This is a genomic window from Vibrio cincinnatiensis DSM 19608 (assembly GCF_900167345.1).
Classification (GTDB): domain Bacteria; phylum Pseudomonadota; class Gammaproteobacteria; order Enterobacterales; family Vibrionaceae; genus Vibrio; species Vibrio cincinnatiensis.
In genome coordinates, this window is sequence record NZ_FUXB01000003.1 from 1 (window position 1) to 57,671 (window position 57,671).

The window sequence follows — 57,671 nt, forward strand, 5'->3', positions numbered from 1 at the left end:
TTCAATTCGACAAGAATCGGCAGTAGCAACAGAGCAAGATGTGAGTATTCGTTACTACATATGCTCTAAAGAATTGGAAGCTCAAACGTTACTTGAAGCGACTCGTTCTCACTGGGGTGTAGAGGTCATGCATTGGTCACTTGATACTGCATTTTGTGAGGACAATTCGCGTATTAGAGCGGACGATCGAGCAGAGGCTTTTGCAAGGATCAGGCAGATCTGTTTGAACCTATTAAAGAGCGAAACCACGTTTAAAGGTGGTATCAAACGTAAACGGATGAACTGCGCAATGGATGAAAACTACTTAAGTAAGGTTCTCGAAAGCCTTACAGGGCAGTGATGTTCATGCGGTTTCCGTGCGGTGGCATCGTGGGTTATCGGCTAGCAGCACAAGAGCCAGAAAGAGTGTCTTGTTTGGTGACACTAGGTTCGCAGTGGCGATTGGAGGCAGATGACCCATCAATTGAATTGCTAAGTGGTTTGACGGCTGAATTTTGGGTATCAAGGTTTGCAGATGATGTTGCATTTTATGAGACATCAAATCCTAAACCAGATTTTCCTAAGCTTGTAGACATGGTAAAAGCCGTTTGGCTGGATATAACAGAAACTGGCTATCCAGATGAGTTAGTTGAAAAAATTTGTTGCCCGACGTTAGTAATGCGAGGTGATAATGACTTCTTGTTTTCGTTGGATGAGGCGGTGGCTTTAAAGTCGAAAATCGCAGGTTGTAGTTTTGCCAATATCCCATTGACAGCACATTCATCTCACCAAGAGTCACCAGAATTAGTGGGTGAAATGCTAAAACAGTTCATGTCGCAGCACAAAAACTAACAAACGCCTCAAAGGGACTGCCAACGCGTGGCGTTTTCAGTCCCAATGAACCGCGGTGGTTGCAGTTGTTGTGTTTGAGTTTAGTGTTATGCGTTGTCAGCCCCTTAGGCGGGCGTTAGCCGACTTCTAGCACCTTACTCATCAGTAAGTGTATACTTAGCCAAGTTTTACTTACATTGAAGAAGAACACCATGACAGCATTGACTGATAACATGTGGAATATGAAACCAAATATACCGTTGGCTAAACAACTTGCCAAAAGAGATGTACCAGCTTTGGTTTATGACGCTGTTAACCTCGAGGGTGTTGCAATGACTTTACCTGAGGTGCAAACCATTCTTGATGGGATCACCGTAGGTGGCCATCGTATTAGTGATCAAAATATGGCAATGAACCAAGCTCGAGCATGGGAGCTCATTTTTGGCTTAGTTGATCAAGGTGAGTTTCAATTTAATAAAGAAACCGCCTTAAAAATCCACAATATCGCTGGCAAAGAAGAAGCGTTAGAGTGGGGTAAATTTCGCTCTGGTTACGTTTCTATTACGGGTTCAGAGTATGAGCCTCCTGCTCCAGATGCGTTGGACGAAAAATGGCTTGAAGTTGAGAGTCAGGTGAATAGCGAATCTGATGTTTACGATCAAGCAATTACTGCATTTTTACAAATGGCACGCGCTCAATTTTTTTGGGATGTTAACAAACGTACAGGCCGGTTCATGATGAACGGCATTTTGTTAGCTAACGGTTTCCCTATCATTAATGTGCAAGCCAAGCGTCAGCAAGAGTTTAATACGCTCATGCTCGACTTCTATTCTTCTAATGACATGACAGCAATGAATAAGTTTTTACGTAGCTGTTTGGATGAAAAAATCATTCGTAATTTCAAGCTAGATCTGAAAATCGGCTAACAAACTGTTCAAGTAGATTCGGCATGCGTGGCATTTTTGGTTTGCAGTGATTTTAGTGGTTACGTAGTGATGCAGAGACTCTTGTAATGCATGCCTCACTACTTAACAGGGCGTTATGTAACCGTAGAGAAAAAGACCACAATATATTGAAAATTAAAGTGTTTTTATGATTTTTTTACTTTGAATTTAGCTTCTACTTTGCCTGTTTGATACATTTAACGGATTGTTTTTTATTAGTTATTTTTTAATTTATAAACCCAGTTGTGTTCATATTGGTTTAGTTTTCGTCTTTTTGTCCTTCGAGTCTTTATTCAGCATTTAATGGTAAAGTGGGTTTGCGTTCAGCTTGTCTATAGTCATGATCCACAGAATCAAGTTACTTTTGTGGTTGCCAGAATTTTTTCTACTGGGTCAATGCTGACTTTTCATGTAAGTTAAATCGTGTTTGGTGATGCTGTTTTTGGTAATGCTTTGAAATTATTGGTAAAATTACATAACAAAGCATTTAAGAGGGACAATCAACGCGTGGCATTTTTGGTTTGGATGAGCATTTGAGGTTACGGCTGGTTAGTTTGAGTTCAGCTGTTTGCGTTGCTTGCCCCTTAATGCGGCGTTATGTAACCGTAGAGAAAAAGACCACAATATATTGAAAATTAAAGTGTTTTTATGATTTCTTTACTTTGAACTTAGCTTCTAGTTTGTCTGTTTGATACTTTTAACTGATTGTTTTTTATTAGTTATTTTTTAATTTATAAACCCAGTTGTGTTCATATTGGTTTAGTTTTCGTCTTCTTGTCCTTCGAGTCTTTATTCAGCATTTAATGGTAAAGTGGGTTTGCGTTCAGCTTGTCTATAGTTGAATCGCCACTGATTTCCTAGACGCCTTTTAGTTAGATAAACTAGCTAAAAAAGAGGTGTCCATGAGCCATAAACGTTACCCCGAACAATTCAAAATCGAAGCAGTGAAACAAGTCACTGTTGCCGGCCATTCTGTTGCTGATGTTGCTCAGCGTTTAGGTACCACCACACACAGTCTTTACGCCTGGATTAAGCGCTATGGTCCTGACTCTGAGGAACACCTTCAGCAGTCTGCTGAGTCCGCAGAAATTCGACGATTACAAAAAGAGCTTAAGCGTGTTACTGAAGAACGTGACCTGTTAAAAAAAGCCGCGGCGTACTTCGCAAGCCACCCCGAGTAAGATACGCCTTTATCCAAGAGCATCATCACAGCCACTCTGTGCGACATCTGTGTCAGTTGTTTGATGTTCATCCGAGCGGGTATTACGCGTGGAGGAGCTGCGCAAAGTCGAAGCTACAACGTGACAATGAACGACTTACAGGCCAACTCAAACAATGTTGGCTTGAGTCTGGTGGCGTCTATGGATACCGTAAACTCCATCGAGATCTGCGTGATCTTGGCGAGCAATGCGGTATTAATCGTGTGCATCGCCTGATGCAGCGAGCAGGACTGCGAGCGCAAGTTGGCTATCGAAAACCGAGAGCTCCTAGTGGTGAGCAACACGTTGTTACGCCAAATCGTTTAGAACGGCAATTCGATCCATTAGCGCCCAACACAGCTTGGGTAACGGATATTACGTACATCAAAACGCATGAAGGCTGGCTCTATCGTGGCGCTGTAATGGACTTGTTCTCACGACGAATAATTGGTTGGTCAATGGGCAGTCGTATCACCAAAGAGCTTGCGTTAGATGCTTTATTGATGGCGGTATGGCGTCGTAAACCTGCTGGCAAAGTGCTGGTTCATTCAGATCAAGGAAGCCAATACACGAGCCATGATTGGAGTGAGTTTCTTTCAACTGCTGAAACGTGAACGAATTAAGCGAAAAATCTATGCGACCAGGGACGACGCAAAGATGGATGTGTTTAATTATATAGAGATGTTTTACAACCCGAAACGACAGCATAGTTCCAATGATGGGCTATCACCGTTAGAGTATGAACGTCAGTATTTTAATGAGGCTAAAAGTCGTCTACTGAAGTAGTGGCGATTCAGTCAGATGCGCCGGAGGGATACATTCATAAAATGTTGCCTGCGGTAGTAGGTGTTGAAATTGAGGTAGAGTCACTTAGTGGTCAATGGAAATTAAGCCAGAATCATCCAGAGATAAATCAACAGGGTGTTGTTGACGGCTTGTCATCCAAAGATGATACAAGCTCACAGGTTATCGCTTCACTCATGAGCGCTAATCTTTGACAAGAATGCTAATAAACGGTTCAAGAGGGACAACCAACGCGTGGCATTTTTACCATGCGTTGGTTTTTTATTATAGCGTTCTGGTCTTTTCTGGCGATGTTCCATCAACACCTTTGCTCGACGTTCCAAGATCTGCTTGTCTTTTCCACTATGGCGCTCTAATGGTGTGACAAAGTTTAAGCGATTATGTTTGGGTTCGGTGTTATACCAGACAACGAATTCGGCTACCCAAGCTCGACACCACTAAAGCCTTTCGATGGCCAATTTGGCACGTATTTCAATGTGCGGAATAAGGATTCAACATACGGATTGTCATCGCTGACTTGTGGGCGACTGTAGGACGAGATAATACCAGTTCTTCCATCTTGGCTTTAAACGTCAATGATTTCATTGGAGCACCTTTATCCGGTAATGTCGGGACGATTTGACTCGGTGGTAAACTTGCGTATTCAGGTGCGTTACTGACTTCAACGATCAACTGCCTTTCTTGCCTCGAGATCTTGTTTAATGGTTCGGGTCGCTATCGGCCTTTGATCTTCTTGTATTTCGCCGCTCTGATATCAGCGACGGTAAGTGCGTAAATCGATCTCAGCTTCATGATAGGCATTCTCTAATCGGCAGCCGTTTTGGCGAGGCTCATGGATGAGTGCAACCAAACTTCGCCTTTCATCGGTTGAGGTTAATCGTCCTCGGGTTCTTCCCCGTAAAAGGCTCTGAGATTTTTCTCAGCATCAAAAGCGCGGTGGTTTTTGCCAGCGCTTTTTCTTTTGCTACTTTCACTACTGAACGAGAGTATGGAGGCTGTAACTTTTTCAATATAGCTTCTTTTCTTTCCAGAGAATAACGAGACATTTTCTACTCTGTTATCGCCCCTAATTGGTTAAAATTTAACAGTGACAACAATCCTGCCAGTGGTCAACTAAAATTGTCCACGGTTTTAGAGTTTTCCCAATACAGTCGTTCAGACTCATTGGGTGTTAGACCACCATTATATTGATGGGGCCTGAGTTGGCTGTAGTAGCCCGTGATATATCGAGTTATGTGTTCTCTTGCTTCGTTAAAAATCCGATAACCCGACACTGGTATCCATTCTGTCTTTAGGCTTCTGAAGAATCGCTCCATCGGACTGTTATCCCAGCAATTACCTCGCCTAGATAAGCTTTGCTTGATTTGATAACGCCATAACAGTTGCCGATAAGAACGACTGGTGTAATGACTTCCTTGGTCGCTGTGGAACATCACGCCTCTGGGCTTACCTCGTGACTCAAATGCCATAGAGAGTGCCTTTCCTGTTAACTTACTATCGGGAGAGACTGACATCGCCCAACCAATTGGCTTCCTAGCGAACAGGTCGATGACAACAGCAAGATACATCCAGCTCTGTCCCGTCCAGACATATGTCACATCACCAACCCAGACTTTGTTGGGAGCGGTAACGGCAAATTGTCGAGACAGGTGGTTTGGGATCGCTACATGCATCTTGTGATGCCTTTCGATAACGGTGCTTCGGTGCTTGGCAGCTTACCAACCCTAATAATTTCATCATCTTAGAAGCTCGATACCGTGTCAGCTTTACGCCTTGGGCTGTCACCATATCAGCAATGCTTCTTGTCCCAGCAGAGCCGTTGCTTGCCGCATGAACTTCTTTAATAAGACTCTTTAGTCTCACCAATTCTGGGGAAACACGTTTAGGGCGACAACGCCAGTATTTGTAACTGCTGTGGTGGACACTGAACACATGACACAGGGTTGTTACGCTAAAGCTCTGCCTGAGTTTCTCGATTATCGAGAGTTGTTCAGTGAGTCCGACATCAAGAGAGCTGTAGCCTTTTTTAATATTTCATTGTGCTCTTCAAGTCGTGTAAGTTTCTTCTTCAGCTCTCGTATCTCAACTTGCTCTGGTGTCATTGGTGAGGCTTGAGGAGTCACACCCTGCCTTTCTTGCTTAAGTTGTCTTACCCACTTATCCATTGTCGATTTACCAACACCCATGGCTTTTGCGGCCTCAACAACGGTGTAGTTTTGGTCTAGAACAAGTTGCGTTGCTTCGAGTTTAAATTCCGCACTGAAAGTACGTCTGGTACGCTTGGTCATAGTTTCACCTGTAATGCTATAAGGTGCATCTTAACACCTCTAATCAGGTGGCCAAATTCACTATGCCACTACACCATTCGTCAAGAATAAGCAGTGGCTCAAGAGTCAGAAGTAACGGTTCGATATTATATTAGTTCGAAAGCGCTCAGTGATAAAGAATTATTAAATGCTTCACGTTCGTACTGGTTAGTCGAGTTGATTTATGCTGAAGACTACCAAACTATCGAAGAAGTACGAATGGGGATCTTCGAATATATCGAGATTTATTACAATCGAAATAGAAAGCACTCAGCGTTGGGGTATGTGAGTCCAGTTGCGTTTGAAAGTGTGTAGCTATATTGTGTCCACTTTTGGGTGGGGAAAACTATTTATGGAACGATTTATTTTTTTTCTAGCGATAATATGGGTTAGTTGTGCAAATGCTGATGACTCATTGTCAGCTCTAGTCGAAGCAGCAAAGGAAAGGACTAATTATTCAGTTGCTTACGATGGAAGTTACATCAAAATTGGCTATCCTAATGGGGATGTCCCTCCTAATATTGGTGTATGTACCGATGTTGTTATTCGTAGTTACAGAAAATTGGGTGTAGATCTGCAAGTATTGGTTCATGAGGATATGCGTGACAATTTTTCATCGTATCCATCAAATAGGATTTGGGGGCTATCGAAGCCAGACCGAAACATTGATCACCGTCGAGTACCAAACTTACAGGTTTTTTTCAGGCGAAATGGCCAAAGTTTACCAATAAGTGCTGAAGGTTTAAGCTATAAGGCGGGAGATATCGTCACGTGGGTACTACCAGGTAATTTACCTCATATAGGGATAGTGACGAATGAGCTGTCAGGAGATAAGAAAAGACGGCTGATCGTCCACAATATTGGTTCAGGCCCAGTACTCGAAGATATGCTATTTGATTTTAAAATTACAGGCCATTTTCGTTACGAACCATAAGTATTTAAGAGAACCTCAACACGAGACTTGTTACTATACGTTGGTTATGGTGATTACGATGTTATACACTAATGTTCATTTCTTGATGGGCAATTCTTCACGCTGGCCCCATTCTGTCCATGAACCGTCATACACCGCAAGGTTTGGGTAATCGCAGAGATAAGCGGCAAGCAGAACAATACAAGCGGTTACCCCAGAGCCGCAGCTAAAAAGGTACTCATCAGCGGAAGGTAAGGTTTGGGCGAGAATCGATGTGAGTTCTGACGGTGACTTCATTTTATGGCCATTCATTAATTGACCAAATGGTAGGTTACACGAATGTGGGATATGTCCACTGCGTACGCCCACTCTTGGCTCCGGGACTTGAGCTAAAAACCGTTCTTGAGAACGAGCGTCGATCGTGAGGCTAGTGGGGTCGGTGATTTTATTGAAAACATAGCCGGCATCGACAAAATGGTGAGGTTGAAGCTTTCCAGCAAAATCACCTCGGCTTGAAATGGGGGAATATTCTTGAGTGACTTTATAACCAGCAGCTTTCCACTCGGGGAGTCCTCCATCTAAAATATAGACGTGCTTATGACCAAAGGCGCGAAACATCCACCAAGCGCGAGGTGAAGCAAACGTCCCACTATTGTCGTAAACCACAATGATGGCATTTTGATTGATTCCCAATGTTTGTGCGAGAAAATTAAAACGAAGCTCATCAGGCATCATATGCGGCAGAGTGCTGTAGATATCGCAAAACTCTTTATCGTAATTAAAGCGGCGCGCCCCAGGGATTCTATTGAGCCAATCTTTCTCCGTTTCATTAGGAATTTGAAATTCAATACTGCAATCGAGGATGATGACTTCTGGAGAGGCTAAGTGCTGAGATAGCCAAGCTGGAGTTACGAGTGGAGACATGGTTCCTATTCCTTAAGTGAGAAAATATGGCTGGGTGTTCTTATCATCAGTGCCCTGTCGTCTTTTTCGTGATCATGATTGAGCATGACAAATAGGGCAGTGAGCCTGTTTGGGTAATTTCATTTCTCGCCATGTCATGCTTAGTGCATCGAGCATCAATATTTTTCCGCTTAACGGCTGACCATAATGCGCGATAACTTTGATGGCTTCCATCGCTTGTACTGCACCGATAATACCCACCACTGGAGCCATAACTCCCGCTTCTACACAGGTGAGCGCATGGTTGCCAAATAAGGCGCTTAAACATTGGTAACATGGTTCGTCAGCGTGTTGATACATAAACACACTGACTTGCCCTTCCATTCGAATCGCGGCTCCGGAAACTAAAGGCGTTTTATTTTGGTAGCATAGGCGGTTAAGTTGGTTACGAGTATCAACATTATCACACGCATCTAATACGAGAGTATGAGTTGCAACAAGCATATTCAACGCTTCATCATCTAAACGCTGTGCAACCGTTGTGATGTTTACATGTGGGTTTAGTTTATGCAGTGACTCAGCCGCCGAATCCACTTTATAGCGGCCTATGTCTGTATCAGTGTGCAGCACTTGGCGTTGAAGGTTAGACAATTCAACCACATCGTCATCAATGAGGGTCAGGTGACCAATGCCTGCGGTCGCTAAGTATTGACTTGCCGCGCAGCCTAATCCCCCCGCACCAAGCACTAAAATAGAACTCTGTTTTAATGCTTCTTGTCCATCAAAGTCAAAAGCTTTTAGGGTGATCTGGCGGTTATAACGCAGCATTTCTTGATCAGACAAAATATCCATGTGTTTTCCTAATACAAGCTGGCATTAAAAAGCTGAATATTGACCGTTTCTCCGGCTTCAACATGGCCTCGTTCTTGTTCAAGTACGACAAAACAGTTGGCTAAACTCATGGAACGAAAGGCACCAGAGCTTTGATTCCCCGTGCTTTCAACGACAAATTGTCCATTTTCAATTGAGTAGACACCACGTTGATAGTCTGTTCGGCCCGGCGATTTTTTAAAACGAGAGCGGGTGATAGCCGGAATGGATAGTGGAGCTTGCCAAGCCGTGTGTCCGGCAAGCTTTGCCAGCATGGGTTGAACCAGTACATACAGGGTTAACACGGCAGAAACAGGATTGCCCGGTAGGCCACAAAACCACGCGTGATTCAGTGAGCCAAATGCGAAGGGTTTTCCTGGTTTTATGGCTAACTTCCAAAAACCAATTTCACCCAGTTCAGCCAGAATATCTTTGGTGTAGTCTGCCTCTCCAACACTGACACCACCGGAGGTGACCACTACATCGGCCTGAACCTGTGCTTGTTCAAATGTTGCGGTTAATTGGGTTGGACAATCGGGGATGATGCCTAAATCAATGGCTTCACAGCCAAATTTTTCAATTAAAGGCTTTATGCCATAGCGGTTGCTATCATAAATTTGCCCAGTTTGTAGGGGTTCACCCAGAGGTTTTAATTCATCCCCTGTTGAGAAAAAGGCAACTTTAGGTTTGCGAAAAACACGTACATGGCTCACACCTAAGGTGGCGATCATCGGAATATCGCGTACAGTTAAACGCTCACCTTTATTGAGTACCACATCCCCTTGTTGGATATCATCCCCCGTGGGGCGAATATTGGCGTTCGCTTTAACCTCAGAGACAGAAAACTGAATGCCTTGTTCTGTTACTTGTGCTTGTTCTTGCATGATCACTGCATCACATCCAGTTGGGATCTGGGCCCCAGTCATGATGCGGATACATGTCATCGCTGGCCAATGGCCAATAAAGGGTTGGCCAGCAAAAGATTTCCCCGCTACTGGCAATGGACCATTGAGCATAAGTTCGTCACGCCTTACGGCGTAGCCATCCATTGCTGAATTATCAAAAGGAGGAACATTGATAGGGGAGAGAATATCTTCAGCAAGCACAAAGCCGAGTGCTTCGGCTAATGGGAGTTGTAACGTGTCACTAATTGATGTAATGCGTGAAAGCATCGCATTGAGTGCATCTTCAATGGGCATTAAGCCCGGAACATCGCAGCAGCCCATATCGGTCATCCTATGGTCATTATTTTTTGGGTACTTTAGCATACAAAGGGCACGACAATAATGCCCTCTCATAAAATAGGGATGTAATTATTCAAAAATACGAGTATTCTTGTCTGCCATCCAAAAGGGGTAATTAAGAGGTAGGGAAATGTCAGGTTTGAGCGAATCCGCCCAGTTAGTGAAAACGGCACTTGAAAGTCGCGGTCAGGAAACGCCAATGCAACCCAATACGATCAGTCGTGAAGAGAAAAAAACGCAAATTGAACATCATATGCGTGAAATTTTGAATCTTCTTGGGCTTGATTTAACGGATGACAGTTTAGAAGAAACGCCACATCGTATTGCAAAAATGTATGTGGACGAAATTTTCTCAGGGCTTGACTATAAAAACTTCCCTAAAATTACCGTCATAGAAAACAAAATGAAGGTCAGTGAAATGGTCTGTGTTAAAGACATTACCTTGACCAGCACCTGTGAACATCACTTAGTGACGATTGATGGTAAAGCGGCGGTGGCGTATATCCCCCGAGGGAAAATCATCGGTTTATCAAAGATTAATCGTATAGTTCGTTTTTTTGCTCAGCGTCCACAGGTTCAAGAAAGGCTTACCCAGCAAATTCTAGTTGCACTGCAAACCTTACTTGAGTCGGATGATGTTGCGGTCACCATTGATGCCACTCATTACTGTGTGAAATCTCGTGGGGTTATGGATGCAACCAGTATGACCACAACCACAGCATTAGGGGGCATTTTTAAATCAAACGCCTCCACTCGAGCTGAGTTCTTACACAGTATTCGCTAAACTAAATCGTGGCATCAGTGTCAGAATCCATCATTTAAGTCAAGCTTAAGGATGGATTCTGAACGGTATTAAGCCAATTGAATGAGTCTTTTGACTAAGCGATCAATCCCTGCGGCGGCTTGAGAGATATTTTCTGCAAGCATATAAGCAGGTGTCGACAAGACATTATACTGCTGGTCGTAGACATAATCATCGACTGGGCAATTCACGTGTTCGCCTCCCATCTTATTGAATGCACAAGCGGTATCGGGATCGTTACCAATTGTACCTTCAACACCCGTTGAATAAATATGGGGGATAAGTGCTGGTGCAATACAAAGATACCCTGCTGGTTTTCCTACTTTAGCAAAAGCTCGGCAAGCAGTTGCGACATCATCATTTATGCAACACTTGGCACCTTGTGTTGCAAAATCGCTGAAGTTTTTGGCAACGCCAAATCCACCAGGTAGCAGTAGTGCATCGAATTCTTGAACGTTTAACTTAGCCACATCTTGGATTTTACCACGAGCGATCCGTGCTGCTTCCACTAAAACATTACGGGTTTCATTCATTTCTTCACCGGTCAGGTGATTGATGACGATTTGTTGATTAATATTCGGAGCAAAGCAGTGCCAACTGGCTCCTTGTTTTTCTATGGCGTGCAGTGCGAGTACCGTTTCATGAATTTCGGCCCCATCAAAAACACCACATCCACTTAAAATCACGGCAACTTTTTTCATCGGTAGGCTCCTTGCTCATTTAACAGATAAGACCTGTCTATGAGGTTAACATCTTATTAAAAACAATCTACACTGAGCGAGTAATTTTGAGGAGCAAGTAATGAAGTACGATTGGATTTTGTTTGATGCAGATGAAACCTTATTCCATTTTGATGCCTTTAAAGGGATGCAATTGATGTTTGCTCGTAAAGGGGTTGATTTTACTGAGCAGGATTTTCATCAATACCAACAAATAAACAAACCGCTGTGGGTTGATTACCAAAATGGTGATATTACCGCAGAGCAACTGAAACATATCCGTTTCGAGTCATGGGCTCAGAAATTAGAGACGACCACCACCGAACTAAACAGTGCCTTTCTAACGGCAATGGCTGATATTTGTACCTTATTGCCTGGTGCAAAAGAGTTGTTAGATGCGTTAAAAGGGAAGGCGAAGTTGGGTATTATCACCAATGGTTTTACCGAGTTGCAGGATGTTCGTTTAGCGAAAACAGGGATGACCGCTTATTTTGATCATATTGTTATTTCTGAGCAAGTCGGCATTGCTAAACCCGATGAGGGGATTTTTGCTCATGCAATGGAAAGAATGGGCTACCCTTCAAAAGAAAAAGTATTGATGGTTGGCGACAATCCACATTCGGATATTTTGGGTGGGCTTAATTTTGGAATTGAAACCTGTTGGTTGAACGCTCACCAACATCCTCGCCCAGAGGGGATTGATGCGCACTATGAAGTGGCGTCTTTGTATGAGTTAAAAAATATTCTATTGGCATAACCCTAAACGCTCTTGGTGCAAAGAGAACCTTTGCACCAAAGTGATCAAGACTAGCGAGTATATTCACCTTCTCGTTCGGGTTGATATACGATTTCAATGATTTCGATAGTTCTTTCACCACCACTTGGCATTGGCCAAGAGAGCTGTTGCCCTTCCGATAAACCCAATAACGCGCTGCCTACCGGTGCAAAAATGGAGATATCTTCGCTAGTTTTTAAATCTTTTGGGTAGACAAGATTTTTTTGCATGATTTCATCGTTACCCAAAAATTTAAATTTAACGGTTGAGTTCATTGTGACGACATTCGCCGGAATTTCTTCAGGGGCGAGGACCGTTGCGCGATCTAACTCATCTTCCAAGCGTTCCAGTTCAGCCGATAACTTAGGCATGTTATCCATTAAGGCACTGATGCGATCCATGTCGAGGGTTGACACGATAATTGAATGATTGTTTGGCATTTGTTTTCTCCAAAAGAAATACCGCCCCGAACGAATCAGGGCGGCATAAAAACGGACTTGGTGATACTTTTTTCTAAGTACCTAATATGGCATAGAACATAAACTGAATATCAATAAAATTCAATCAATATGCACAGGGTTTTTTAATTTAAATTCTCTTGCTACGTAACCAACGCATAAACTATACCCAGAAAGTGACCCATACCATAGCATGAATTTCACAGGATGTGTGCTTTGTTCGATTACCATGTTGAATACGTGAGGATTATGGCCTTTCATCTGCCAAAATACGCTTTTCTATCTTTTTGATTTTTTTAGGAAAATCTTAAGCAGTATCAATGGGATAGTGAAGGTTTGCTCGGTTCAGTGTACAGGCCGCCTGATGGGGATACAATGCAGTCAAGCGGGTAACCGTAACGTTGTGTGGCTGGGATTAAAATATCCATCACCTGACGAGGATAGCCAGAACCAGATCCAATCTTAATACCTTGCTGCTTTAGCTGCTGATAAAATAAATCAAAATTAAATGCGGGATCTGAGGGAGCATGGAAGGATGTAATGATTGGTGAATGGTGTTCATCACTTAAGAGAGAGGGTAAAACCCAGAGTATGATCCTATTTTCTGCCGCCTTAGCTAAACTGATTCATTTAATCATAGAACATGGTTTAATAGAGAAAACACAAGTTTGGCGAAAACGCTAGGGCACTTTTACCATCTAAGTGTCGTGACAAAGAGCAAGCAACCCATAATTAAGGACTGATGTGCAGTACGTTAAAATTAAAGATGCGATTGTGGAGCAAATTGAAGCAGGTATGCTGGCACCTAAACAAAAGTTGCCTGCTGAACGAAAATTGGCTGAATCTTTTGATACCACTCGGGTAACGTTGCGTGAAGCGCTCTCTTTATTGGAAGCAGAAGGGAAAATATATCGAGAAGATCGTCGAGGCTGGTTTATTTCCCCTCCGCCATTGTGTTATGACCCGACTCAAACGCTCAATTTTACCAATATGGCGTTAGCGCAACATCGTCAACCTAAAACCGATCTACTCAGTGCGAAGGCGGTGATGGTCAATAAACAGGCCTCTAAGCTTTTACAGTTAGCCCCATTTTCTGATGTATATCGTATTGATCGTGTTCGTTATTTAGATAATCGTCCGGTGGTGTTTGTGACTCACTATGTTCGTCCTGAATATTTTCCTAACTTGTTAGATTTTGATTTGTCACAATCACTGACTGACATCTATCAAACTCACTTTTCGGTACAATATCAAAAAACTCGTTATCGGATCACAACCAGTTCATTATTAGGTGAAACCGCGCAGGCATTGAGAGCGACAACGGGAACACCTGCAACGGTGGTTGAGCGAGTAAACTATAATCAACACGGTGAGTTAATCGATTGTGATATTGAATATTGGCGACATGATGCCATTAGTATCGAATCGGTGGTTGAGCTATCATATCCCGCTGAATCGGATCTCTCATCGTGTTTAACTCGTGGCGAGAAGTGAGAAAAACATGGCCCGCAGGCCATGTTTGAGGTCGTTTTACTTATACTACGGAATAGTGAATGGCTAACTGTTTTCTTCAGCATCTTGGCGTTTGATCACTTTGTGCCCATCTTCTGTTACTCCATTTTTCCAGTAACTGCTGATATAAATAAAGTCTCGCTCAATCGCTCGCTCATTTCGAAAATATTGGCGCAGTGTTCGCATTGCATCAAATTCACAGGCACACCACACAGCGCATTGACCGGCTAACCAAGGCTGAGCCCTGACAACCTCAGTTAAGGATTCTCCTTGCGCTTCATTCACCCATATAATTTTGACGCCTGTTGGAGCCATTAAGAGTTGTTGATCGGCGGGATCGTTGATCTCTATCACAGCATAGCCTTTTGTTTCTGCATCAAGATTAGCCAGTGTCACTGACAAGGCGGGAAGGGCGGTCATATCTGCTGCAAGAAATACCCATTCAGCCGCTTTCCAGTTGGGATCTTGGCTTTTACCCGGCCCTGCAATAGAAATACGTTCACCCACTTGTACGGTTTCTGCCCAGCGGGAGGCAAAACTGCAAGCCAAATCCTCACTGGAATGGCGAACAAAATCGACTACAAGGCTGTGAGTCTGTGTATTGAACTGACGAATGGTATAAGTGCGCATGACGGGGCGTTCTTCACTGCCAAGTTGGTTGAGATCACTGGATCCTTGTGGTGTGAACAGCAGTTTAATATAGCCACCTTCACTCTCTTTTTCAAAGTGAGCAATATTTGAACCTTGCAGAGTAATACGCTGAACATGCGGAGAGACTCGTTCGGTTTTTATCACGGTGACGGGGTAAGAAGGACGTTGATTATTTGGATTACTCATAGTATTCATCTCGCTGACTTTATGTGGCTTACCATAACGATAATTTCACACCTCGGCAATGATAATCGTTGTCGTTTACAGTAATTTACCCATAAAAAATAGGGAACGGATCCGTGAGCGGGTGAGTCTACATGATAATATTCACCACAAAGAATAAAGTGAGAGATCCATGCGACACCTACACACCGCTACTCATCCCGATATCGAAAAACTCAGTAATCACTCTATCTTGCAACGTAAAGCGGCTAGAGCCATAGCTCTTGAAGGCGAAGAAATTTTACTTCTTTATACCGAACGTTACCATGACTACACTTTACCGGGAGGGGGGATTGACGAACAGGAGGATGTCATTCAAGCCATGGTGCGTGAATTACGCGAAGAAACGGGAGCAAATAATATCCAGATGATCCAGCCCTATGGTCTCTATGAAGAATTTCGTCCTTGGTATCGAGAGGGTGCCGATGTGATACATATGATTTCTTACTGCTATACCTGCAAAGTGGATCGCCAGCTCGGACAAACGCGTTTTGAAGAGTATGAAATCAAAAATGGTATGAAACCTGTTTGGATGAATATCCATCAAGCCATTGCGCATAATGAGCAGACGATGGCACACAGTCAACAAAAAGGCATGAGCATAGATCGAGAAACCTTTTTATTGCGTTTGATTGCGAAAGAATTGCTTTAAAGCCAAGCTGGATTTCCGTCAATATGGATGAAATTCCGTTGTTGACGGCAATCTTGTTAGTTATGTTTTGGTATCTTGCCTGTAGTTGAGTATAGTAAAAACAATAGGATAAGACGAAAAACAACCAGTTAACCAGAAGGACGTTTAAATGGGGAAATATTCACGATGGGTATTGGGAGCACTATTGGTCGCATCAAGCCAGATGGCCTTGGCGAATATTATAGAAACAACCCAGTTAGTCGGTTATGGCAAAGCGAAGTATCCAGCCAATTTTACTCATTTTGATTATGTGAACCCTCAAGCGCCCAAGTATGGAAAAATCACTTATGGGCAGATTGGCACCTTTGATAACTTTAACCGTTATGCTTCACGTGGGGTGGCTGCTGCGGGATCGGGTGAGTTATACGATACGTTAATGTTTTCACCCAGTGATGAAATTGATACCTACTATCCACTTATTGCTGAAAAAGTCCGTTATTCTGACGATTACCTCTGGCTTGAGTTGGATATTAACCCTGCGGCACGTTTTCACGATGGCACATCGATCACCGCTTACGATGTGGAATTTACCTTTGATAAATTTATGACTGAAGGCGTCGCTCAGTACCGAGTCTACTATCAAGAAATCAAATTGGTGAAAGCCTTAAATAAGCGTACTGTCCGCGTTGAAATGAAAGAGGGAAATCGTGAAAAGCTCTTTAGCTTTGCTCAATCGACTCGAGTTTTGCCCGCTCATTTTTGGCGAGATAAAAACTTATCTGAACCTTTAAATCATCCCCCCGTCGGCAGTGGACCTTATCGTGTGATTGATTTTAAATCCGGTCAGAGTGTGACTTATCAGCTAGTGGATGATTATTGGGCGAAAGATCTACCGGTGAATGTTGGACGAAATAACTTTAAGCAAGTGCAGTATGATTATTACCGCGATGATACCGTGATGCTTGAAGCCTTTAAAGCTGGGGAGTTTGACTTGCGCCAAGAGAGTCAGGCGAAATTTTGGGCAACCTCTTATACCGGCGCTAATTTTGATAGGGGGTTGATTAAAAAAGAAGAGATTCCACATCATGCACCAGTTGCAACCCAAGGCTTTGTTTTTAATACTCAGCGTCCGATTTTTCAAGATGTTCGAGTGCGTGAAGCGTTAAACTATGCCATGGATTTTGAATGGATGAATCGGAATATGTTTTACGATCAATACTCTCGCACACGCAGTTATTTCCAAAATACCGCTTATGAAGCGCAAGGCTTGCCGAGTGAACAAGAGTTAGCGGTACTTGAACCGTTTAAAGATCAGATCCCCGCTCGGGTCTTTACCCAAGAGTATCAGCCACCAGTGACCGATGGTAGCGGCCGGATTCGTCCACAGATGCGGGAAGCTTTCCGTTTGCTAAAAGAGGCTGGCTGGGAACTGAGCGATAAAGTGATGAAGAATGTGGCAACGGGCGAGCCGATGAGCTTTGAGCTGCTCATTTACAGCCCAACAGCAGAGCGAATTGCGATTCCTATCCAGCGCAATTTAAGGCTGATGGGCATCGACATGAAGATTCGTACCATTGATACCACTCAATATACCAAACGGCTGCGTGATCGAGATTTTGACATGGTCTCATCCAGCTTTTTCGCCAACCCTTATCCGAGCCCCAATTTACTGATTGTTTGGCATTCTAGTTATATGGATTCTACCTATAACACCGCAGGGGTTGATGATCCGGTGATTGATGCGCTTACTGAGCAAATCGCACAAAATCAACAAAATCCATCGCAGTTAGTCGCATTAGGACGAGCATTGGATCGTGTTTTACAATGGAACTTTTACCTAATTCCTCAGTGGTATACCGGAATGTATCGGGTCGCCAGTTGGGATAAATTTGAACGTCCAGATGTGATGCCAGATTATGATTTAGGGCTAGACACTTGGTGGATCTCTGAGCAAAAAGCGCAGAAACTTCCTGCCAAACGCCGTTAAGGGGTAGAAATGGCTGCGTATATTTTTCGCCGATTATTGCTGGTGATCCCCACCTTGTGGGCGATCATCACCATCAACTTTTTTATTATTCAAATTGCGCCGGGTGGCCCCGTTGAACAAGCGATTGCCCAGCTAGAAGGGCACACCTCTGGCATCATGGAGCGATTTACAGGCGGTGGGCAAGAAGTCACCGTTAGCAAACTGGATGATAGCTCAGGTTATAAAGGTTCACGAGGCTTAGATCCCGAAGTGGTTGAGGCGATCAAACGCCAGTTTGGTTTTGATAAACCGATACATCAACGCTACTTTGAGATGCTGAAAAACTATCTGACCTTTAATTTTGGTGAGAGTCTGTTTCGTGGCGGGGATGTGATTGACTTGATCGTAGAACGTCTACCCGTTTCGATTTCTCTGGGGTTATGGAGTACGCTCATCATCTACTTTATCTCCATTCCTCTTGGCATTATGAAAGCGATTCATCACGGCTCTCGCTTTGATGTCTGGTCAAGTGCAATGGTGATTGTCGGCTATGCGATTCCCGGTTTTTTATTTGCGATCATTTTGATTATTCTCTTTGCGAGCGGAAACTATTTTAGTTGGTTTCCACTACGAGGATTAGTGTCTGATCATTTTGACCAACTGCTTTGGTATCAAAAAATACTCGATTACTTTTGGCATTTGGCGCTGCCCATTTTTGCAATGGTGATCGGTGGGTTTGCAACCTTAAGTATGCTGACGAAAAACTCCTTTCTTGATGAGATCAATAAGCAATATGTGGTAACGGCACGAGCCAAAGGGTTGGATGAACGGACTATTTTATATAAACACGTCTTTCGCAATGCCATGTTGATCATCATTGCGGGCTTTCCTAGCGCCTTTATCGGTATTTTCTTTACGGGATCGATGTTGATTGAAGTGATGTTCTCTTTAGAAGGCATAGGTTTGCTCGGGTTTGAGTCAACCATTCAACGCGACTATCCTGTCGTATTCAGTTCACTCTATATCATGACATTACTTGGGTTGCTGCTCAGTATTATTTCCGATCTTACCTACACTTGGGTGGATCCACGTATTGATTTTGAGGCGCGCTAAGCATGGTAAAGAAATCAATGATTAATCCATTAACTCAGGCGCGCTGGCAAAGGTTTAAATCTCATCGGCGAGGTTTCTATTCGCTGTGGATTTTTTCACTGCTCTTTATCGTGAGTCTGTTTGCTGAAATTATTGCCAATGATAAACCGCTGCTGGTCTCTTATGACCATCAGTGGTTTTTCCCTGTCGTTACTCAATATGCCGAAACCCGCTTTGGTGGCGAGTTCGAGACAGAAGCAGACTATACCGACCCTTATGTGGTGGAATTAATTGAGCAAAAAGGCTATCTCATCTGGGCACCGATTCGGTTTAGCTACGATACCATCAATCTCAATGTGGTCGGCTCGGTGCCTTCTGCACCGGATTCTGTCAACTGGCTGGGTACGGATGACAAAGGACGTGATGTATTAGCCAGAATTATCTACGGCTTTCGGGTTTCAGTATTATTCGGCTTTGCATTGACCATTATTTCATCGGTGATTGGTGTTTTGGTGGGAGCAACCCAAGGCTACTACGGCGGCTGGCTGGATCTGTTCGGACAACGCTTTATTGAAGTCTGGTCAGGCATGCCGACCTTATTCTTGTTAATTATCCTGTCTAGTTTTGTCGAACCCAACTTTTGGTGGTTACTTGGAATCATGGTGTTATTTAGTTGGATGAGCTTGGTGGGGGTGGTACGCGCGGAGTTTTTGCGTTGCCGTAACTTTGATTATATTCGTGCAGCACAAGCGATGGGAGTAAAAGATACCCGAATCATCTTCCGACATATGTTGCCCAACGCCATGGTTGCCTCACTCACTATGATGCCTTTTATTTTATCGGGTTCAGTCACCACCTTAACCTCACTGGACTTTCTCGGTTTTGGCTTGCCAGTGGGTTCACCCTCACTAGGCGAATTATTAGCGCAAGGCAAAGCGAATTTACAAGCCCCGTGGTTGGGTATTTCGGCGTTCGTTGTCTTATCTTTGATGCTCACACTGCTAGTTTTTATTGGTGAAGCGGTGCGTGATGCGTTTGATCCACATGTGCAAGGAAGAGGCTAATGAGCGAACCATTATTAACCATTACCGATCTCTCGATTGGATTTGGTCGAGCACAAGCGATAGAAACGGTGACTCATCAAGTTTCCCTCTCTATTCATAAAGGGGAAACGTTGGCATTAGTGGGGGAGAGTGGTTCTGGCAAATCAGTCACAGCCAACGCTATTTTAAAACTCTTACCGAAAGGTTCAGCACATTACCAGCATGGCAAGATCACGTTTGCGGGATTGGATCTATTAACCTGTTCAGAGCGTCAACTGCGAGGCATTCGCGGGGGACGGATAGGCATGATTTTCCAAGAACCTATGGTGTCATTAAATCCGCTGCATAAAATCGGTAAACAGCTCGTAGAAACTTTAGCTATTCATCGTGGGATGCGTCAACGCAATGCAGAATCCTTAGCCATGACTTGGTTAGAAAAAGTCGGGATTCGACAACCACAGGTGAAAATTAATGCTTATCCTCATGAATTATCTGGAGGAGAACGGCAGCGGGTGATGATTGCGATGGCGTTGATCAATAAACCCGAGCTCTTGATTACCGACGAGCCAACCACGGCGTTGGATGTTTCGGTTCAGGCGCAGATTTTAGATTTGCTCAAATCTTTGCAGCAAGAGTTAGGCATGGCGATGCTGTTCATTACTCATGACTTAAGCATTGTTCGACGTATTGCCGATCGTGTAGCGGTGATGCAAGAGGGACGAGTGATTGAACAAAATCACTGCGCGGAATTATTTTCTGCGCCGCAGCATCCTTATACCCGATTACTGATTGAATCGGATCCACGTGGCAAGCCTGTCGCTGTCAATGCGGATAGCCCCTCTTTGTTAGAAACTCAGCACATGAATGTGTGGTTTCCGATTAAAGGCGGGATTTTTAAACGCACTATAGATCATGTTAAAGCGGTCACAGGGATGACATTTCAGTTACGTCAAGGTCAAGCGATTGGTCTAGTGGGGGAAAGCGGCTCAGGAAAATCAACCACAGGCATGGCAGTATTAAGGTTGGTCAATTCGAGTGGTGAGATTCGCTATGCCAATCAAACGATTCAATCGCTTGGTAGACAAGCGATGTTGCCATTTCGGCGTAAGATGCAGGTGGTTTTTCAAGATCCCTTTTCCGCATTAAATCCTCGCATGTCGGTGGCTCAAGTGATTGGCGAAGGGTTGACCGTACATAGCCAACTCTCTCCCACAGAAATCGATGAAGCTATCTGTTTAGCGATGGAAGAGGTTGGACTGGATCCAAATACCCGTCACCGTTACCCGAACGAATTTTCAGGAGGGCAGCGGCAGCGCATTGCAATAGCCCGAGCGCTTGTTTTAAAACCGGAGTTTATCTTACTCGATGAGCCGACTTCGTCGTTGGATCGCACGGTTCAGGCTCAAGTGCTGGATCTGTTAAAGTCGTTGCAGGAAAAATATGGGTTAACTTATTTATTTATCAGCCACGATTTAAATGTGGTGAAGTCGTTATGTCATTACACCATTGTGATGAAGCAAGGGGAAATTGTAGAGCAAGGGCCAACAGACCAACTTTTTTCTTCTCCAAGCCACCCTTATACTCAAACTTTAGTCCGGCTTTCCTCACTCTAATATGGGTTGATCGTGAGCTCGGTAAACCCAGTGTTGGGATCAAATTGGCGAGAAAATTGGTGTTCAGGATAGTGATGTATCATCAGCTCAGCCGTTGTGCTGATGATATTACCCACTTGTAAATGTCCACCCCATACTTGCCCTTGATGATCGGCGACAGAGATATGTAGATGCTGATGTTCCGGTGTCAATGTACCCATAAGAGAGACAATTTCAAAGCAAGCACTTTGCTGTAGAATGGTGGTACTGTCTGCTAAGCGAATGGTTAACGTCGATAAACTGCCTACGCAAGAAGCGATGGTTCCAGCACGAATATTATGTTGAGTGACGAGCGCTTGTATCGCCAGTTTAAGATCGGTTCCCGGTAATAGACGTGTTGCGATGAGTTCCATGGCAGAGCCTTGATGATAAGACGGAAAAGAATGGCTGAAATAGTACCAATCCCATACATCGTGTTCAATGCAATAAAGCTCAGTAGAATAGAAACATTGTCATGATATCGATTCGGTATACACTACTGCCTACGGTTATGCGAGAAAAGTAGAATCCCCAATGAATGATCATCCAGAAGAAGTAGAAATTGAAGCCATCGGTATTGAGGTTGATGCCCAACCCATCGAACTTTATAAAGTTTTAAAGCTTGCTAATGCTGTGAGTGGCGGAGGTGAGGCAAAATATGCAATAGCCGAAGGTTATGTTGCTGTTAATGGTGAATTAGAGACTCGTAAGCGCAGAAAACTTTACGATGGTGATTTGGTGGAGTTTAACCAAGAGTATTATTTAGTAATTTGTGATGTGCCTCTTACGGTCAGTGCACCTATTGAACAAAAAAAATCAGAGCCAACGGTCGATAAGAAAAAAGCGTCTTCATCACCCATGAAAAAAAAGGGAAAAGAAGGGAAAGCTAACCCTATGACAAAAGGTTCAGCAAGAGGGAGCCAGAACAAAAATAAGGAAAAAAACACAGCAGGGGTAGAGGGTCCAGAAAATAATACCTCACCGGCTTCTAAAGGAGGGCGCAGTGCTATTCGTTTTTTCTAGAGGTGGTATGACAGCTAACGATTTGTAGGCTTGCGGTTAATACTGAGTGGATGGATGATGTTGTCCTTTGCCTGATCACTAGCACAAAGGACAACCTAAAGAGAGATCATGGCATCGGGACGACCAGTATATCAATCGGAGAGTGATTGATTAGGCTTCGAGAATAAGAAAGTACTCGGCTAACCAAATCATGGTGATGCCCACAAATGAGTAGATCAAACCCATTATCACTGATCGTTTTTTCTAACTTGTTACTTAAATCTCCCGTTCCAACATAAAAGTGCTTGATGGGAAAATCCGTATATTTTTGCAGTTCTCGCAGACGTTTATTAGAATGTTCAGTCAATGGTCTATGGTCGGGATTTGCTTGAATATCCACTAAATCTGGGTAGATTTCGCCAATGGCACCATCAATATGAATCAGCGAAATTTCAGCATTAAGCAATTTAGCAAAAGAAATCGCTTTATCGATAAGCAATTTACTGTCATCAGACAAGTCCAGTGCAACCAAAATATGCTGGTATGTCATCACTACACTCCTATATTGAGATAACTTCTCTCATCATAGTCTTTGGGAGGAAAAATAGTGTCGAAGTGGTTACAAAATAAGAAAATGTTAGTGTAATTAGTTAAGTAAAGAGCGTTTCTTCTGATACATCTTTTTGTCGGCATACTGAATTAATTCAGCGGTAGTGCTACCATCATGGGGGTATTGGGCTACTCCTAAACTGGTGCTTATTTTTATCGAGTTCTCTTTTAGTTGGAACGGAAAGAGAAAAGATTGCTCAATATTGATGAGCCTTTGATCAACCGCACTGCCTTCTATGAGCATAACAAACTCATCACCGCCAATACGTGCAAAGGTGTCCGTAGCTCCTAGTTTTTCGACCAGTCGATGGGCTACCGCTTGTAATAACTCGTCGCCGACTTGATGTCCCCAAGTATCGTTAATGGGTTTAAATTGATTTAAATCTATGAAAATAATGGAAAATTCAATATTTCTTTTAATTAGATTTTCCATCTTTGAAATCAGCAAACGTCGATTGGCTAATCCTGTCAATGGGTCGTGATTCGCTAGATAGGTGATTTTATCTTCCGCTCTTTTACGCTCGGTAATATCGGTAATAAAATTTAGAGAAGCCGGTTCTCCAAGCCATCCTACAATTATGCCACTCACTTCAACATCAATATGCCGACCATCTGTATGCTGTAATTGAGTCTGGTAACGTTGAGCTACCGACTCTCTTTTCAATCGGTTTTGATGATATTGGAGGGTTTGTTGCTGAAAAGGCTCAGTGACCAATTCAATAAAAGAGGGGAGTGCTTTGAGTTCTTCAATTGTCTGACCTGTCATGTCCGTCAAGTGTCGATTGGCATAGACAAAGCGATAATTTTGAATAACCGAAATGCCTTCATGGGCAGTATCGACCAAGGAACGGTAAAAATGTTCACTTTCACGAAGTTGCTCTTCCATAATCTCTTTGTCTCTTAAAAGTTGTTCCTGAGTTTGCTTTAACTGAAACAAGCGTTTGTGTGAGCGATATAGGAAAAAAACACCGATAAGTATAAGAGAAATAACCAATATAGAAATGAATGTAATTTTTACAATAAGGCTCCAATTATATCGATAGTTAATCAACATAGGGATATGAGTATTGATTGCAGAGTTGATATCGTGAATATCGAGGGTGGCGATAGCGGCATCTAGTTGTTCGAGAGGTTGGGTATGTTCTTGCCGAACACCTATCCTTAGTAAATTTTTATAATCAGGGATTTCTCCTGCAATTTTAAGATTAAACCAACCGTGATTTCGAATGGTATAGGCGGCGACAGTTAATGAACGTAACGTTGCATCTGCAATCCCTCTATCGACTAGGTCAAAGGCTTCCCATTCGGTTTCCACAGGGATTAAGTCAATTTCTGGATGATCCCGCTTAATAAATTCATAGATGGAGGTGCCTGTGGGTAAAACTACACGATGACGATTGAGTTGGGCTAAATCTTCAATATAAGGATGTTCATTACGAGTGATGACCACATTCGGATCAATAAAGTAGGGGCGTGTAAAATTAAGCCATTGAGAGCGCAACTCGGTTTTGTTTAAGAGCCCTAAAATATCACACTCTCCAGATTGGGATTTCTCTAAGCTTTCGTTCCAATCTTTCGTTGGTAGGATGAGAAGATCACGTTGTGCGCGTTGGAAAATAAGCCGTAATAGATCTGCGGCAATACCGACATAGTGTCCATCTTCGGTTATTTTTTCTAATGGTTCCCAATCGGGGTCGATACATGCTAAAACGGGACGTTGTGTCCAATCTGGTTCCGCCCCAGTGATAGGAGTAAAAGATAGTATGAATACCAAACATACTCCAAGGAAATGTCTTGTTAAAAGCACGTTACCAGCCAATCTATGTACTCGCTGAATGAGTGAATCCCGACACAGATTTTTCTGAGGTTAAATAACCAAGATAAATCCAGATAATGTATTTAAAACATTAGCATATTTTTATTATTAATATTTATATTATCTTTTATTTGTATAGATTTGAGAAATGCTCAACATTTCATTAGAGGTTGTGATAAGAGAAGAGATCGCTCAATGCGGTTTTTATCATTGACTTTCTTCAGTTCATCGGTGTAAAGCTCCAACGAACTGAAGAAGAATGAGGTTAACGTACGATAAGACCCAGCAAGATACCAACGGCACCGAAATCAGCGTCACTGAAGGTGGTGTTAGCAAAGCCAAGGTCGCCTAATACTGGCATTAGGAAAACCGGTAAGAAAGTAATGAGTAAGCCTTGTGCAAATGCGCCAAGAATGGCCCCGCGTCTTCCCCCTGTAGCATTGCCAAATACCCCGGCGGCTGCACCGACAAAGAAATGAGGAACCACACCCGGAATAATGATAGTCAACCCCATCGCGTACAAGAGCACCATGCCGACTAACCCAGCGGCAAAGCTAGAGAGAAAGCCGACTAAAACTGCATTCGGTGCGTAAGGAAATACAACCGGGCAGTCAAGAGCCGGTTTTGCATTAGGTACCAATTTGTCAGAGATCCCTTTAAAGGCTGGAACAATCTCTGCAATGACCATTCTCACCCCTTGCAAAATCACATACACGCCACCAGCGAAGGTGATGGATTGCATTAATGCAAACATAAACCAGTGTTTTCCGCCACTGACTTCACGTACAAAATCCCCCCCAGCAAATAAGCAAGTAATAATGAAGATAATGCCCATTGTAAATGAGATAGCAACGGGGGTATCACGTAGGAAAAGTAAACTTTTGGGCACATTCATCTCTTCGGTTGAGTGTGCTTTATTACCCAATTTACTGCCAATGAACCCCGCTAATACGTAGGATAGCGTTGAGAAGTGGCCGATGGCGACATCATCAGAACCCGTGACTTGCTTCATATAGCGATGAGCAATTGCTGGGAAAAAGACCATCACTGAGCCAACAACAATAGAGCCCAACGCAATTAATGGTATGCCTGTCATACCGCTGGATGAAAGAATAGCGGCGACCATCATTGACATAAATAATGTGTGGTGGCCCGTTAAGAAGATAAACTTCCAAGGGCTGAAACGAGCAATCAGAATATTAACCAGCATAGCAAAGAACATGATCATCGCCATTTCTTTACCAAAGGCCTCCTGAGCAATGGAAACAATTGCCTCGTTATTAGGGACGACGCCAGTGATCCCAAAGGCTTGTTGGAATATCACCGCAAAATCACCCAATGAATTAACGACTAATCCCGCACCCGCTCCTAAAATAATAAAGCCCAGAATGGTTTTTATTGTTCCTTTAACACATTCTGTTATCGCTTTTTTCTGAGCAATGAGGCCGATAAGTGCGATTAAACCCACTAAGACAGCCGGTTCAGAAAGCACATCTTTCATTAAAAAATTAAAGAATTCCATGATTTCTCCTTAAAGAATACCAAGCTCTTGTAGGGCAAGGGATAGGCGATCTTTCATTGCCGTTTTATCGACCATGTTATCTAGCGAGACAATTTTTTGCTCAACGCCTAAAGCATTCAGTTGTTCCACAATATCTCTTGTACCAATAAAGATATCGCATTGAGTACCTTTGGCTGAACCGAGATCAATATGATCCACCTCTGCCTCAATATTGAGTTCTTTAACAATGGATTTAATACTCATTTCCATCATAAGGCTGGTCCCTAGACCATGCCCGCAAACCACCATAATTTTCATGTTCATACCTTTTGTAAAAAGAGGAGTTAATATTGGCGAATGACGGCCAGAACATCGTCGACGCTATTCGCTTGGCAAAGTTGTGCAACATGCTGTTCATTCATCAATAACTCAGCGAGTTGCGCGATGGTTTCGATGTGGCTTTCACTATCTGTTGCTGCGAGTGTTACCAGCAGTTTGACGGGATCATTCTCATCGGCATCGAAGGGGACGCCTTGCTGGATGATGGTGATCGCAAGGGATAATCGGTTTACCCCATCTTCAGGTCTTGCATGAGGCATTGCCATCCTTGGGCCAACCACATAGTAGGGGCCAATCTCTTGGTGGGATTGAATAATGGCATCTAAATAGCGCGGCTCAATGGCCTCATTTTCAATCAGAGCTGAGCAGGATTTCTCTAACGCATCTTGCCAGTTTTGAGCATTGGGATAGATACGGATAACATCTTGAGTAATGAGATCGCATAACATGACTAGCCCTTTCTTAAGGTTGTGAATTTCGAATAACTCTATCGATCATTAGAAGGATAAAAATAGATTGATATCACAAATGTTAGCGCTATCTATCTGGGGTTTTTATATTTGTGATAGCGCTATCATTTGATGGGAGATCTAAGGTAAGAGGTTGTGTTTAAGGGGCTTTACGTTACACTCGAGGTCATGAAATGTAATGCGTACTGTTAAAAGAAAAACAGATAGTCATAATGAATGAACCTCGTAAAAGAAAAAGTACTGGAAACGTGACGTTAGCCGATGTGGCTAAACATGCTGGTGTGGGAAGCATGACAGTATCTCGAGCATTGAGAACACCGGAACTGGTTTCAGAGAAGCTCAGAGAAAAAATTCAGCAAGTGGTCGACGAACTCGGTTATATTCCCAACAAAACAGCAGGAGCGCTCGCTTCGGGGGAAAGTTATTCCATTGCTTTGATCTTGCCTTCATTGGTTGAAAAATCGAGCGCACTTTTTTTGCCGCGATTTCAGCAAACGCTAAATAAAGCCGGTTACCAACTTCTACTCGGTTACAGCGATTATTCGACGGAACAAGAAGAGAAATTATTAGCCACTTTTTTGGAAAGCCGCCCAGCTGGTGTCGTTGTTTTTGGTTCGATCCATTCTCCAAGAACTCAGCAGTTGCTTGAGACAGCAAATACTCAAGTGATTGAAATTTGTGAGCTTAACACCCAAAGTCGTTACCTAACAATGGCGGTTGATCATTTTAAAATGGGAAAGCAAGCCACCGAGCATTTGATTAAACGTGGTTTTAAGAAAATTGGTTTTATTGGGGCACGAACGCAACATTCGACCTTGCAGCAAAAATTACACGGCTGGCAAAGTGCCATGTTGGAAAATTATCTCACCCCTGATCATTTTTTAACGACCCATGAAGGTCCTTCTGCTCAACTAGGGGTTGAAGGGTTGAGTAAATTATTACTGCGAGAGGCGGGCTTAGATGCCTTAATTTGTAGCCATGAAGAGATTGCGATAGGGGCTCTTTTTGAATGTCATCGCCGCGTCATTAAAGTGCCGTGGGATATGGCCATCATCTCATTGGAAGGGACATCGATGGGCGCTCATGCTTTTCCTAGCTTAACTTGTTTAGAGGTAGATTATGAAAAAATGGGAGCAAAAGCCGCAGAAATGCTTTTGCGTGCCATTAAGAATGAGGAACCCTTACCAAGGGCAGAAGTGAGTTTTACCTTACAAGCTCGGGCGAGCACGTCAATTAATTAAACGGATCGTTATGCTCGGCAAAGTAAACGCAAAAGTGCAATAGTTTGCTTTTCTTAATAGGGTTATGCGGGTAGAGAAAAAGAAAAAAGCCAGTGAGAGGAGCACTCACTGGCAAAAAATTATTGCGTTATTTCTAATAATAGAGGGAGTTAAGCCGTCGCTGTGTGTTTATCAGCTGCGCGTGATTTTAGGAAGGCATAACCAGCCCCTGTTACCACGGTTCCTGCGGCAATAGCAACTAAGTACATCAGCACAGGAGTAATGGCATTAGGGATCATCAGCACAAACAAGCCGCCGTGTGGTGCCATTAATTTAGCGCCGAATAACATAGATAAAGCCCCAGTTAATGCACCGCCTACCATACAGGCAGGGATAACTCGCATCGGATCTTTTGCAGCAAACGGAATGGCACCTTCAGAGATGAAGCAAAGGCCAAGTACAAATGAAGCTTTGCCTGCTTCACGTTCACCTGCTTCAAATTTGTCTTTAGCAAGGAAAGTGGCTAAACCCATGCCTAGCGCAGGAACCATACCTGCCGCCATAATTGCCGCCATTGGTGCATAGGTTTGTGAAGCAAGTAGGCCGACACCAAAAGTATAGGCCGCTTTATTGACAGGGCCTCCCAAGTCAAAGCACATCATGGCTCCAAGAATAATACCAAGTAAAATAGCGTTGGTGGAACCCATGCTATTTAGGAACTCTGTCATGGCGGACATAATGCCAGAAACAGGGCCTCCCACGATGTAAATCATTACCAAACCCGTGACTAAGCTGGCAACAAAAGGAATAATGAGTATCGGTTTTAATGCTTCCATCGATTGTGGAAGAGAGACATTATCGGCAATCCATTTTGCTGAATAACCCGCGATGAAACCTGCGGCAATCCCACCTAAGAAACCAGCGCCTGTTGAGCTAGCCAGCATACCGCCAATTAAACCTGGTGCCAGACCTGGGCGGTCAGCAATGGAGAAGGCAATATAACCAGCCAGAACAGGAATCATTAATGCGAACGCTGATCCACCACCAATGGACATGAGCGCCGCTGCGAGTGTGCCTTCTTCTTTAAACGCTTCAATACCAAAGACGAAAGAGAGGGCGATGATCAACCCCCCAGCAACGACCACGGGTAACATATGTGATACCCCTGTCATGAGGTGTTTATAGACCCCTTTCTTCTCATCGGTAGCATTGTCATTTGCGTTACCAGAGTGCTGATACACCGTGGCCATTTCAAAGGCTTTATCCATCTCTTCAGCGGTTTTTTTCAATGCAGGCCCTGTTTTAGTGCGATACATTTTTTTACCATTAAAGCGATCCAACGGGACTTCGATATCCGCTGCGATGATCACCAGATCGGCTTCGGCAATCTCTTGCGCAGTTAACTGATTTTTTGCCCCTACTGAGCCACGCGTTTCTACTTTTATTTGGTGTCCTCGGCGTTTTCCTTCCTCTTCTAGCGCTTCTGCGGCCATAAAGGTGTGAGCAACTCCCGTTGGACAAGCGGTAATCGCAACAATTTTCTTCGCGGTATGGCTGGTTTTAGTTGGTGCTTGGAAAGCGGTGGCTTCTGTAGCTGAAAGCTCTGCTGCTTGTTGGGCTGCCATGGTGAGATATGCTTTTGGATCGCTAGTGCAGGCAGAAATATCACTTTGGTAGACTTTTTTACCAATGAAACGGGTAGTATCGATAGGGGTATTGGCAGCAATAATGACCACGTCAGCTTGTGCAATTTCTGCTTCTGTTAACGTATGGGCTTCTAATACGGAAGAGTGACACTCAACCGTTGCCGTCCAGTTTAGCGATTTGGCCGCCTGTTCAAGGAGACCTGCGGCAATAATACTATTGGCAACCCCGCTGGGGCATGCGGTAATAATGGCAATATTCATAGTTTCGACCTTCTGTCCTTAGTGGTTAGTGTTATGACTAACGGGTTGTAGGTGGATATCTTTTTGTAGGGAAGTTAAGTGTTCAACACTGGGTACACCCACGCCAACTTGTGTCACCGCAAGAGCGGAGAGCGCAGTGGCGAAAGTGATCAATGATTCTTTTTTCATTGCTTGCATATGTCCCCAGCACAAGCCTGCGACTAAGGTATCGCCCGCACCAACGGTACTGACAACCTCCATTTTGGGCGGTTTGGCATGTAACCATTGTCCTTGATTGAGCCACATAGTACCTTCCGCTCCCATTGAGACGACGATATTATCAATACCTTTATCGGCCAGTTGTTCTGCGGCGAGGCGGCAAGCTTCTGGGGTGTGCAATTCACGGCCAACAAATTGAGCCAGTTCTTCATCATTCGGCTTAATCAACCAAGGTCTGGCGTTAATGCCAACCGCTAAGGCTTCTCGGCTGCTATCAAAAAGCACCTTTTTACCTAAAGACCCCAATTTCTCTATCCAAGAAGCACAAAGTTGAGGTGAAATGCCGGAAGGTAAACTGCCTGCTAGCACAAAGTAGTCGTGATCCTCAGCCAGTTGGAACAAGGTTTGTTCAAAGCGAGCAATATCTTGTTCATTGACATGAATGCCGGGGAAATTGATGTCGCTGACTTGACCCGATTTTTCGACCAGTTTGACATTAATACGAGTTGCCCCTTGGATTCGGATAAATTTATCTTCCGCCCCCATCTGTTCAAAAAGCTGGCAAAACATTTCTTGATTATCTAGGCCAAGAAAACCGGTAACGGTAACTTTAGCTCCGAGATCGCTCAGCACCTTAGCCACATTGACGCCTTTACCTGCGGGATGAAGCGAGCCTTGTTTAACCAAACTCACGGAACCCACTTGCAAGGAATCTAAACTGCCAGTCAAATCCAAAGCTGGGTTTAGGGTAATGGTGACCACTTTATTACTCATAAGACGCTCCTTAATGCTCACCAAGGCCAGATTTAATGGCTAAGCCGATAGATTCCAGTGCTTGTGCCGCATCTGGACCTTCGGCCGTAAATTGCAATTGATGGCCGTGTTTCACTCCCAGAGCAATCACCTTCATCAAGCTTTTCGCATTGACGGACTTTCCGTCACCGTCCAAATTTGAAACCTTAATGTTGGACTCAAATTTTTTCGCTTCAGCCACCAGCATCGCTCCAGGGCGAGCATGTAAACCGTGTGAATTGGTAATTTTAAAAATGGCACTTTCTCCACGGTTGGCTTCACTCTGAGTGGGGGTTTCTGACGAGGATTCTTGAGTAAAAAGTGCAACGAGTTGCCCTGCATCGGCTTGTAATAGCTTTTCTTGCTGTTGAGCAAATACCAATTGAGAAAGCTTATCGAGTAAACCACGATGGGCAGCGTTACAAGCAGCAATAGCGATTAATGCTTTTACCGTTATCCCTTGATATTCACAATCATTAGCCGTTGAAACAAAAGACATCCCACTGCGTTTTACCTGCTTATCACTGCTAACCAACCAAAGACCTTTGCCTAAATGAGTCGGTTGTTTGGTCACAAGCTCGGCGACAAATTCGCTGTCTGCACAACCTGTATTTTTAAGGAGTCCACCTGCAACGGCACTCATTTGAACCATATCACTGGCAGGAAAATGAAGTTGAATTAAGGATGCATCAAACTCGGCTTCAAATTGAACATCACCATTCAGTAGAGCAACAATTTCTGAGGCTTGTTTTGCTTGTTTCAGTCTCTCTTCAACACCATCAGCAGACAACACTTTAGTCAGTTGTTTCAATATACCTAAATGTTCATCGGATTTTGCGGCAATCCCAATGGCAACATACACCGTATTACCGTCACCCCAACCCACACCATGAGGGAAGTGATGAACGGCCACTCCGGTTTCTTGTACTAAGTCACGGGTATCGATGGTGCCGTGTGGAATGGCAATACCATTACCTAAGAACGTCGAATTTTGAGCCTCACGATTGAGCATGCCTTGGACATAGCCGGATTTGACCAGTTTTTTTTCTGTCAGGTCTGCCGCGATAGAACGAATGGCCTCTTGCTTGTTGGATGGTGTTTGTTCTAGTCGAATATCTTTAAGTGAGAGTTGCAGCATGTTTGGCCCCTTAGCCCATCAAGGCTTTGTGTCTAACCCCCAATCTTGATGACTGGATGTTAAGGTTATTTAAGTTAGCTGAATCGTTTCAGCTTTAAGTTCAAAAAAATTTAGCAAAACGGTCATTGATAAAAATGAGTCTGTTTTATTAGGTTTAGTCTAAAAAACTCGACTTGGCTACCAATTTAGGTTTTTGCTGAATCCTTTCAGCTTTAATACTGAATCGATTCAGCGTATAATTCAACTCAATTTAGGATCGAAGATTTATTTCTATGATCCCACGCACAGAACCAGAGTAATGGATATGACACTTGATGAAATTGCTAAGTTGGCAGGCGTCTCTAAAACCACGGCAAGTTATGTAATTAATGGTAAAGCGACCAAATATCGAATCAGTGAAAAAACGCAACAGAAGGTGATGGCGGTCGTTGAGCAACATAATTATCGACCCGATTTAGCCGCTTCGTCCCTTCGAGCGGGTAATAGTCGGTCCTTTGGTTTGATCATTCCTGATCTTGAAAACACCAGTTATGCCAAATTAGCAAAATTGCTAGAGCAAAACTCACGACAAGCTGGCTATCAAATTTTAATAGGTTGCTCAGATGATGATGCAGATATAGAAAAAAATGTTGCTCAGGCTTTGGTTTCTCGTCGGATTGATGCGCTGTTTGTGGCTAGCAGTATGCCCGAGGCCAGTGAATTCTACTGGAAAATGCAGCAGGCCGGGACACCTGTGATTGCGATTGACCGCCCTTTAGATGACGAATATTTTCCTTGTGTGATCAGTGAAGATTTTGGTGCGGCTTTTGAGTTAACCCAATCTGTATTGAGTGAATCGGTAACAACGGTTGGGTTGATTGGTGCCTTACCCGAACTCAGCATTTCTCAAGAACGTCAGCTAGGCTTTGAGGCGGCATTAAAAGTTGAAAATAAACAAGCCTTAGTGGGGTATGGCGAGCACTTCAATCGAAAAGAGGGGCGAAGGATTTTTGAACAGTGGTTAAGGGAAGAGACCATGCCTGATGCGATTGTCTCAACATCATATACCTTATTAGAAGGCATTTTGGATGTGCTCTTGGAATACCCATTATTAATGGAGAAGTTGCATTTAGCTACCTTTGGTGATAATCGGCTTCTGGATTTTTTACCCATAAAAATCAATTCATTACCTCAACAATTTGAACTTATTGCTGATAGTGCTCTAGCATTGGCACTGAACGCTTCGGCCAAACGCTACTCAACAGGCATTGAACTGGTAGCAAGAAAGCTTAAGGTTCGTCGTTAGCCTCTGTCGTTGTATGATTAACTCATCACCGTTTTGATTTGCGGTTGGTGAGTTTTTTATCAGTGAAGCGATGAAACCAACTCATAGCATGGGCCGATTGTTCCTAGCATCTTGAAGTTAGTTAGGTATATCATAGCGTTATTATCCCTATTGGCTTACAGGCTTGGAATGAAATTTCTGCACACCTCTGATTGGCATCTAGGTCGTCAATTTCATAATGTGTCACTGCTTGATGATCAACGGCACGTTCTTAATCAAATGATTCAATACATGGAGCAACATCCGGTTGATGCGTTGATTGTCGCTGGTGATGTGTATGATCGTTCTGTACCGCCGACGGCTGCCATTGAACTATTGGATGAGGTCGTGAGCAAAGTCTGTGGGCAAATGGGTATTCCGATGATCATTATTCCGGGTAATCATGACGGTGCCAAGCGTTTGGGTTTTGCTGCCAAGCAACTGCAATCCTCTGGTTTGCATATCATCAGTCATTTTTCGCAGATGCTAACACCAGTGGTGCTGAAGTCTGCTCAGGCGGGGGAAGTGGCATTCTATGGTATGCCTTATAATGATCCTGAATTGGTTCGTGATGCCTTTCAAAACAAAGTGAGTAGCCATGACGAAGCCCATCAATATCTTTGCGAGCGTATGGTTGAAGAGTTTGACCCGTCACAACGTCACGTATTGATTAGCCACTGTTTTGTCGATGGTGCAATGGAGTCTGAATCTGAACGGCCGCTTTCTATTGGTGGGTCAGATCGAGTTAACCATGAACATTTCTTACCCTTTGATTATGTAGCGTTAGGGCACTTGCATCAGCCTCAGCAGAAAGGACAAGACTTTATCCGCTATAGTGGATCTTTGATGAAGTATAGCTTTTCGGAGCAGCATCAGAAGAAAGGGATGACACTGGTTGAGTTAAATGAAGATGGGTTTGTATCAGCGCAACACCTTCCTTTGTCATCCCCCCATGACATGCGCATTATCGAAGGTGATCTGCAAGCATTAATTGAGCAAGGTCAGTGTGACCCTCATTATGAAGATTATCTTTTGGTGCGCCTAATGGATAAACACGCGATTCTTGACCCGATGGAAAAGTTACGCAAAGTTTACCCTAATGTTTTGCATTTAGAAAAACCAGGAATGCTGATGGATGCAGATCAGGCCATGGGGCGTGCGCGGTTGGCTCGTGGGGAAATGGACATGTTTCGGGATTTTTTTCTGGAGGCTAAACAAGAGCCACTATCGGAACAACAAGCGCTTGCTATCTCTCAAGTCATTCAATCGCTTAAACAAGGGGAGTCTTTGTAATTATGCGTCCGATTCAATTGACTCTACAAGCTTTTGGTCCTTTTGCTTCTCAACAGGTTATCGACTTTAGTCAGTTTGGCCATGCACCTCTTTTTCTGATTAATGGCCCAACAGGAGCAGGGAAAAGCTCAATTCTGGATGCGATTTGCTTTGCCTTATACGGAGAAACGACGGGCAGTGAGCGTTCTGGCGATCAAATGCGTTGCGACTATGCCCCCAGTTCAGTGCTGACGGAAGTTCAGTTTATTTTTGAGCTAAACCAACGCCGTTTTATGATCACTCGTAGCCCGGATCAGGAAGTGGCGAAACAGCGTGGAGAGGGGACAACGAAGAAAAATCATGCGGCCAGTTTGGTTGAATTGCTTGATTTGGGAGATGAAAAACTGATTGCACATCGCCCAACCCCCGTCAGTAAAGCAATGCTTGAGTTGATAGGGTTGGATGTAAAGCAATTTCGCCAAGTGATGGTCATTCCGCAAGGAAAGTTTCGTGAATTATTAATCGCCAATTCCAAAGAACGGGAACAAATCTTTGGTCAGCTCTTCCAAACTCAGATTTATGTGCAAATTGAGCGAGAGTTACTGGATAGAGCCGCAGGCATTCGTAAGCAAAAAGAGCAGTTTGATCATCAGATCAAAGGGGCATTAGAAGTAACGTCACTCAGCAGTGAAGAAGCATTACAAGCTGAGATATTCGCTACTAAGCCGTTGGTGCAGCAAAGTGAGCAAGCCTATCAAGCATCACAAAAGCAGCTTGATGCAATCAAACAACACTGGAACGATGCGCAAGAGTTGCAAAAGCAATTTCACCTGCAAGCTGAGCTTGAGAAAGAAAAAATGGCAATGCTTGCTCAACAACCAGCAATAGAAACGTTACGAAACCGTTTACAGCAAGCTCAAAAGGCGGCTCGTCTTGACTTACCCTATCAACAAAGCCGTGAGGCTCAGCGCCAACTTGATTTAGCCAAGCAAGCCAAAATCACGAAACAGCAAGCCTTTTCTTTGGCTGAAAAGCAACTAGAAGAGGCAACGTTGGCCTATCAACAGGCGGCGAAATCTGCCGAGCAAGTGGAATTACTGAATCAGCAACTCTATGAATTAGAAGGAGTGGGGAAAAAATTTGCTGCGTTAGAAGAGCAGAAAAAGCTTCATCACACGGCAAAGCAGCAATGGCTTACTGCTCAGCAAGCGGCAGAGCAAGCTCAACTTAAGGTGCAAACACTCGAAACGCAGTTGCAAGCTCAGTACGAAGAACTCGAAAAGATTCATCAGCAAAAGAGCCGTTTGGAAGCCAAGCTTCTCACCCAAACACAAGTGAGCGATCACATAACGTTACGTCTTAAACAGCAATCATTGGTGAAGAAAAAAGGTGATCTAGCGGATCAATTTAAGCGAGTTGATAGTGGTTATCAAGTTGCACAAACGGATGCTCAGCAGGCAAGGCAGCAAGCGGATCAATTAGAATTACGCTGGCATACCAACCAAGCGGCAGAGTTGGCGCAAAGGTTAAGCGAAGGTGAGGCATGTCCGGTCTGTGGGAGCCATACCCACCCCAATATTGCACAATTTTCTAGTGACGTTGTCACTAAAGGGCAAGTAAAACAAGCTAGAGAGGGGCAGAAAAAAGCCGAAGCCAGTGAGATTGAATGGTTAAAGCAATACCAGCAAGTAAAAAATGAGCTGAGCTACTTGGAACAAGAGCTGCAACAAGTCGCTGAGCAGATAACACAGAAGCAAATCGCCGATTTAGCAGTACTGCAAGAGCAGGGTAAACAGCTCACTCAAGAGATTGAACAGCTTTCTCGACTGAACCCTCAGCAACTTGAGGTGAACATTACGCAGTTAGAGCAAGATCTACGCACCACACGATCTCAGGCTGAGCAGCAAAAAAGTGCCTTAGAGCAAGCGACGCTTCGGGAAATTGAAGCGCATACACAAGTCACCCATTTACAGGCCGAAATCAGCAGTGACTTTACCCATGTTGATGAGGTTAGAGAAAAATATTCTGTTATTCATAAGCAAATTAAAGCGCTACAACAGGCTGAACAATCAGCAAGAACCCACTTAACGCAAACCCAGAATCATTGCTCTGCGACGCAATCTTCGTTAACCAGTGCCAATGAGCAGTGTGAAACATGGTTAAAAGAGTGGCAACGTATGCAGCAAGAATGGCAGCAAGCGCTGACTCAAAGCCCTTTCACGGATCAGGAGCATTATTTGCAGGCGCGAGTGGATGACAGCTCGATCACAGAAATGGAGGGGAAAATCCGTCAATTTGAGCAGTTGTGGTCCACGCTACAAGGCAAACTGGATAACTTGCAACAAGCATTAGCCGATAAACCGTTTCCGCAATTAACCGATATTCAGACCCAAATGGAGGCTCAACAACGCGATCTTACCGCTAAGCTCAATGATTTTACTCAACATCGCTCTCGACTTGATAGCTTACAACAAGTGAGTAAGAAACTGGTGCGTTTGCATGAGCACAATGAAACATTGGAAAAAGAGTATCAAGTTTACGGTACGCTCAGTGATATAGCGAATGGTCGAACGGGGGCCAAAGTGAGCTTACATCGTTTTGTCTTGGGCGTATTGCTTGACGATGTTCTGATACAAGCCTCACAACGCCTACAACGAATGAGTAAAGGGCGTTATTGGCTTAAACGTAAAGAGGATCGAGCAAAGGGGAATGCAGGCTCAGGCCTTGACTTGATGGTGGAAGATGCCTACACCGGAAAATGGCGTGATGTTGCCACCTTGTCGGGCGGGGAATCGTTTATGGCTGCACTCTCTTTAGCTTTGGGGCTATCGGATGTTGTGCAATCTTATAGTGGTGGGATTCGTTTAGATACTTTATTTATTGACGAAGGTTTTGGCAGTTTAGACCCTGAGTCACTTGATTTGGCGATTCAAACGTTGATTGATCTCCAGCAAGGGGGGCGGTGTATTGGTATTATTTCTCATGTGGCTGAATTGAAAGAACAAATTGCATTAAGATTGGATGTTGAGACATCCGTTCGCGGCAGTACCATCAAACTTATTGTATAGTGATGACTACTCTGCTCACTCATGCTGGTGAATAATATGAATGCAATAAAAAAAATATACCAATATGCAGAGCCAAATCTAACGTTAGTCGGATGGATGGGGCTGATCGGTTTTCCAGTTTATTACTATGTTTGGGCCTATCTTTTCCCGCAGCCATATGAGTCACTTGGGCTGCGTAGTTTTTGTTCGTTCCTGTTTGCCGGTATCGCTTTTCGCCACTCTTTGCCTAAGGTGTTACACCGTTATTTACCCGTATATTATCTGTTCTCTATTGGATTTTGCTTACCTTTTTTCTTTTTCTATATGATGTTAATGAATAGCTGGTCCACAGAGTGGGCCATGTCCTTTATGGCCTCTATTTTTTTACATATTTTACTGGTGCATGAAACGAAAGTGATGCTAATGCAAGCTTTGGTTGCATCACTCGCTGCTTATATTATTGCTTATTCTGTAATGGATACTGAACCTAGCCAGCTTATTTCATTAACTTATATTCCAATTTTTATTTTTACCTATGTATTTGGTAACTTATTTTATTTTCGGAATCAGATTTCTCATGAAAGCAAAGTGTCCATTGCAAAGTCTTTTGGTGCAGGGATTGCCCATGAGATGCGTAACCCGCTGAGTGCATTAAAGTCATCGATAGATGTCTTCCGTTCTATTTTGCCGAGCACGAACTCAAAAAATGATAATTATACATTAACAGCTCAAGAGTTAGCCCAACTGCAAGAGGTGTTAAATCATGCCGATGAAGTGATCCATTCGGGTAATGAGACCATCGATTTACTACTGACCTCGATAGATCAAAATCGAGTGTCGACATCAACGTTCAAAAAGCATTCAGCCGCCGCAATCGTAAATAATGCGATCCGTTCATTTTCCTATCCAAAAATGTTAGACAAGTCGAGGGTGTTTGCAACGATTGAAGATGAGTTTGATTTTTTAGGTAGTGATACCTTATTAAAGTTTGCCTTGTATAATCTATTGAAGAATGCATTTTATTACCAAAATAGTGAGTCTTTTAGAATTGATATTGACGTGAAGCGGCAAGCTGGAAAAAATCTGATCATAGTCAGAGATAATGGTGTTGGAATCGCACCTGAGCAACTGGATGAAATTTTTAAAGACTTTTATACGTTTGGTAAAAATAATAGTTATGGCTTAGGGCTACCTTTTTGCCGAAAAGTGATGCGCTCTTTTGGTGGGAGTATCCACTGTCGTTCAGTCTTGGGAGAATGGACCGAATTTATATTGACCTTTCCTGATTATGATTCTGAGCGAGTAAAACAAATTAAATTGGATTTAATGAAGTCTAAATCTGTTCTCTATATTGGTGAGGAGGACATTATTTACCACCATTTGAATGAACTGGCTTTTTATCAAGGCTTTACAATGTATTCTGTCAATGTTGAAGAAGCGATACATCGAGAAGAATTTGAATTCGAGTTTGATATTATTCTGGTTAGCCTAAATAAACTCTCTTCACAATGGGATAAGCTGAGTTTATTAGAAAATAAATTACATTTTACAGAGGCAAAAATTGGATACTTATATGATAAGAATCATCATTATCCGGTTAATATTTCACGTTATTTAACCGTGTATCCAATTGAAATGCACCAGCTATTGCTTGAACATTCATTAATAATGGATCAGCTTTTTTTTGAAATAGAGGAAAGTTCGGTTAATAGAAATCAAATTAAAACGCCTGAAGTCTGCTATCAACGGCGAATCTTATTGGTGGATGATAATGAATCATTGCGTATTTTTTCTGCATTATTATTGGAAAAACAAGGCTATGAAGTTTTTCAGGCCAATAATGGTAAACAGGCATTAGATATTATTTCAACTGAAAGTGTGGATTTAATTATCATGGACCTTGATATGCCGGTAATGAATGGTTTCGATACCACAAAGGCTATCCGTCATTTAGATGCAGACTATCATCATGTTCCTATTATTGGATATACAGGCGATGATCGTTCAGAAACGATTTCTGAGATTTACAAAATAGGCATGAATGATTATATCGTTAAGCCAGCAGATAAAGAGATTCTTTTGCAAAAAATAGCAAACTGGTTATGATATATTATTATAAAATAAGTGACCAATAACTTTCTATTGATCACTTAGTTAACAAGTTTAATTATTATTTAAAATATAAGTTTGGATTGTTGATGGCTAAGCCACAAACATGAATAATTTTGTCTATCTCTTCTTGAGTGAGTGAACTATTCAGAGATAAACGGATAATATTTTTGTTCTTGGCGGTCGCAGGACGACAGAACACTGCACCAAAAACCCCATGTTCTTCTAAGTAATCTCTGACTTTTTCTGTATTTCTTTCATCTCCAGTTTCTAAAGCAATAATTTGAGATTGACTACGTATAGTAAATCCTAATTTAACTAATGCTGATCTTAATGTTTTGGCATGACGAGCAAGTTGATCCCGTTTATCATCGGACTCTTGTATCACCGCTAAGGTTGCACTTAAGGCTTCGACTTCATAGGGAAGAATGGTCGAGCTAAAGATAGCTGGGTAACCAACAAAGGGAATACATTTATCCACATTATTGTTTGCCCATATTGCCCCCGCTCGATAAGCGAAGGTTTTGGCTAGGCTGACCGTCATAAAGTCGACTTGCCCTGATAACTCTAGCTCACATAGTAGCCCCGAACCATGTGGCCCATAAACGCCTAATGAATGAGATTCATCCACTAAAATTGCGCAATGGTGCTGTTTTGCAATCGTGACCAGCTCTGTCAATGGTGCCATAGTCCCTATGGTGCTATAGATAGAATCAACAGCAATCAGCCCAGGGCCGTGTCTTTTTATTAACTTAATTAAATGATGACAATTATTATGCATGAAGGGGTGCAGTTGTGCATTAGCGTATCGTGCTCCTTCCCACATGGACATATGAGCAAAAAAATCAATATAGACCGGCGTTTCTGGAGAGCAGATGGTTTGTAATAACGCGGTATTGGCATTCCAACCTGATTGCGATAATAAGCAAGTATCAAATTGAGCAAAGTCGGCTAACTGCTGCTCTAGTGGTGGTTTAGTGTGAGTATCTTGTAAAAAAATTCCTGACATAAAAAGGCTATCATGACTTTCATCAATGGCCTTTTTCAGTCGAGCTTTAATCACAGGATGATTAGATAAGCTGAGGTAGTCATTACTTTGTAGAATAATGTCATTCTCTGCGGGTCTTTTCCCTAATACAAGATGCTTTCCATTTTGATTGCTTTCAATAAGATCATGGATAAATAGGTTTAAACGCGTTTGAATAAACTCAGGTAGACGCGTATGTTTGGCATCGTATTTCATCGGTTGTATCCTTTTAATGTTTAATCAATGCCAGCTGACAAGGGATATTCTGACCGAAAAAAAATGATTGTCATTAAGGATATATTATTGTTTTGCCGTCGATAGCAAACTCCATTATAGTGAATTTATTATCTGTTTATCATTCATACACTCAGAGAGTTTAACGATTGGTATAATAAGAGTGTATTTTAAAATTAATGATTTAAATATACTATTTTCATGACTTAATGTTTTTCTCTGCTAAAGGTATTCTTTCTCTTAAATTAGGGATGGGCGTGATGTATGAGGGTGTAGGGGGCTTTATTGAATCTATTGAGGATGACTATTTAGATGACCTCGGCATAATTAAATGGAAACTCTTCAATGGGAACTGGGGCACCAAATAAATAACCTTGAAAATGAAGACATCCATAGCTGGCTAAACGGTCGCGTTGTTCTTGGGTTTCAACGCCTTCAGCAATAACAGACAATTTCATGCTTTTAGCCAGAGAGACGATGGTACGTGCAATGTCGGCATCATGCGTATTTGTCAGCAGATCATGGACAAACGATTGATCAATTTTCAGTTGATCTAAGGGCAGTTTCTTGAGGTAGTTGAGTGATGAGTATCCGGTTCCAAAATCATCCAACGCAAAATGGACACCATGCTGTTTGAGTTGGGTAATTTTGGCTATGGTATCTTCGAGATCTTGATGTAGCATACTCTCTGTTATTTCTAATTTTAGTTGCTGAGGATTCGCACCATGTTTTTGCAGGATGGACATCACCTGCTCGACGAAGTGAGTTTGATGGAATTGCTTCGCACTGATGTTGATGGCTAAGACTAAATTTTGAGTTAATGGGGTATGTCGCCATGTTGCCAAGACTTTACCCGCTTGATTGAGAATCCATTCACCTAAAGGCAAAATGAGCCCAGTTTCTTCTGCGACGGGAATAAATTGGGCGGGTGATATCATGCCATGTTTTGGGTGTTTCCACCGAATAAGGGCTTCAGCACCGACTAATTCTCCGCTATGAGTGACTTGGGGTTGATAGTAAAGAACAAATTGATGATGAGGAATTCCATAGCGAAGGTCGTTAGCCATCGCAGCATGTTCTAATACTTTTTTCTGCATCTCAGGGTTGAAGAAGCGATGGGTATTTCTTCCCGAACTTTTGGATTGATACATGGCTAAATCTGCTTGTTTGAGTAAGTCATCAAGACTCTGTTCTTCTCCTTGAAAAAGGGTGACGCCAATGCTTAATGTACTGTAGTGTTGCATTTCATTAATAGTATAGGGTTGAGCTTGAGCATGAAGAATTTTCTGGCAGAGGAGATCGACGCGTTTAGATGCGATCTCCTCACTGAAGCCTAATTGTTCAAGTACCATAACAAACTCATCCCCTCCAATACGGGCAACCGTATCGGTTCGTCTGATACACTCGCTTAGACGTTGACTCACTTGGGTTAAAAACTTGTCTCCAATATCGTGGCCTCGAGTATCATTGAGGATCTTAAAGTTATCTAAGTCTAGATAGAGAACGGCTCCGTAGTGGTTATCTCGGGTAGAATTTCGTCGAGCTTGTTCTAACCGTTCCATTAAGAGCTGGCGGTTTGGTAACCCAGTTAATTGGTCGTAGAAAGCCAACTGTTTGATTTTATTTTCTGCCGCATTGCGCTGGGTAACATCTACTAATGTAATGACATAATTGAGCACGGACTCTTCATTGTCATCCATCACTGCTGTCACATGTGTCCACTGTAGGTATTCTTCACCATTTTTTCGGCGGTTCCACATTTCTCTTTGCCAAGAACCATATAAGTCAAGTTGTTGTTTTAATTCATCATAATAATGCTCAGCGTGTTGTAGTGAACGTATAATGTCTAAATGTTGCCCAAGGACATCATAAGTCTGATAACCCGTAATATCGGTAAAAGCTTGGTTGACACGTAGAATGTACTTATTGGCATCGGTGACAATCATGCCTTCTGCTGATTCAAACACCGTGGCTGCAATCTTTAAATTTTCAACCATGCGTTGCATGGCTTCGCCAACTTGGTTGTATTCATAAATGCCGGTTGATGCAAATCGGACTCTTAACCCTTTTTGTATGCCTTGAATGTAGTTTGTTAACTGACTAATAGCGCGATTATGACTGAGGTGTAGTACCCAAGCCGCTATTATCAATAAGCAGAGAAAACCACCCGATAAGAGGAGGAAAGGGCGCATGTAGTGCTCAGTTATTGATGGGAATCGGTGTTTCTCTATACCGAGTTCTAGGGTAATAGGATAGGGTCGGTGGTTAAATTCAAGTGGAGAACTCCGTAAATGAAAAGATGGCAAACTGGATTCTTTGGATGCCAGAGTCAGTGATTGAGTCGATGTCGTTAAGGTTTGGTAGTGAATCAGCGGTTCACCTTGATAGTGAATGGTGAGTTTATCTACATCGGCACGTTCAGTGAGCATTTTGATAAAGTTTCGATTTTGACCAATCGCTAACCCGATAAACATGTACCCTCTTAAGCGGATAGTGGCGGGGTCAAAGAGAGGCACAGCTTTTATTAACGCGGTCAGTGGTGCACTATGAACGAATGTCCATTGATTGGTGTAGTGTAAAGGGGGAGTAATGTGATGCAAAAGTGGCTGGATATCATAAAGGGGTAATCCTGCATTGACCAATAACTCCCCAGAACTATCAACTAAAAAAAACAGGTCGAGAATGGCTCCCATGCTCGAATCTTGCAGCATGAAAATCATATCATTAGCGACGGAATCAAATTCAGCCTCTTGCTCAGTTAAAGATGAGAAAATTCGGTTTGACGCGGTGGTATGCAGATAAACTTCCAAAAGTTCTAATCGGTTTTCAATTAAATTTTGAATGCTTAATGCACGTTGGCTGAGATGCCCATCAATTTTTTCTTGCAAGTCATTCTGTGCGGTATGCAGTGAATAAAGCATCGAAGCCAGTAGAGCGACTAGCCCAAGAAAGCCAAAAATTAAGGTGATGCGCGTGGCAAACTTCAGTTCCCATTTTTTTCTTTTGCTGTTGTATTTTTGGCTTGGGTTCGATGACATGAATCATTACTCCTGTACGGCCCATCGGTTATTTTTTTTATCATCTAATGCTGACGGAATGTTTTTTAGGTGCCGAGACTCTGAGATAAGTTGTTGATATTCATTTAATTGGTTTGAGAATAGTGTATTTAATTCATCCTCTTCCATAAAAATCACTGGCATTTTAATTCTCTTTTCGGTGATGTGTTGGAACCGAGGATCTTGGCTCACATTTTTTAGCGCTTGCGCGAGTATCTTGACGTGGCTATCTGGGGTGTTCGCGGGGACCGCCACAACGCGGATGGCATGAACGCTAACCTCATACCCGAGTTCTTTTAAAGACGGCACATCTGGGTAATAAGCCAGCCGTTCATCTGCGAGACTCGCTAATACATGCATTAATCCAGAATCGGTATAAATACTGTGTGTTCCCCCACTAAAGGCGATATCTGCATCTCCAGATAAAATCAGTGGTGCCATCCCGGAACCGCCTGAGGTTGGTACGATACGTAAGGTAATGTTTTCACGCTGCATCACACGTTGAATGACAAATCGATCTTGAGCGTTTTGTGAAGCATAGATTAACCCCGGATTGGTTTTAGCGTATTGGATAAACTCCCCCCACGTTTTAAATGGCTTGTTCGGCCCTGTAATAAAGGCATTTTGATCTAACGTTATTCCTGCGACATAACGAAAGCTGTTGATGGAATAGGAGGCCGGGTTGATAAGGGGGGTAAAAGTATAGGGAAGCGAAAGGCCATATTGAAAAGTGTAACCTTGATCTTGACTCTCAGCCAACATGGCGGCGGCGGCACCGCCACCGGCTCCTGCGTGATAGATTATCTGGACGGGCTGTTTAAGCTGCTCTGTTAAGATTTGAGCTAACACTTGTCCTTGCACATCCGTACTTCCTCCTACGTTAAAGCCAATTAACATCGTCAAGGGGCGCGAAGGAAAAGACGCCTCAGCGTGCGTAAGGTGAATGCCCCCTAAATTGAGGAGTAAGGTGAGTATAATATAAGCGCGGATGGAATTCCTTTTCATCACAATGACCTATATTGTTGAATTACTCTAAGTTTAGGTGTGCTTTACTATTCTGTCTATGACTAGCGAAAACTCCTTTGCTATCAATTAATGACGATGAGAAGGCTTTTATTATGGTGTGGAGCTAACGATTTTTTTGCGTAATTTCAGGCCAATACATACGTAAGTATCCCCAAGCAACCCAGATGACAAGCAACGTTGCAATGGTCAGTTCTAAAAAACCGAAATGATGCAACCAATTCCATTGAGGATAGTAGTGCTCAAAGAAGACCGCTAAATGGTGCATGGCGATGGCACTGATAACCGAAGGAAAAGTGACGGCTGCAATTGAGGGTTGGAATTTTAAACGGAGCAGTCTGAAGTAGCATAGGTAAATGAGCAGGGTCATTGTGATGGCAATGCCTGCTAATGCACCCGTTAAAATGGGATCCGGAGATGAAAAGTTAACCAAGTAAGCGGCTAGCGTTAGGTTGATTGGCGCTGCCATTATTGCCAATGTAGGTCGAGCGCGCTTTGGAAGCATACCTTCAAATACCAAACGATATAGTACCACGGGCAGCATGACAAAATAGATAGCGATACAGATGCTGACTAAGGTTTCAGAAAAGACGGTATGCCCAAATTGCGTACCAGCAAGGGAACTGCTGATTAGCCCAACGGGGTATAGAAACCAACTGGGTACAATATGAGCAATTTTGAAATGCTGCAATTGAAAGCGAAAAAATAAGAGCATCATCGTGATGTGAAGAAGGAGTGACATTGCCCAAATGGGATAGGCGACAGCGGGAGAGATCGCTGCCAGATAATCACATAGGATCAGCAAAGCCATGCTCATAGGGGCCATCAGGCTCCCTGATAGTGGGTGGCGAATATCATTAAGGAATGTGGAGTAGCTGGTTAGATATTTTAGGAGTACAGGCAACAGAAGAATGGCTCCTGCTATGGCCATATATGGACGGATGATTAAACCGACACTCGGTAAGTACAAAGACCAAGCTTGCCCTAATCCAATGACACCTAATGCTAAAGCGGCTTGAGCTGGGGGAACGCTCTGTACATGAATCAACCTTTTCCAGTTCAATCTTCAACTCCTTGTATTACGTCGCATGAGAGGCGCGGCGATTCTACCAAGTTTGGATGAATCGGTGAGGAGAATTGGGCGGATGGATATCACAAAATGATAAGGTAACAGCAATAAACGTTGTATTGATCTTCTAGCTTTGAATGTTTATTGACCCATATGATGAAAAAGCCCCCCTTAAGGTGAAGGCCGCGGTAAGTCTTGCTGGCGTAATTTTTCGTTTTTTAAGGTTCGATGTAATAGCTGGCTATAGATGGGTTGACCTCCCAGTAGCTGAGCAAAAATAACGGCACCAAGGCTGGTAATGATTAATGGTAAAATCAAATAGTAGTTATTGGTCATTTCAATTACTAATAAAATGCCTGTGATGGGAGCGCGAACCGTAGCAGCAAAGAGAGCCCCCATACCCGCAATGGCGAACATTCCCGGCTCTATATTCAATTCTGGAAATAAGCTTTGGGTGATTAGGCCAAAGGCGTAACCAAACAATGTTCCCAGAGCCAGCATAGGGGCAAAAATTCCACCAGGAGCCCCCGATCCAAAACAGAGTAACGTGGTAAGAATTCGGCCAAGGAAAAGTAATAAAAGCAACACTGCGCCATATTCTCCGGTCGTCACCGATGGAATCAGTGCAATACCGCCACCCGTGAGTTCTGGAATATAAAGCAGAGTTAGCCCAAAGCAGCCACCAAGCAGTGAGCCGGTGATGAGGTAGCGTGCTCGGGTATTTTGATGAATTTGGACAAACAAATCTTGGGCAAGAGTAATCAGTTTATTAAAAAACACCCCAAAGATGCCAAATAATACACCCAATAACAAAAATAGCCCCAGAGCGATGAGCTCCGGGGGCTGATATTGTGGCATGGTGATGACGGCGGCTTGATCGTTAATCATCCTAAAAACGATATTTGCAGAAACAGAAGAAACAATCACAGCCCGTACCGAGATGAGCGAGTACCGAAACTGAGGGCGCATCTCTTCCATCACAAACATGATTCCTGCCAATGGCGCGTTAAAGGCAGCCGCGAGACCACCAGCCGCGCCAGCCGCAAGCAAAGAGTGGCGAGTATCTTCATTTTTCACTCTAAATAGATCTGATACCATGCGGCCAATGGCTCCGCCCATTTGAACCGTTGGACCTTCTCGGCCTAATACCATTCCAGAGCCAAGTGCACCCATTCCACCAAAAAACTTAACGGGTAGAACTCGCCACCAACGTACTGGGCGTATACCATCCATCGCACCTTCAATCTCAGGAATTCCTGAGCCGGCGGCTTCTGGAGCGAAACGATGAACGAGGTAGTAACCAATAAATGCGAGCCCAGCACTGATTAGAAATGCGATTAACCAGAGTGGAAGAAGCTGACCAATAGAACCTTTTAACCACTCTGTTCTTGTGTCTGAAACCAAATGGACGGCATGTTCAAAATAGGTACCGACTAAGCCTGCGAATACACCAACCACAAGGGCTAAGAACAATACAAAAATAGAAGTTTTATCTTTGGAGAGAAATGGATTGAGGGTATCTTTCGGTTCTTGGTTAAGTAAAGAATGGGGGAATTTCTCTCGCTTTGGCATTAAAGGATTCGCTTCGTAATAAGTAACAAACTGTAAATTATACGCACGCAATCTTTTAACTATAGCGCCAAAGATGCAATGTTGAGTTCCAAAAATGAAGCTTTTCAGAGCGAAGAGTGAAAACCTCGATCTACCTTATAAAATCAGGCAAAAAATTTGAATTTATCGCTAAATCAGCCATAGTTAAGGCGTAAGGTAAACCAAAGTATTTCAACTGGAGGAAACGAGAACCTTACTTACAATTTGGATGGATTCAAACTTACAATTCCAATAGCCTCGACCATGATCTGGTTGCAACTATAGACAGCCAGATTCGCAGACTCACGATTGAGTAACGAGGATTAAGGCGTACTTTTTACAGTACGCCTTTTGCTATTTTACTCACCACTATTTTTCTGGGTATACTCCTTGCTCTAAAAAGGAGAGAGCTATGCCAAAACGTATTCCCGCAAATATCATTACCGGTTTTCTTGGCGTGGGTAAAACTACCGCTATTCTTCACTTATTAAAAAATAAACCTACCCATGAGAAGTGGGCAGTATTGGTTAACGAATTTGGTGAAATTGGTATTGATGGCGCTATCATGTCGGAACAGGGCGCGTTCATTAAGGAAGTTCCTGGTGGATGTCTGTGTTGTACGGCTGGCGTTCCTATGTCTGTCGGTATTAATGCCTTACTCAGACAACAACCCGATCGGCTATTGATTGAACCTACGGGGCTCGGTCATCCGAAGCAAGTGGTTGCCACCTTACTTTCTCCTCAATATCAACCTTATGTAGATTTGAAAGCAACTATTGGTTTTATGGACCCTCGCCATCTTAGTGATGCTAAATATATAGGGAATCAAAACTTTAATGATCAACTCGCCACCGCCGATGTGGTAATAGGCAATAAGGTGGATCAATGTTCAGTTGCTGATATTGATGCTTTTAATGATTGGGTTACCGACCAAGTCCCTGCAAAAGTGTTCCATAAATTGGTTGCTCAAGGTCAGTTACCCTTAGAAGTGCTGGATATAGAACGTATTCATGGTTGTGCATCCCACCATATAGAGTCTCATCACCATCATCATGCTGAGCTAGAGCCTCAGTTTAAGTTAGCCCCTGGGCAGGCTTTCTTACGTAAAGAGAATCGTGGACAAGGTTACTTTAGTTGTGGCTGGCTATTTGGGGCAGAATATACCTTTGATTTTGACGGGCTATTCTCCATGCTTAGCGATCTGACCGCTGAGCGAGTAAAAGGGGTTCTGAACACAGACAAAGGCTGCTACGCATTTAATGCCGCCAATGGCGTATTATCAGTAAATGCATTAACGTTACAAGGGTTTGAATCTCGGTTAGAAGTGATCGATTCGCAGTTAATGCCTTGGGATCAACTAGAAGCTATCTTACTGAATTTTTCGGGTATTTCAAAGTAATCAACAGAAGGGCATTCAGCCCTTCTGTTAAAACTATTACCGTTTATTGCGTAAATAACGTTTACGTCTTTCTTCTTTGCGTTGTGCTTTTTCTTCGGCTTTACGAGCTTCTTCAAGTTCAACGTCGATCAGCTCTTGCGTAATCATTTCTGGACGTTCAAGGGTAATTTGTCCCAAGATTCCTTGGCGAAGCTCATGCAACAAAATTTCAGAGGCTTTATGTAGATCAACTCGGCCTCCTGCTCGCAGCGCGCCTCGTTTACGACCAATTTCTTCCATCCATTCCACATCTGATTCAGGTAGACTATCAATCTGATAGCGTTCTTGTAATTTCTCTGGATAGTGTTGCGCTAAATATTCTACGGTATAAAAAGCCACTTCATCGTATTCCATCGCGGTATCTTTTACCGCTCCCGTTGCGGCTAAACGGAATCCACTGTGTGGGTTTTCAACTTTGGGCCACAAAATTCCCGGTGTATCAGAAAGTACAATCCCATTTTGTAGATTAATACGTTGCTGACGGCGTGTGACTGCAGGTTGGTTACCTGTTTGTGCGATAGCACGACCCGCTAAGGTATTAATAATGGTGGATTTTCCGACATTCGGAATGCCCATGATCATGGTGCGAATGTTTTTACCAATTTCTTCTCGGTGGGGAGCGAGCTTACGGCAGAGCTCTAAAATTTTATGTACTTCTTGCGGGTTTGTGGTGGTTATTGCCATTGCTTTCACCCCTTGCTCTTGCTCTAAATGCTCGATCCACAACTGAGTCATTTCTGGATCGGCTAAATCCCGTTTATTGAGCACTTTTACGCAAGGTTTATCACCGCGCAGATGGGATATTAGCGGATTTTCACTGCTATAAGGAATGCGAGCATCCAGCACCTCAATAATCACATCAACTTGAGGAATGACTTCTTCAATTTCTTTACGAGCCTTATGCATATGGCCCGGAAACCATTGGATATTGTTGTTAACCATTTGAATTTATTGCCTTTAGTTTTTGGTTATTAGCTGGTGGGGTATCAGGTGGGGTACCAAAACAATTTATTAGTTTTATTGGTAGTAATACCAAATTAACCATAATCACAGCAGCTGTTATGCTGTGCATTTTAGCATTTTTATCATAGCGCGGGAATCTGCATATTTTGGCATGCAGATTCACCTTCTTTGTTCCGATAGTATATTCTGAGGGCGATGACGTAATTCAATAGACATTCCCCACTTATGTTATAAAAAAGTAACATGATAGAGTATTGTTGGCTCGAAGCGATCCAGCATACTACTTAGTGCACCTTTATCTTTTACTCAAATAGCGCGTTAAACCTCGCTTTATCTTTTCTACTTTTTTCTTCGAGTTGTTGTTTTATTTCTTGAGCTTTATTCGCCCATTGAAGAGTCATCATCGATACCACTTGGTTTACTGGTTGATCAAACTCAGCTGATAAATATTTCAATTTTTCTGCGATGAGTTCGTCAACCACTAAATTTAGCGTGGTTTTTTTATCCCTTTTTATCTTATTTCTATACTTGACTTGTCCCCAAGCTTTTTTCATATTTATTAAAAATAAAGCTTTATCTGAATAAGACAATGGAATTGCATAAAATAAAGAAGGTATGAAAATATGAATATAACGTTCATCATGAAATAGTTCAGGAATTTTTTTGAAGTTTCTATTAACTAAGTCACTTTTATAAAGATATGATTTTGCCCAAGTAAGTTGTTCTTTATCCCTAGCATCTATCCAATGAAATGGAAAATGTCTTCTTTGGTAAGCGTATGATTCATTCAAATAATCTAAGTATTTATGCTTGTAATTGAAGTGACAGTCCATGTAATTAATGAAATTAATAAAATCTAATCTCATTGTTTTAATGCTATTAACTAGCTTTAATTTGGATATTGATGAAAAATGAAAAGGGGCTGGTTTGGCTGTTTTACGGTTGTTAAAATATATAAGGTCACCAGATTGACTAAAAACATTGTTGTTCATTAGATGAATATAACAAAACAAAGTTGCAATTTTATCGTTATTTATAAATTCAAATTTTTTCTCATTGATACAATTGCTTAATAATTTGTTGAGTCTACCAATTATAATTTCTTTATTTAATTCATGTCTGTTCATGAGACCGAAACAAAGTTTACTCTCAAAGTTATCATAATCTCCTTGAGGGAAATAATTTGTTTCATTACAAATGAATCTTAAGAAATCTATATCTGACTTAGGTCTTTTGTTTATATTAATTTTTATTTCTTTAACTATTTTATTATTATTTTCCTCGTTCATTATTACCTACTTAGTGGTTTTTATGTGTGTTTATGGTGGTTTTATTGTGGTCATTTTATGATGATTTTGTTGGTTTGGTCAACGATTATTAGGCTGGTTTCGTATTTTTATGGGTTTCCTAGTAAGTCGAGTCATGAGGTAGAGGGTATAAACTCAAAATATGTGCTCACTCAGTTTCTTTGGTTCTATTTTTAATGATACAACATCCTTTATCCTCTCAAGTTTGGGGAGTGTTAATTAACGGCAGGCGTTCTTTGTATGGCGAGGAGATTAAAATATTATATAAGGTCCGTATTTAATAGCTATGAACAGTTTGGCTTTCGGATAGGATGATTTAGATTAATTGGTACTGTAGCTAAATGGTATCATGTGACAAATTTTAAGTCAGAAATGTTATTTATTGGTATCGATGGTGATGAATCTCACTTCAAATTAATAATGAGGATGATGATGTAGTTTTTCTGAGTTTGAAAAGTTAACACTTACAGACCATATTAGATAAATTTATTTTTTAAAAGTGGGAACTGAGAAGTTGTTTTATAAGGCTTTACATTTTGGTTGTGTTTATATTTTAATTTGAAACTAACTTGGTTTGATTTTTGTCTCTGGTATGTTAGTTACTAAGGTATTCTACTCAAGTTTTGCTCAAATCTTTGTATTTAATCTCTTGAAATTGATTGTGATTTTAAGTTGAAAAATTAGGCGATGTCTGTCTGGCTAGTATTATTAATGTCCTATATAAAGTTCATACCACACGGGATAGTTATTAAATTAAACAATAATAGTTCAGTATGTTGATTTTAAATAACGGCATAAGGCTATCTATGAACCAACTAATGGGAGTAGATAGAAATGAATGTACGATCTAGAAAAAATAAGAATCTAAAATTAACGACCAAAAGTACTTTTTTAGGTAGGCCTATTCAAACAACACATGGCCCTCTGTGTATTGATTATTTAGAGAAAATACACGATACCATGGAACGGGCACTGGATGATTATCCACGCCTTATGGCTTTGCGTGTGGACCTAAAATTCCCCCAATTGCGAGAGCGAGAAGATTTGGGTTATTTAATGACGGACTTTATTCGTTCATTACAGTCGCAGATCGATCATTCGGGTCAAAAAAAGAAAAGAGAAGGGGGGAGAGTGCATCCTTGTACGGTGCGAAGTATTTGGGTGAAAGAGCGCTCAACATCGATAAATGACCACTACCACCTCGTTCTGCTTTTTAATAAGGACAGATTCAACTGGTTAGGAAAAACGTCATCACATCCAGAGAACTTAGGTGGTTTTATCGTCGAGGCTTGGGCTAGAGTCGTTGGTGTTGATTATGACGAGGCTAACGGACTGGTGTATTTCTCAAAGGACAAGAGGAAAGATAGCGTTGTGATCCATCGTTTAGATCGTCATTCTGAGAACTTTGACGATGCATTTGATGACCTGTTCAAGCATGTTAGTTATTTGGCAAAAGAAGATACCAAACACTTTGGTAACCGTAAGCGAAATTTTGGTTACTCGCGACGATAACTAGTCCTACCAAATATCCCAGTTCAAACATTCAGTACCTTCTTTTTTTACCTCAGGTTCTTATCTGTTGAAGAGGAGCAATAACGTGACTCATTAAGTTAAGAAGGTACATGCTATGACTCAATCACATTACACGCTTTATATTGGTGTTTCGGTCAATAAAGATAAAACCCAAGGAGCAGTCGGAGTGGCTGTTTACGATGAAGAATATCAATTAGCTGATAGTTTCGCTGTGCTGGTGGATCGTAACATTGATAGTACGGAGTTAGAGCTTACTGCTATCGTCGAGTGTTTACGTTACGCATTTAATGACGATGTCATTTACAGCACTAGCGACTTCTGTGTGCGTGGTTATAACGAATGGCTAGATGATTGGAAGAGAAAAGGGTGGCGTAAATCAGATAAGAAGCCAGTGGCCTACCGTCAGCTTTGGCAGTTGGTGGACGAAGAGCGTAGTGAAAAGTTCGTTGATGTACGCAAACTACGTTCGTCTCCAGAATTAGATTTAGCCTATAGATTGGCAAAAGAGGAATTAGAAGAAGCGCGTTAACTTTAAAAATTAAAGAGATAGGCTCACCGATAAGGTAGTTGGCTGGTGGCCTATTTCTCTATAGCGTTATTTTTTGTAGTTCACTTCCAGTTTGTCAGACAGAGGATACTTGGCAATTTCATAATCAGGGTTCAAGGTTGCCAATTTGTGTGCAGCGATTGAGGCGGCTGAAGCCAGTCCAAAAATGGCCGCAGGACCGGATGCTAATGCGGCGACCATAGTCGCGGAACGTCCAGCGGTATACACACGACATTTAAGTCCCTGACGTTCTATAAGATCTTCAATTTTCTTCACGGTTTGAGAGAAGTTCTTCACGTTGGTGAGTGTGAATGATTCTCGACGAGAGATGTGCTCTTTCAGAGCGGTTTCGTCAAGGTGGTGTAATACATTGCCTTTACTCATAATTTGTCCTTAGCGCTCTCGTCTGAAAGCATGATAGTGGGTTGACGTTAGAATACGAATGAGTGAGACATAGGCTGTCTCACTGAAATTGGTTGATGTACTTTTGTGAACTAGCTCAGACTTTTGAGTGCAGAGCCGATTTTTCATGGTTAAATCAGCAGGGATAAGAATGGTTTTTGTAAATTGGAGTTGCTATAAGTTGTTGTTATTTAATGTTTTTGTTGTATCCAAGGAACGACCTAAGCACTTTATTTGAATAAGGGGGATCGGCTCCCCCATCTGTTGACTGTATTCGAGTTACTCTCTGTGCTCGGGGCTAAAGGTGGCGAAGTTTTGGGTATCTTTACCTTGGGTTTCGAGCTGTGCTTTAAGCCAGTTAAAGACATCCAGAGTGCCAACCGGACCATCTGTATGGATACGGTCGTCGGGGTCAAACGCGGTTTCTATCAGTGTTACGCCTGTTAATCTTTGCTTGGCCGTTTCGCGCAACTTTTCCAAGTCTCGTGGGCGCACCATATCGACCTTGTTTAAACAAACGACAATTGGTTTGTTCAAGCGGTTAAGCTTATTTAAGATTTGTACATCAATATCAGAAACGCCTCTGGCAAGGTCTATGATCATGACAAAGATATCGACGTTGTGCAGATATTCGTGAGTTAGGCTGTTGACCGACGGGTTAATATCATTAAAGCCTGGGAAGTTGATTAAGTTAATCGCGTAATCTTCATCAAGTGGATAGAGCTCGGCTTCACTGGTCGCGCCAGCAATCGGATCAACATTTTGTGTATCTAACCCAAATACGGCATTGAAGAAGGCATCTTTCCCTACCGAACCATCACCGACCACGCCAATATTAATTCTGTTCAGGACAAGTTGTCTTAACGCGGCGATGTGGACAACAGCAGGAATCGTTTTGCGGTAGGCCGGACCTGCGAGAGCCGTGGCTGCCCAGAGCCCACTTGCCGTCCATCCAACAGGACCTAAGAATGACGATACAGCTCTGGCTATCATCGGACTTGCAGCAAAAGGAAGCCCTTTACCAATAATGGCTTTGCTGATCCAATGTGCGACGATGATGGAATATTTATAGACGGCAAATCCCCCGTATTTTTTTAAAAGCAGTTGAATAAGTAGCATGCTGGATGCCCCAACAGGGATTTCTTGATGGTCCATACCTAGGCTGCGAAAGAGTGAATCCCTTTCACTTTGGCTCATCTGCTCATAAGCATCGACAAACAGTTTTTCAATGATCCGCTTTTCGAGCTCTTCCGTGGAGCATTGCTCGTAATTTGCACCTTGAATGAGATCAACAGCTCCAGAAACAAAAGCGCCTGTGTTGGAAGTGATGCCCCCTATGGCATCGACAATAGAGTCGGCTGATTGACTGATAAACGATGAGTAATTAGGCGTGGCTTCTGCTTTGACTTTTTTAGCCACATCAAGCACCACTTCTCGATAAGTGGCGACATCGGTGTCCGTGTCTTTTCCTAGGGCTTCTTTGAGCTTGTTCTTTGCCATTCTTGTCGTGGTGGCAAGGGTGTTGCTGCCCGCTTTGCGTAGATGCCAAGCAATACGCTGGGCATCTTGTCGTAAAGTGTCGGGTTTAAACTGACATTCGCTCTCGCTGAATTTGAGGTATTCCAGAATAGGAAGCACTTCTTCAGGATTGTAAGCCAGAGCGCGTTGGAGTACGTCGACTTCACTGAGGGATTGCGGCATAGGGAGGCTCCGTGGTATTGGCTATCGTGTGAGCCACCAGCATACGGATTAGCGCGACATATCGTGTCTTGCTTATTAGCGGAGGTGAATGTCGAGTAGGAGTTGTGAAAACAGTCACAAAAAAAGGTGGGAGATTTCCCACCTTGGTCGTTGGCAAGGGGTGATTAATGACCGACTAGGTTTAAACAGCTAGCCATGTCCATGACAGTGAGGTTGGTTTTATCCATACCACACGACACGGTATAGGTGCCATTCGCTGCGGTGTTGGTTATTATCCATAGCCCAGTCGAGCGATGCTCGGTGTAAATCATGCTGCCATCGTTGAGATATTCCCAAGCTGAGCGTATCCAACTGAGCGCGCCATATCCTTCCGTTAAATCAATCTCTGGACTGATAGTGCTGACGCCATCAAAGGCGGTCGGCGCATCAATCAGTTGATTGGTCAGTGCGTAGTTCAAACCGTCGACATTGGCGTTATCTCCTGACTCAAAATCAAACTGAGCGTAGGTAATGTAACGGCCATATTGGTCTTTTGTCATCGCGGTGAGCGGCGTGCCTGAACGATTGGCATCAATATCGAGCGCTTCACATTCTGTCGCATCATTGGCGCCTCCTTGCGCGTTTATCGCAAACTCATAATAGACTTGCCCAGTTGTATTGCCTTTTTGATTGGCTCGCAGTTGCTTGGTGCAGTGATAAGCCGAACTTGGGTAGCTGTTCAATGTATCTTCATCCATCACCACAAACGTTTCACTATCATTGTATTGACCAGGTGTGGTATTGGTTTTTAGGTAGTGCGTCATGGTGACAATGGTGTCTAAATCATTGCTGACCTGATACACGGTTTCTTGTGCGTATTCAGGATGACCGACATACTCTTTGCGATACCAAGTATCCGCCACACTGATGTCATCGGAGGCAGGATTACCTAGCCAATACTCCACATACGCAACATGAGCATCGGGGTAAAGGGCTTCAAAGGCGCGCGTTTCTTCATACGCTTTCGCCAGTCCTACGGTGAGCGATTGAGCCAATTGATGCTGAGCGGTGTTACCTTGTTTAATGAAGTCCCCATACAAGTCACTGACTGCAATGTTATAACGGTTTGCTAAACGGTATTCTTGCTCGGCAACGCGCTGCTTGATTTTTCCTTGCAGGGATGAATTGGCGGCCAGTGCTTGGCAACCCTCCGCGCCAAGTTCACTCAGCTCAGTTTTAATCGCATTCCAAATCACCGTGGTGAATGGTGTCGTGTTCAAAATGTCATTGCTGTAGTTTGATGAAAACTTAGGTGGAAAGGTGAGTTGATAGGCTTCGCTGACCACACCATAGTCAGAATCGTAAGCGCCGACAGGAACATTAATAATAATTGGCGAGTAATCGGCGCAAACACTGTCTACGCCTGAAAACTCAAACTGACCATTTTGGTCGGTCAGTGCCGAAGGTTCGTTGTCATCTAATTGACCATTAAGATTGTAGTCGACAAAAGCGGTGGCCCCTTCGACATAGCCGTCAATAGCCACACCCGTGAGGTCGGCTTGGCTACTTACTGCGTTATTGCTG

General features: G+C 42.9%; 45 protein-coding genes and 5 pseudogenes (1 of these 50 running past the window's edge). 23 read left to right on the forward strand and 27 right to left on the reverse strand.

The features are described from left to right. From B5D54_RS02905 to B5D54_RS02920, 4 genes and pseudogenes are all read left to right on the forward strand, one after another. On the forward strand, window positions 1-340 hold a 340-nt coding region (locus tag B5D54_RS02905; protein ID WP_139364767.1), incomplete at its 5' end, for an ISAs1 family transposase. A gap of 11 nt (window positions 341-351) precedes the next feature. After that, window positions 352-831, forward strand: a pseudogene (locus tag B5D54_RS02910) (alpha/beta fold hydrolase); the annotation flags it as partial. 191 nt (window positions 832-1,022) lie between these two features. Continuing rightward, complete coding sequence (locus tag B5D54_RS02915) at window positions 1,023-1,736, forward strand: Fic family protein (RefSeq protein WP_000126165.1); 714 nt, start codon at window positions 1,023-1,025, stop codon at window positions 1,734-1,736. A 920-nt stretch (window positions 1,737-2,656) separates the two neighbouring features. Then, window positions 2,657-3,739 (forward strand): annotated as a pseudogene (locus tag B5D54_RS02920) (IS3 family transposase). Between the two features lie 374 nt (window positions 3,740-4,113). On the opposite strand, the pseudogene B5D54_RS17485 reads toward B5D54_RS02920, so the two are convergent. Together B5D54_RS17485 and B5D54_RS02935 are read right to left on the reverse strand one after the other, a co-directional pair. Then, a pseudogene (locus B5D54_RS17485) lies at window positions 4,114-4,719 on the reverse strand (integrase core domain-containing protein); the annotation flags it as partial. A gap of 147 nt (window positions 4,720-4,866) precedes the next feature. Continuing rightward, window positions 4,867-6,045: pseudogene (locus tag B5D54_RS02935) on the reverse strand (IS3 family transposase). Between the two features lie 192 nt (window positions 6,046-6,237). Here B5D54_RS02935 and B5D54_RS17305 point away from each other — a divergent pair. Next, window positions 6,238-6,378: pseudogene (locus B5D54_RS17305) on the forward strand (IS3 family transposase); the annotation flags it as partial. 37 nt (window positions 6,379-6,415) lie between these two features. Further along, the gene (locus B5D54_RS02945; RefSeq protein WP_078924993.1) at window positions 6,416-6,997 is read left to right on the forward strand and encodes a DUF1287 domain-containing protein; all 582 of its coding nucleotides are present in this window, start codon (window positions 6,416-6,418) and stop codon (window positions 6,995-6,997) included. Between the two features lie 75 nt (window positions 6,998-7,072). Here the strand turns inward: B5D54_RS02945 and B5D54_RS02950 are convergent, their stop codons facing one another. The 3 genes from B5D54_RS02950 to moeA form a co-directional block, all read right to left on the reverse strand. Next, window positions 7,073-7,900: a sulfurtransferase gene (locus B5D54_RS02950; protein ID WP_078924994.1), complete on the reverse strand. Its 828-nt coding sequence runs from the start codon at window positions 7,898-7,900 to the stop codon at window positions 7,073-7,075. Between the two features lie 72 nt (window positions 7,901-7,972). Next, the gene (moeB, locus tag B5D54_RS02955) at window positions 7,973-8,731 is read right to left on the reverse strand and encodes a molybdopterin-synthase adenylyltransferase MoeB (protein WP_078924995.1); all 759 of its coding nucleotides are present in this window, start codon (window positions 8,729-8,731) and stop codon (window positions 7,973-7,975) included. 8 nt (window positions 8,732-8,739) lie between these two features. After that, window positions 8,740-9,975, reverse strand: coding sequence for a molybdopterin molybdotransferase MoeA (gene moeA, locus B5D54_RS02960; protein ID WP_078924996.1), 1,236 nt, complete (start codon window positions 9,973-9,975; stop codon window positions 8,740-8,742). Between the two features lie 148 nt (window positions 9,976-10,123). Here moeA and folE point away from each other — a divergent pair, with 148 nt between their 5' ends. Then, window positions 10,124-10,777, forward strand: a complete 654-nt coding sequence (gene folE, locus B5D54_RS02965; protein ID WP_078924997.1) for a GTP cyclohydrolase I FolE — start codon at window positions 10,124-10,126, stop codon at window positions 10,775-10,777. Window positions 10,778-10,845: 68 nt separating this feature from the next. On the opposite strand, the gene elbB is transcribed toward folE, so the two are convergent. Continuing rightward, complete coding sequence (elbB, locus tag B5D54_RS02970) at window positions 10,846-11,496, reverse strand: isoprenoid biosynthesis glyoxalase ElbB (RefSeq protein ID WP_078924998.1); 651 nt, start codon at window positions 11,494-11,496, stop codon at window positions 10,846-10,848. A gap of 100 nt (window positions 11,497-11,596) precedes the next feature. Between elbB and yjjG the strand changes: the two genes are divergently transcribed. Beyond that, the gene (gene yjjG / locus B5D54_RS02975; RefSeq protein ID WP_078924999.1) at window positions 11,597-12,271 is read left to right on the forward strand and encodes a pyrimidine 5'-nucleotidase; all 675 of its coding nucleotides are present in this window, start codon (window positions 11,597-11,599) and stop codon (window positions 12,269-12,271) included. Between the two features lie 50 nt (window positions 12,272-12,321). Here the strand turns inward: yjjG and rnk are convergent, their stop codons facing one another. Next, on the reverse strand, window positions 12,322-12,729 hold the full coding sequence (gene rnk, locus B5D54_RS02980) for a nucleoside diphosphate kinase regulator (protein WP_078925000.1): 408 nt from the start codon (window positions 12,727-12,729) through the stop codon (window positions 12,322-12,324). Between the two features lie 762 nt (window positions 12,730-13,491). Here rnk and phnR point away from each other — a divergent pair. After that, window positions 13,492-14,241: a phosphonate utilization transcriptional regulator PhnR gene (gene phnR, locus B5D54_RS02985; RefSeq protein ID WP_078925001.1), complete on the forward strand. Its 750-nt coding sequence runs from the start codon at window positions 13,492-13,494 to the stop codon at window positions 14,239-14,241. A gap of 63 nt (window positions 14,242-14,304) precedes the next feature. Here phnR and B5D54_RS02990 read toward each other — a convergent pair whose 3' ends face one another. Continuing rightward, window positions 14,305-15,096 (reverse strand): siderophore-interacting protein, encoded by a 792-nt coding sequence (locus tag B5D54_RS02990; RefSeq protein ID WP_078925002.1) that lies wholly within the window; start codon window positions 15,094-15,096, stop codon window positions 14,305-14,307. 169 nt (window positions 15,097-15,265) lie between these two features. Here B5D54_RS02990 and B5D54_RS02995 point away from each other — a divergent pair, with 169 nt between their 5' ends. From B5D54_RS02995 to B5D54_RS03015, 5 genes are all read left to right on the forward strand, one after another. Next, entirely contained in the window at window positions 15,266-15,784 is a 519-nt protein-coding gene (locus tag B5D54_RS02995) for an NUDIX hydrolase (protein ID WP_078925003.1), read from the forward strand. A gap of 148 nt (window positions 15,785-15,932) precedes the next feature. After that, window positions 15,933-17,750: an extracellular solute-binding protein gene (locus B5D54_RS03000; RefSeq protein ID WP_078925004.1), complete on the forward strand. Its 1,818-nt coding sequence runs from the start codon at window positions 15,933-15,935 to the stop codon at window positions 17,748-17,750. A gap of 9 nt (window positions 17,751-17,759) precedes the next feature. Beyond that, window positions 17,760-18,842, forward strand: coding sequence for a microcin C ABC transporter permease YejB (locus tag B5D54_RS03005; RefSeq protein ID WP_078925005.1), 1,083 nt, complete (start codon window positions 17,760-17,762; stop codon window positions 18,840-18,842). Between the two features lie 2 nt (window positions 18,843-18,844). Continuing rightward, window positions 18,845-19,885 (forward strand): ABC transporter permease, encoded by a 1,041-nt coding sequence (locus tag B5D54_RS03010; RefSeq protein WP_078925006.1) that lies wholly within the window; start codon window positions 18,845-18,847, stop codon window positions 19,883-19,885. After that, window positions 19,885-21,477 (forward strand): ABC transporter ATP-binding protein, encoded by a 1,593-nt coding sequence (locus B5D54_RS03015; RefSeq protein ID WP_078925007.1) that lies wholly within the window; start codon window positions 19,885-19,887, stop codon window positions 21,475-21,477. The genes B5D54_RS03010 and B5D54_RS03015 overlap by 1 nt, the downstream gene beginning before the upstream one ends. Here B5D54_RS03015 and B5D54_RS03020 read toward each other — a convergent pair. Beyond that, window positions 21,474-21,938 (reverse strand): PPC domain-containing DNA-binding protein, encoded by a 465-nt coding sequence (locus B5D54_RS03020; protein ID WP_497012641.1) that lies wholly within the window; start codon window positions 21,936-21,938, stop codon window positions 21,474-21,476. The genes B5D54_RS03015 and B5D54_RS03020 overlap by 4 nt on opposite strands. Before the next feature lie 91 nt (window positions 21,939-22,029). Here B5D54_RS03020 and B5D54_RS03025 point away from each other — a divergent pair, with 91 nt between their 5' ends. Next, window positions 22,030-22,518: an RNA-binding S4 domain-containing protein gene (locus tag B5D54_RS03025; protein WP_078925009.1), complete on the forward strand. Its 489-nt coding sequence runs from the start codon at window positions 22,030-22,032 to the stop codon at window positions 22,516-22,518. A gap of 106 nt (window positions 22,519-22,624) precedes the next feature. Here B5D54_RS03025 and B5D54_RS03030 read toward each other — a convergent pair whose 3' ends face one another. The 5 genes from B5D54_RS03030 to B5D54_RS03050 all read right to left on the reverse strand — a co-directional run bounded on the left by B5D54_RS03030 (window position 22,625) and on the right by B5D54_RS03050 (window position 27,211). Continuing rightward, the gene (locus B5D54_RS03030) at window positions 22,625-23,047 is read right to left on the reverse strand and encodes a universal stress protein (protein WP_078925010.1); all 423 of its coding nucleotides are present in this window, start codon (window positions 23,045-23,047) and stop codon (window positions 22,625-22,627) included. Between the two features lie 96 nt (window positions 23,048-23,143). After that, window positions 23,144-24,880 (reverse strand): diguanylate cyclase domain-containing protein, encoded by a 1,737-nt coding sequence (locus tag B5D54_RS03035; RefSeq protein ID WP_139364768.1) that lies wholly within the window; start codon window positions 24,878-24,880, stop codon window positions 23,144-23,146. A gap of 307 nt (window positions 24,881-25,187) precedes the next feature. Next, the gene (gene ulaA / locus B5D54_RS03040; RefSeq protein ID WP_078925012.1) at window positions 25,188-26,444 is read right to left on the reverse strand and encodes a PTS ascorbate transporter subunit IIC; all 1,257 of its coding nucleotides are present in this window, start codon (window positions 26,442-26,444) and stop codon (window positions 25,188-25,190) included. A 9-nt stretch (window positions 26,445-26,453) separates the two neighbouring features. After that, window positions 26,454-26,741 carry a PTS sugar transporter subunit IIB gene (locus B5D54_RS03045; RefSeq protein ID WP_078925013.1) on the reverse strand — a complete coding sequence of 96 codons (288 nt, stop codon included), beginning with the start codon at window positions 26,739-26,741 and terminating at the stop codon, window positions 26,454-26,456. A gap of 26 nt (window positions 26,742-26,767) precedes the next feature. Continuing rightward, window positions 26,768-27,211 (reverse strand): PTS sugar transporter subunit IIA, encoded by a 444-nt coding sequence (locus B5D54_RS03050; RefSeq protein WP_078925014.1) that lies wholly within the window; start codon window positions 27,209-27,211, stop codon window positions 26,768-26,770. 233 nt (window positions 27,212-27,444) lie between these two features. Between B5D54_RS03050 and B5D54_RS03055 the strand changes: the two genes are divergently transcribed. Then, window positions 27,445-28,473 (forward strand): LacI family DNA-binding transcriptional regulator, encoded by a 1,029-nt coding sequence (locus tag B5D54_RS03055; RefSeq protein ID WP_078925015.1) that lies wholly within the window; start codon window positions 27,445-27,447, stop codon window positions 28,471-28,473. Window positions 28,474-28,622: 149 nt separating this feature from the next. Here B5D54_RS03055 and fruA read toward each other — a convergent pair whose 3' ends face one another. The 3 genes from fruA to fruB are packed head-to-tail and all read right to left on the reverse strand — an operon-like array spanning window position 28,623 to window position 32,487. Next, complete coding sequence (gene fruA, locus B5D54_RS03060) at window positions 28,623-30,359, reverse strand: PTS fructose transporter subunit IIBC (RefSeq protein WP_078925016.1); 1,737 nt, start codon at window positions 30,357-30,359, stop codon at window positions 28,623-28,625. Window positions 30,360-30,377: 18 nt separating this feature from the next. Then, window positions 30,378-31,331, reverse strand: a complete 954-nt coding sequence (gene pfkB / locus B5D54_RS03065; protein WP_078925017.1) for a 1-phosphofructokinase — start codon at window positions 31,329-31,331, stop codon at window positions 30,378-30,380. Window positions 31,332-31,341: 10 nt separating this feature from the next. Then, entirely contained in the window at window positions 31,342-32,487 is a 1,146-nt protein-coding gene (fruB, locus tag B5D54_RS03070) for a fused PTS fructose transporter subunit IIA/HPr protein (RefSeq protein ID WP_078925018.1), read from the reverse strand. A 304-nt stretch (window positions 32,488-32,791) separates the two neighbouring features. Between fruB and cra the strand changes: the two genes are divergently transcribed. From cra to B5D54_RS03090, 4 genes are all read left to right on the forward strand, one after another. Further along, window positions 32,792-33,772 carry a catabolite repressor/activator gene (gene cra, locus B5D54_RS03075; RefSeq protein WP_229601182.1) on the forward strand — a complete coding sequence of 327 codons (981 nt, stop codon included), beginning with the start codon at window positions 32,792-32,794 and terminating at the stop codon, window positions 33,770-33,772. A 168-nt stretch (window positions 33,773-33,940) separates the two neighbouring features. Further along, window positions 33,941-35,083, forward strand: coding sequence for an exonuclease SbcCD subunit D (locus tag B5D54_RS03080; RefSeq protein WP_078925020.1), 1,143 nt, complete (start codon window positions 33,941-33,943; stop codon window positions 35,081-35,083). A gap of 2 nt (window positions 35,084-35,085) precedes the next feature. Next, a complete protein-coding gene (locus tag B5D54_RS03085; protein WP_078925021.1) occupies window positions 35,086-38,130 on the forward strand; it encodes an AAA family ATPase in 3,045 nt (1,014 codons plus the stop codon). A 36-nt stretch (window positions 38,131-38,166) separates the two neighbouring features. Further along, window positions 38,167-40,215 (forward strand): ATP-binding response regulator, encoded by a 2,049-nt coding sequence (locus tag B5D54_RS03090; protein WP_078925022.1) that lies wholly within the window; start codon window positions 38,167-38,169, stop codon window positions 40,213-40,215. Between the two features lie 64 nt (window positions 40,216-40,279). Here the strand turns inward: B5D54_RS03090 and cqsA are convergent, their stop codons facing one another. The 5 genes from cqsA to clcA all read right to left on the reverse strand — a co-directional run bounded on the left by cqsA (window position 40,280) and on the right by clcA (window position 48,199). Next, on the reverse strand, window positions 40,280-41,461 hold the full coding sequence (gene cqsA, locus B5D54_RS03095; protein WP_078925023.1) for an alpha-hydroxyketone-type quorum-sensing autoinducer synthase: 1,182 nt from the start codon (window positions 41,459-41,461) through the stop codon (window positions 40,280-40,282). Window positions 41,462-41,787: 326 nt separating this feature from the next. Further along, window positions 41,788-44,517, reverse strand: coding sequence for a putative bifunctional diguanylate cyclase/phosphodiesterase (locus tag B5D54_RS03100; RefSeq protein ID WP_078925024.1), 2,730 nt, complete (start codon window positions 44,515-44,517; stop codon window positions 41,788-41,790). 6 nt (window positions 44,518-44,523) lie between these two features. Then, on the reverse strand, window positions 44,524-45,540 hold the full coding sequence (locus B5D54_RS03105) for a tripartite tricarboxylate transporter substrate binding protein (protein ID WP_078925025.1): 1,017 nt from the start codon (window positions 45,538-45,540) through the stop codon (window positions 44,524-44,526). Window positions 45,541-45,664: 124 nt separating this feature from the next. Then, window positions 45,665-46,621, reverse strand: a complete 957-nt coding sequence (locus B5D54_RS03110) for a TDT family transporter (RefSeq protein ID WP_078925026.1) — start codon at window positions 46,619-46,621, stop codon at window positions 45,665-45,667. A gap of 177 nt (window positions 46,622-46,798) precedes the next feature. After that, window positions 46,799-48,199, reverse strand: a complete 1,401-nt coding sequence (gene clcA, locus B5D54_RS03115) for a H(+)/Cl(-) exchange transporter ClcA (protein WP_078925027.1) — start codon at window positions 48,197-48,199, stop codon at window positions 46,799-46,801. Window positions 48,200-48,629: 430 nt separating this feature from the next. Here clcA and B5D54_RS03120 point away from each other — a divergent pair, with 430 nt between their 5' ends. Further along, a complete protein-coding gene (locus tag B5D54_RS03120; protein ID WP_078925028.1) occupies window positions 48,630-49,616 on the forward strand; it encodes a CobW family GTP-binding protein in 987 nt (328 codons plus the stop codon). A gap of 36 nt (window positions 49,617-49,652) precedes the next feature. Here B5D54_RS03120 and ylqF read toward each other — a convergent pair whose 3' ends face one another. Next, entirely contained in the window at window positions 49,653-50,597 is a 945-nt protein-coding gene (gene ylqF / locus B5D54_RS03125; protein ID WP_078925029.1) for a ribosome biogenesis GTPase YlqF, read from the reverse strand. A gap of 323 nt (window positions 50,598-50,920) precedes the next feature. Further along, window positions 50,921-51,907, reverse strand: a complete 987-nt coding sequence (locus tag B5D54_RS17315; protein WP_242004543.1) for a hypothetical protein — start codon at window positions 51,905-51,907, stop codon at window positions 50,921-50,923. Between the two features lie 852 nt (window positions 51,908-52,759). On the opposite strand from B5D54_RS17315, the gene B5D54_RS03135 reads away from it, so the two are divergent. Together B5D54_RS03135 and B5D54_RS03140 are read left to right on the forward strand one after the other, a co-directional pair. After that, entirely contained in the window at window positions 52,760-53,437 is a 678-nt protein-coding gene (locus tag B5D54_RS03135; RefSeq protein ID WP_078925030.1) for an inovirus Gp2 family protein, read from the forward strand. 115 nt (window positions 53,438-53,552) lie between these two features. After that, on the forward strand, window positions 53,553-53,987 hold the full coding sequence (locus B5D54_RS03140) for an RNase H family protein (RefSeq protein WP_078925031.1): 435 nt from the start codon (window positions 53,553-53,555) through the stop codon (window positions 53,985-53,987). A gap of 66 nt (window positions 53,988-54,053) precedes the next feature. On the opposite strand, the gene B5D54_RS03145 is transcribed toward B5D54_RS03140, so the two are convergent. From B5D54_RS03145 to B5D54_RS03155, 3 genes are all read right to left on the reverse strand, one after another. Continuing rightward, the gene (locus tag B5D54_RS03145) at window positions 54,054-54,389 is read right to left on the reverse strand and encodes a protein-tyrosine phosphatase family protein (protein ID WP_078925032.1); all 336 of its coding nucleotides are present in this window, start codon (window positions 54,387-54,389) and stop codon (window positions 54,054-54,056) included. A gap of 297 nt (window positions 54,390-54,686) precedes the next feature. Next, complete coding sequence (locus B5D54_RS03150) at window positions 54,687-56,108, reverse strand: GTPase (RefSeq protein WP_078925033.1); 1,422 nt, start codon at window positions 56,106-56,108, stop codon at window positions 54,687-54,689. A gap of 164 nt (window positions 56,109-56,272) precedes the next feature. After that, window positions 56,273-57,671, reverse strand: partial view of a hypothetical protein gene (locus B5D54_RS03155; protein ID WP_078925034.1) — the 3' portion only. Its footprint extends 80 nt past the window's final position; 1,399 of the gene's 1,479 nt are visible here — the last part of the coding sequence; the start codon falls outside the window, past its right edge; the stop codon is at window positions 56,273-56,275.

Coding starts and splice junctions, on each gene's coding strand:
- B5D54_RS03015 (WP_078925007.1), top strand. CDS start 19,885: ATGAGCGAACCATTATTAACCATTACCGATCTCTCGATTGGATTTGGT.
- B5D54_RS02945 (WP_078924993.1), top strand. CDS start 6,416: ATGGAACGATTTATTTTTTTTCTAGCGATAATATGGGTTAGTTGTGCA.
- moeA (WP_078924996.1), bottom strand. CDS start 9,975: ATGGGCTGCTGCGATGTTCCGGGCTTAATGCCCATTGAAGATGCACTC.
- B5D54_RS03000 (WP_078925004.1), top strand. CDS start 15,933: ATGGGGAAATATTCACGATGGGTATTGGGAGCACTATTGGTCGCATCA.
- fruB (WP_078925018.1), bottom strand. CDS start 32,487: ATGCTGCAACTCTCACTTAAAGATATTCGACTAGAACAAACACCATCC.
- B5D54_RS03090 (WP_078925022.1), top strand. CDS start 38,167: ATGAATGCAATAAAAAAAATATACCAATATGCAGAGCCAAATCTAACG.
- B5D54_RS03010 (WP_078925006.1), top strand. CDS start 18,845: ATGGTAAAGAAATCAATGATTAATCCATTAACTCAGGCGCGCTGGCAA.
- B5D54_RS03150 (WP_078925033.1), bottom strand. CDS start 56,108: ATGCCGCAATCCCTCAGTGAAGTCGACGTACTCCAACGCGCTCTGGCT.
- B5D54_RS17315 (WP_242004543.1), bottom strand. CDS start 51,907: ATGAACGAGGAAAATAATAATAAAATAGTTAAAGAAATAAAAATTAAT.
- rnk (WP_078925000.1), bottom strand. CDS start 12,729: ATGCCAAACAATCATTCAATTATCGTGTCAACCCTCGACATGGATCGC.
- B5D54_RS03050 (WP_078925014.1), bottom strand. CDS start 27,211: ATGTTATGCGATCTCATTACTCAAGATGTTATCCGTATCTATCCCAAT.
- B5D54_RS03030 (WP_078925010.1), bottom strand. CDS start 23,047: ATGACATACCAGCATATTTTGGTTGCACTGGACTTGTCTGATGACAGT.
- moeB (WP_078924995.1), bottom strand. CDS start 8,731: ATGGATATTTTGTCTGATCAAGAAATGCTGCGTTATAACCGCCAGATC.
- B5D54_RS03105 (WP_078925025.1), bottom strand. CDS start 45,540: ATGAAAAGGAATTCCATCCGCGCTTATATTATACTCACCTTACTCCTC.
- B5D54_RS03145 (WP_078925032.1), bottom strand. CDS start 54,389: ATGAGTAAAGGCAATGTATTACACCACCTTGACGAAACCGCTCTGAAA.
- B5D54_RS03025 (WP_078925009.1), top strand. CDS start 22,030: ATGAATGATCATCCAGAAGAAGTAGAAATTGAAGCCATCGGTATTGAG.
- cqsA (WP_078925023.1), bottom strand. CDS start 41,461: ATGAAATACGATGCCAAACATACGCGTCTACCTGAGTTTATTCAAACG.
- B5D54_RS02915 (WP_000126165.1), top strand. CDS start 1,023: ATGACAGCATTGACTGATAACATGTGGAATATGAAACCAAATATACCG.
- B5D54_RS03085 (WP_078925021.1), top strand. CDS start 35,086: ATGCGTCCGATTCAATTGACTCTACAAGCTTTTGGTCCTTTTGCTTCT.
- B5D54_RS03135 (WP_078925030.1), top strand. CDS start 52,760: ATGAATGTACGATCTAGAAAAAATAAGAATCTAAAATTAACGACCAAA.
- B5D54_RS02990 (WP_078925002.1), bottom strand. CDS start 15,096: ATGAGTAATCCAAATAATCAACGTCCTTCTTACCCCGTCACCGTGATA.
- B5D54_RS02950 (WP_078924994.1), bottom strand. CDS start 7,900: ATGTCTCCACTCGTAACTCCAGCTTGGCTATCTCAGCACTTAGCCTCT.
- B5D54_RS03140 (WP_078925031.1), top strand. CDS start 53,553: ATGACTCAATCACATTACACGCTTTATATTGGTGTTTCGGTCAATAAA.
- fruA (WP_078925016.1), bottom strand. CDS start 30,359: ATGAATATTGCCATTATTACCGCATGCCCCAGCGGGGTTGCCAATAGT.
- ulaA (WP_078925012.1), bottom strand. CDS start 26,444: ATGGAATTCTTTAATTTTTTAATGAAAGATGTGCTTTCTGAACCGGCT.
- B5D54_RS03100 (WP_078925024.1), bottom strand. CDS start 44,517: ATGTCATCGAACCCAAGCCAAAAATACAACAGCAAAAGAAAAAAATGG.
- B5D54_RS03045 (WP_078925013.1), bottom strand. CDS start 26,741: ATGAAAATTATGGTGGTTTGCGGGCATGGTCTAGGGACCAGCCTTATG.
- cra (WP_229601182.1), top strand. CDS start 32,792: ATGACACTTGATGAAATTGCTAAGTTGGCAGGCGTCTCTAAAACCACG.
- elbB (WP_078924998.1), bottom strand. CDS start 11,496: ATGAAAAAAGTTGCCGTGATTTTAAGTGGATGTGGTGTTTTTGATGGG.
- folE (WP_078924997.1), top strand. CDS start 10,124: ATGTCAGGTTTGAGCGAATCCGCCCAGTTAGTGAAAACGGCACTTGAA.
- B5D54_RS02995 (WP_078925003.1), top strand. CDS start 15,266: ATGCGACACCTACACACCGCTACTCATCCCGATATCGAAAAACTCAGT.
- B5D54_RS03005 (WP_078925005.1), top strand. CDS start 17,760: ATGGCTGCGTATATTTTTCGCCGATTATTGCTGGTGATCCCCACCTTG.
- B5D54_RS03080 (WP_078925020.1), top strand. CDS start 33,941: ATGAAATTTCTGCACACCTCTGATTGGCATCTAGGTCGTCAATTTCAT.
- pfkB (WP_078925017.1), bottom strand. CDS start 31,331: ATGAGTAATAAAGTGGTCACCATTACCCTAAACCCAGCTTTGGATTTG.
- ylqF (WP_078925029.1), bottom strand. CDS start 50,597: ATGGTTAACAACAATATCCAATGGTTTCCGGGCCATATGCATAAGGCT.
- B5D54_RS03120 (WP_078925028.1), top strand. CDS start 48,630: ATGCCAAAACGTATTCCCGCAAATATCATTACCGGTTTTCTTGGCGTG.
- clcA (WP_078925027.1), bottom strand. CDS start 48,199: ATGCCAAAGCGAGAGAAATTCCCCCATTCTTTACTTAACCAAGAACCG.
- B5D54_RS03055 (WP_078925015.1), top strand. CDS start 27,445: ATGAATGAACCTCGTAAAAGAAAAAGTACTGGAAACGTGACGTTAGCC.
- yjjG (WP_078924999.1), top strand. CDS start 11,597: ATGAAGTACGATTGGATTTTGTTTGATGCAGATGAAACCTTATTCCAT.